General features: G+C 60.3%; 43 protein-coding genes and 1 pseudogene (2 of these 44 running past the window's edge). 25 read left to right on the top strand and 19 right to left on the bottom strand.

Features of this window, described 5'->3' with window-relative positions; genetic code table 11:
* On the top strand, positions 1-651 hold the 3' portion of the coding sequence (locus tag HJB83_RS01815; protein WP_221131224.1) for a class I SAM-dependent methyltransferase. The gene continues 162 nt to the left of window position 1, outside the view; 651 of the gene's 813 nt are visible here — the last part of the coding sequence; its start codon lies beyond the left edge, outside the window; the stop codon is at positions 649-651.
* A complete protein-coding gene (locus HJB83_RS01810) occupies positions 648-1,619 on the top strand; it encodes a hypothetical protein (RefSeq protein ID WP_207583036.1) in 972 nt (323 codons plus the stop codon). Before HJB83_RS01815 ends, HJB83_RS01810 begins: the two co-directional genes overlap by 4 nt.
* 43 nt (positions 1,620-1,662) lie before the next feature.
* Here the strand turns inward: HJB83_RS01810 and rfbB are convergent, their stop codons facing one another.
* A complete protein-coding gene (rfbB, locus tag HJB83_RS01805) occupies positions 1,663-2,718 on the bottom strand; it encodes a dTDP-glucose 4,6-dehydratase (RefSeq protein WP_221131223.1) in 1,056 nt (351 codons plus the stop codon).
* Positions 2,719-2,900: 182 nt separating this feature from the next.
* Between rfbB and gmd the strand changes: the two genes are divergently transcribed.
* From gmd to HJB83_RS01780, 5 genes are all read left to right on the top strand, one after another.
* Positions 2,901-3,962: a GDP-mannose 4,6-dehydratase gene (gmd, locus tag HJB83_RS01800; protein WP_207583038.1), complete on the top strand. Its 1,062-nt coding sequence runs from the start codon at positions 2,901-2,903 to the stop codon at positions 3,960-3,962.
* The gene (locus HJB83_RS01795) at positions 3,963-4,913 is read left to right on the top strand and encodes a GDP-L-fucose synthase (protein ID WP_281438252.1); all 951 of its coding nucleotides are present in this window, start codon (positions 3,963-3,965) and stop codon (positions 4,911-4,913) included. It abuts the gene before it with no gap.
* Between the two features lie 726 nt (positions 4,914-5,639).
* Complete coding sequence (locus tag HJB83_RS01790) at positions 5,640-6,311, top strand: DUF938 domain-containing protein (RefSeq protein ID WP_221131222.1); 672 nt, start codon at positions 5,640-5,642, stop codon at positions 6,309-6,311.
* A gap of 209 nt (positions 6,312-6,520) precedes the next feature.
* On the top strand, positions 6,521-7,630 hold the full coding sequence (locus HJB83_RS01785) for a sulfite oxidase (RefSeq protein ID WP_259671081.1): 1,110 nt from the start codon (positions 6,521-6,523) through the stop codon (positions 7,628-7,630).
* Positions 7,631-7,772: 142 nt separating this feature from the next.
* Positions 7,773-8,360: a tyrosine-type recombinase/integrase gene (locus tag HJB83_RS01780; protein ID WP_221116036.1), complete on the top strand. Its 588-nt coding sequence runs from the start codon at positions 7,773-7,775 to the stop codon at positions 8,358-8,360.
* A gap of 232 nt (positions 8,361-8,592) precedes the next feature.
* On the opposite strand, the gene HJB83_RS01775 is transcribed toward HJB83_RS01780, so the two are convergent.
* Both HJB83_RS01775 and HJB83_RS01770 read right to left on the bottom strand, forming a co-directional pair.
* Positions 8,593-9,102, bottom strand: a complete 510-nt coding sequence (locus HJB83_RS01775) for an AAA family ATPase (RefSeq protein WP_221116035.1) — start codon at positions 9,100-9,102, stop codon at positions 8,593-8,595.
* Between the two features lie 157 nt (positions 9,103-9,259).
* Complete coding sequence (locus HJB83_RS01770) at positions 9,260-10,120, bottom strand: AraC family transcriptional regulator ligand-binding domain-containing protein (protein ID WP_311044266.1); 861 nt, start codon at positions 10,118-10,120, stop codon at positions 9,260-9,262.
* A 565-nt stretch (positions 10,121-10,685) separates the two neighbouring features.
* On the opposite strand from HJB83_RS01770, the gene HJB83_RS01765 reads away from it, so the two are divergent.
* Positions 10,686-11,378, top strand: a complete 693-nt coding sequence (locus HJB83_RS01765) for a glutathione S-transferase family protein (RefSeq protein ID WP_221116034.1) — start codon at positions 10,686-10,688, stop codon at positions 11,376-11,378.
* Between the two features lie 408 nt (positions 11,379-11,786).
* Here the strand turns inward: HJB83_RS01765 and HJB83_RS01760 are convergent, their stop codons facing one another.
* The 8 genes from HJB83_RS01760 to HJB83_RS01725 form a co-directional block, all read right to left on the bottom strand.
* Positions 11,787-12,704, bottom strand: coding sequence for an NADP-dependent oxidoreductase (locus HJB83_RS01760; RefSeq protein WP_221131221.1), 918 nt, complete (start codon positions 12,702-12,704; stop codon positions 11,787-11,789).
* A 146-nt stretch (positions 12,705-12,850) separates the two neighbouring features.
* Positions 12,851-13,318 (bottom strand): DUF3788 domain-containing protein, encoded by a 468-nt coding sequence (locus tag HJB83_RS01755; RefSeq protein WP_207583045.1) that lies wholly within the window; start codon positions 13,316-13,318, stop codon positions 12,851-12,853.
* A gap of 84 nt (positions 13,319-13,402) precedes the next feature.
* A complete protein-coding gene (locus tag HJB83_RS01750; protein WP_221131220.1) occupies positions 13,403-14,065 on the bottom strand; it encodes an FMN-dependent NADH-azoreductase in 663 nt (220 codons plus the stop codon).
* A gap of 44 nt (positions 14,066-14,109) precedes the next feature.
* On the bottom strand, positions 14,110-14,655 hold the full coding sequence (locus tag HJB83_RS01745; protein ID WP_207583047.1) for a carboxymuconolactone decarboxylase family protein: 546 nt from the start codon (positions 14,653-14,655) through the stop codon (positions 14,110-14,112).
* 36 nt (positions 14,656-14,691) lie between these two features.
* Positions 14,692-15,345 (bottom strand): nitroreductase family protein, encoded by a 654-nt coding sequence (locus HJB83_RS01740; protein ID WP_207583048.1) that lies wholly within the window; start codon positions 15,343-15,345, stop codon positions 14,692-14,694.
* A gap of 115 nt (positions 15,346-15,460) precedes the next feature.
* On the bottom strand, positions 15,461-16,429 hold the full coding sequence (locus HJB83_RS01735; RefSeq protein ID WP_221116029.1) for an AraC family transcriptional regulator: 969 nt from the start codon (positions 16,427-16,429) through the stop codon (positions 15,461-15,463).
* A gap of 551 nt (positions 16,430-16,980) precedes the next feature.
* Positions 16,981-18,186, bottom strand: coding sequence for an MFS transporter (locus HJB83_RS01730; protein ID WP_221131283.1), 1,206 nt, complete (start codon positions 18,184-18,186; stop codon positions 16,981-16,983).
* 399 nt (positions 18,187-18,585) lie between these two features.
* Complete coding sequence (locus HJB83_RS01725) at positions 18,586-19,770, bottom strand: MFS transporter (protein ID WP_221131219.1); 1,185 nt, start codon at positions 19,768-19,770, stop codon at positions 18,586-18,588.
* 1,004 nt (positions 19,771-20,774) lie between these two features.
* Here HJB83_RS01725 and HJB83_RS01720 point away from each other — a divergent pair.
* The 4 genes from HJB83_RS01720 (at position 20,775) to HJB83_RS01705 (ending at position 22,939) form a co-directional block, all read left to right on the top strand.
* A complete protein-coding gene (locus HJB83_RS01720) occupies positions 20,775-21,011 on the top strand; it encodes a nitroreductase family protein (protein ID WP_246762908.1) in 237 nt (78 codons plus the stop codon).
* A gap of 78 nt (positions 21,012-21,089) precedes the next feature.
* Positions 21,090-22,076: a quinone oxidoreductase gene (locus HJB83_RS01715; protein ID WP_207585760.1), complete on the top strand. Its 987-nt coding sequence runs from the start codon at positions 21,090-21,092 to the stop codon at positions 22,074-22,076.
* A gap of 180 nt (positions 22,077-22,256) precedes the next feature.
* The gene (locus HJB83_RS01710; RefSeq protein WP_207585759.1) at positions 22,257-22,511 is read left to right on the top strand and encodes a FitA-like ribbon-helix-helix domain-containing protein; all 255 of its coding nucleotides are present in this window, start codon (positions 22,257-22,259) and stop codon (positions 22,509-22,511) included.
* Positions 22,508-22,939 carry a type II toxin-antitoxin system VapC family toxin gene (locus tag HJB83_RS01705; RefSeq protein ID WP_207585758.1) on the top strand — a complete coding sequence of 144 codons (432 nt, stop codon included), beginning with the start codon at positions 22,508-22,510 and terminating at the stop codon, positions 22,937-22,939. Before HJB83_RS01710 ends, HJB83_RS01705 begins: the two co-directional genes overlap by 4 nt.
* A gap of 129 nt (positions 22,940-23,068) precedes the next feature.
* On the opposite strand, the gene HJB83_RS01700 is transcribed toward HJB83_RS01705, so the two are convergent.
* On the bottom strand, positions 23,069-23,935 hold the full coding sequence (locus tag HJB83_RS01700; protein WP_221159352.1) for a helix-turn-helix domain-containing protein: 867 nt from the start codon (positions 23,933-23,935) through the stop codon (positions 23,069-23,071).
* 102 nt (positions 23,936-24,037) lie between these two features.
* Here HJB83_RS01700 and HJB83_RS01695 point away from each other — a divergent pair, with 102 nt between their 5' ends.
* The 11 genes from HJB83_RS01695 (at position 24,038) to rsgA (ending at position 35,724) form a co-directional block, all read left to right on the top strand.
* Positions 24,038-25,354, top strand: coding sequence for an alpha-glucosidase/alpha-galactosidase (locus HJB83_RS01695; protein WP_221131218.1), 1,317 nt, complete (start codon positions 24,038-24,040; stop codon positions 25,352-25,354).
* Positions 25,355-25,513: 159 nt separating this feature from the next.
* Positions 25,514-26,308 (top strand): DeoR/GlpR family DNA-binding transcription regulator, encoded by a 795-nt coding sequence (locus HJB83_RS01690; RefSeq protein WP_221131217.1) that lies wholly within the window; start codon positions 25,514-25,516, stop codon positions 26,306-26,308.
* A complete protein-coding gene (locus HJB83_RS01685) occupies positions 26,305-27,264 on the top strand; it encodes an N-acetylglucosamine kinase (protein ID WP_207585754.1) in 960 nt (319 codons plus the stop codon). Before HJB83_RS01690 ends, HJB83_RS01685 begins: the two co-directional genes overlap by 4 nt.
* Before the next feature lie 32 nt (positions 27,265-27,296).
* Positions 27,297-28,553 (top strand): sugar ABC transporter substrate-binding protein, encoded by a 1,257-nt coding sequence (locus HJB83_RS01680; protein ID WP_207585753.1) that lies wholly within the window; start codon positions 27,297-27,299, stop codon positions 28,551-28,553.
* Complete coding sequence (locus HJB83_RS01675) at positions 28,550-29,467, top strand: carbohydrate ABC transporter permease (RefSeq protein WP_207585752.1); 918 nt, start codon at positions 28,550-28,552, stop codon at positions 29,465-29,467. Before HJB83_RS01680 ends, HJB83_RS01675 begins: the two co-directional genes overlap by 4 nt.
* A 23-nt stretch (positions 29,468-29,490) precedes the next feature.
* A complete protein-coding gene (locus HJB83_RS01670; RefSeq protein ID WP_207585930.1) occupies positions 29,491-30,324 on the top strand; it encodes a carbohydrate ABC transporter permease in 834 nt (277 codons plus the stop codon).
* Between the two features lie 11 nt (positions 30,325-30,335).
* Complete coding sequence (locus tag HJB83_RS01665) at positions 30,336-31,289, top strand: SIS domain-containing protein (RefSeq protein WP_221131216.1); 954 nt, start codon at positions 30,336-30,338, stop codon at positions 31,287-31,289.
* A complete protein-coding gene (locus HJB83_RS01660) occupies positions 31,286-32,584 on the top strand; it encodes a D-tagatose-bisphosphate aldolase, class II, non-catalytic subunit (RefSeq protein ID WP_221131215.1) in 1,299 nt (432 codons plus the stop codon). Before HJB83_RS01665 ends, HJB83_RS01660 begins: the two co-directional genes overlap by 4 nt.
* A 124-nt stretch (positions 32,585-32,708) precedes the next feature.
* The gene (locus HJB83_RS01655) at positions 32,709-33,779 is read left to right on the top strand and encodes an ABC transporter ATP-binding protein (RefSeq protein ID WP_207585749.1); all 1,071 of its coding nucleotides are present in this window, start codon (positions 32,709-32,711) and stop codon (positions 33,777-33,779) included.
* Positions 33,780-34,121: 342 nt separating this feature from the next.
* Positions 34,122-34,388, top strand: coding sequence for a DUF2277 domain-containing protein (locus HJB83_RS01650; RefSeq protein WP_221117933.1), 267 nt, complete (start codon positions 34,122-34,124; stop codon positions 34,386-34,388).
* Between the two features lie 313 nt (positions 34,389-34,701).
* The gene (gene rsgA / locus HJB83_RS01645; protein ID WP_207585747.1) at positions 34,702-35,724 is read left to right on the top strand and encodes a ribosome small subunit-dependent GTPase A; all 1,023 of its coding nucleotides are present in this window, start codon (positions 34,702-34,704) and stop codon (positions 35,722-35,724) included.
* A gap of 148 nt (positions 35,725-35,872) precedes the next feature.
* Here rsgA and HJB83_RS01640 read toward each other — a convergent pair whose 3' ends face one another.
* The gene (locus HJB83_RS01640) at positions 35,873-36,178 is read right to left on the bottom strand and encodes a hypothetical protein (protein WP_207585746.1); all 306 of its coding nucleotides are present in this window, start codon (positions 36,176-36,178) and stop codon (positions 35,873-35,875) included.
* A gap of 124 nt (positions 36,179-36,302) precedes the next feature.
* Here HJB83_RS01640 and HJB83_RS01635 point away from each other — a divergent pair.
* Together HJB83_RS01635 and HJB83_RS01630 are read left to right on the top strand one after the other, a co-directional pair.
* Positions 36,303-36,513, top strand: a pseudogene (locus HJB83_RS01635) (transposase); the annotation flags it as partial.
* A 556-nt stretch (positions 36,514-37,069) separates the two neighbouring features.
* The gene (locus HJB83_RS01630) at positions 37,070-37,306 is read left to right on the top strand and encodes a BrnA antitoxin family protein (RefSeq protein WP_207585745.1); all 237 of its coding nucleotides are present in this window, start codon (positions 37,070-37,072) and stop codon (positions 37,304-37,306) included.
* Positions 37,307-37,396: 90 nt separating this feature from the next.
* Here the strand turns inward: HJB83_RS01630 and HJB83_RS01625 are convergent, their stop codons facing one another.
* From HJB83_RS01625 to HJB83_RS01600, 6 genes are all read right to left on the bottom strand, one after another.
* Positions 37,397-39,685, bottom strand: a complete 2,289-nt coding sequence (locus tag HJB83_RS01625) for a transglycosylase domain-containing protein (RefSeq protein ID WP_259671244.1) — start codon at positions 39,683-39,685, stop codon at positions 37,397-37,399.
* A gap of 49 nt (positions 39,686-39,734) precedes the next feature.
* A complete protein-coding gene (locus HJB83_RS01620; protein ID WP_221131214.1) occupies positions 39,735-45,698 on the bottom strand; it encodes an MG2 domain-containing protein in 5,964 nt (1,987 codons plus the stop codon).
* Positions 45,699-45,703: 5 nt separating this feature from the next.
* Positions 45,704-51,346: a lysozyme inhibitor LprI family protein gene (locus HJB83_RS01615; protein WP_221131213.1), complete on the bottom strand. Its 5,643-nt coding sequence runs from the start codon at positions 51,344-51,346 to the stop codon at positions 45,704-45,706.
* Positions 51,347-51,507: 161 nt separating this feature from the next.
* Positions 51,508-54,981, bottom strand: coding sequence for an AAA family ATPase (locus HJB83_RS01610; protein WP_221131212.1), 3,474 nt, complete (start codon positions 54,979-54,981; stop codon positions 51,508-51,510).
* Positions 54,981-56,249, bottom strand: a complete 1,269-nt coding sequence (locus HJB83_RS01605) for a DNA repair exonuclease (protein WP_207585741.1) — start codon at positions 56,247-56,249, stop codon at positions 54,981-54,983. The genes HJB83_RS01610 and HJB83_RS01605 overlap by 1 nt, the downstream gene beginning before the upstream one ends.
* 198 nt (positions 56,250-56,447) lie before the next feature.
* Positions 56,448-57,671, bottom strand: the 3' portion of a protein-coding gene (locus HJB83_RS01600) for an SPFH domain-containing protein (protein WP_207585740.1). The gene runs 819 nt beyond the window's last position; 1,224 of the gene's 2,043 nt are visible here — the last part of the coding sequence; the start codon falls outside the window, past its right edge; its stop codon occupies positions 56,448-56,450.

Genomic DNA, 57,671 nt, shown 5'->3' with positions numbered 1-57,671 from the left:
AAAGCGAGTGATCTGCCTGCACGCCAAAGAGAGCTCGTCGAGCGCCAGTTGAAGGAATATCGCGGCGGCGCTTCCATTGATGTATTCGATGTTTTTGCCGCTGCGCTGCGTAGGATCGACAATCTCCCGGCTGCCGGTTCATTGCTCGAAATCGGTTGTTCCAGCGGATATTACTCCGAGGTTTTGGAAGTGAATGGCTTGCCGTTGCGGTATAGCGGCTGCGATTATTCCGATGCATTCATCGATATGGCGCGCAGAATCTATCCAGCACTGTCATTCGATGTGGAGGATGCAACGCGGCTCAGCTATCAGAATGATGCGTTTGATGTCGTGGTTTCGGGATGCTGCCTCCTGCATATTCCCGATTATAAAGCGGCGATTGCCGAGAGCGCCCGCGTCGCCAAAGAATACGTCATTTTTCACCGCACTCCGGTCGTCTATGGACAGCCGACCAAGTATTTCCGTAAGCAGGCCTATGGCGTCGAGACCATAGAGATCCATTTTTCCGAGCCGGATCTCTTGGACAGTTTTCGGGTTCATGGCCTGGAAGTGCAGTCAACCTTTACGCTGAACGAGAGCGCGGATCCGCGCGACTACAGCACGGGCAATGCAAACCGCACCTATTTGTGCAGGAAACAATCCCAGCTATGACGAATTATTTCTGTACTCTTTTCGACAGCGGCTATCTCATCAAGGGGATGGCGATGATGGAGAGCCTCGTCCAGTGGTGCCCAGACGCACATGTTTTTGTGCTCTGCATGGATCAGAAGGCGCAGGAGATACTGATCGCCTCCAACAGATCCTACATCACCTGTATCCCACTCGCCGATCTGGAGACGCCGGAGCTCCTGGAGGCTAAGAAATCACGCGGCGTCGCTGAATATTGCTGGACCCTGTCTCCGTGCCTGCCGACCTTCGTGCTGGATCATTATCCAGAGATTAATTTCATCACCTATCTCGACTCCGACCTACTGTTCTATTCGCCGATCCGTCCAATCCTGGAGGAAATCGGCGACAGTTCGATCGCAATCATCGAGCATCGTTTTGCTCCCCGGCTCCAGGACAGGGAAGTGAACGGCCGTTTTTGTGTGGAATGGGTGAGCTTCCGGCGCGACGAAGAGGGGATGCGTTGCCTTGCTCGTTGGCGCGAGCAGTGCATTGAGTGGTGCTACTATCGCCTCGAAGACGGCAAAATGGGCGACCAGAAATATCTGGATGAGTGGCCTATCCTGTATCCGAAGTGCCACATTATCGCGCATCCAGGAGCGGGAATTGCGCCTTGGAACTATGAGAAGCTGCATTTCGCCGAGCAGACTTTAGGCGGGGTGTTGGTCGAAGGCATGCCGTTGATCTTCTATCATTTTCATCAGTTTCAGTTGCTGGCAGGTGGTGGTTTCGACAGGCTCTCTTCATTCTACACTTCGGTCTGCAGGGAGCCCGAAGCTGTCTATGCAGCCTATGAGGCGGCGCTCATGCGGACGCTTTCGGAAATAAGAACGATCTCTCCGGGCTTCTCTGGCGGGCTTCGCGAGGCCGCGGCTGTCGCGAGGCGTAGATGGGCGCAGCGCTACATTCCGTTCGCAGTCAAGCGCGCCCTGCATCGTCTCCTGCGCTATTGAGACAGCGCAGCTTGAGGGACGAAGATCAAGGGCGTCGGTTGGCTTACTGATACTGGCGGTCGATCCATTGGCGGTAGCTGCCGCTTGTGACGTTCTCCACCCATACTTCGTTGGCAACATACCATTCAACAGTCTTGCGAATACCTGTTTCGAACGTCTCGCTCGGATGCCAGTTCAGTTCCCGCTCGATTTTGGCCGCATCGATGGCGTAACGGCGATCATGGCCGGGGCGGTCACGCACGAAAACGATCTGTGATTTATAGCTTGCCCGGTCGCGTAGCGGCCTCAGCTCGTCGAGGATCTCGCAGAGCGTATGGACCACCGACAGGTTGGTCAGCTCGTTTCTGCCGCCGACGTTATAGGTCTCCCCGACCTTTCCACTCTCCAGAACGCGTCGAATCGCGCTGCAATGGTCCTTGACGAACAGCCAGTCGCGAACTTGCATTCCGTCTCCGTAGATCGGAATCTGTTTACCTGCGAGCGCATTATGAATGACCAGGGGAATAAGCTTCTCCGGAAAATGATAGGGACCGTAGTTGTTCGAACAATTCGTCGTCAGAACCGGTAAGCCGTAGGTGTGATGATAGGCGCGAACCAGATGATCACTGGCCGCCTTGCTCGCGGAATAAGGGCTGTTTGGTTCGTATTTGCGGTTTTCGCTGAAGGCGGCTTCCACCGGTGCAAGCGAACCGAAGACCTCGTCCGTCGATACATGAAGAAAACGGAAGCTCTCTCGGAAGGCTTCATCCTGCAAGGCTAGAAATCCGCGGATGGCCTCCAACAGGCGAAATGTGCCGACGATATTCGTCTGGATAAATTCTTCAGGCCCATGGATCGATCGATCGACATGACTTTCGGCCGCGAAATTCAGGATTGCGCGGGGACGATGGGAACGGAGCACTTCTTCAACCAAGTCGTAGTCCGCTATGCTCCCCTTGACAAAGAGATGGCGCGGGTCGTTCCAGATGGAGGTAAGATTTCCGAGATTGCCGGCATAGGTGAGCGCATCGAGGTTAATGACTGGTTCATCGTGAAACGCAAGCCAATCAAGCACGAAATTCGCACCGATGAAGCCGGCTCCTCCCGTCACCAGGATCATATCTACCCCCTTGGACATCTGCTAAATGGAAATCTCTAGTCTCATTGTGCCAGTCCCACGTCAACCGAAGAGATCGACGATGGGCATTTCGTGGGGCCTGGCCGCGGTCACATGGGGGTTGCGCTAGTTCAGCCGTTTCCATAAACACGTCCCGAAGATTGTATCGAAAGACGATGTGAAAAATGACAAAAACCGCGCTGATTACTGGGGTGACTGGTCAGGATGGTGCCTATTTGGCCGAATTGCTTCTGAGCAAAGGCTATACGGTGCATGGTATCAAGCGCCGGTCATCGTCTTTTAATACTGGCCGCATCGAGCATATCTACCAGGATCCGCACGAGGAACATCCACGCTTTATCCTCCACTATGGCGATATGATTGACTCGACCAACCTGCTGCGGATCGTGCAGCAGACGCAGCCCGACGAAATCTACAATCTTGCCGCACAAAGCCACGTGGGTGTCAGCTTCGAAACGCCGGAATACACCGCGGATGCCGATGGTATCGGGACGTTGAGACTGCTCGAGGCGATCCGTATTCTGGGGCTCGAGGGAAAGACCCGGTTCTACCAGGCATCGACATCGGAACTCTACGGTCTTGTGCAGGAAGTGCCTCAGAACGAGAAGACGCCGTTTTACCCGCGTTCTCCCTATGCCGCAGCCAAGCTCTACGCCTACTGGATCGTCGTGAATTATCGCGAGGCCTATGGCATGCACGCATCCAACGGCATTCTTTTCAATCACGAAAGCCCGCTTCGCGGCGAGACCTTCGTCACACGCAAGATCACGATGGCGGTGGCTGCCATCCATCTGGGTCAGCAGGATAAGCTTTTCCTCGGCAACCTTGACGCCAAGCGCGACTGGGGCCATGCCCGTGAATATGTCGAGGGCATGTGGCGCATGCTGCAGCAGGACAAGCCGGATGACTACGTCTTGGCGACCGGCGAGACGACGAGTGTCCGCCAGTTTGTCGAGTGGGCCTTTGCCGACGTCGGCATTGCTTTGGAATGGAAGGGCTCCGGCGTAGACGAAAAGGGTTATGACGCCGCGTCCGGCGCGTGCCTCGTGGAAGTCGATCCTCGGTATTTCCGCCCGACGGAAGTCGACCTTCTGCTGGGTGATCCGACCAAGGCCCGTCAGAAGCTGGGCTGGCAGCACAAGACTCCTGTTCGCGAACTCGCCGCGGAAATGGTGCGCGAGGATGTCAAGCACGGGAAGGCTCTGAGCAGCCGGAAAGAGATCTGAGTGTACGACTTGTCCGACAAGAAGATCTGGGTTGCCGGTCATCGCGGTATGGTCGGCAGTGCGCTTGTGCGCAGGCTTCAATCCGAAGATTGCAACGTCATCACGGCTACGCGCCGTGAGGTCGATTTGACGCGGCAGGACGAGGTCAAGAAATTTGTTGAAGCAAACCGACCAGACGCGATCATTCTCGCCGCTGCCAAGGTTGGCGGTATCCTTGCCAATGACAGCTATCCCGCTGACTTTATTTATGACAATCTGATTATGGAAGCGAATATCTTCGAAGCTGCCCATCGGGGCGAAGTGGACCGGCTGCTCTTCCTCGGTTCAAGCTGCATTTATCCCAAGCTCGCTCCACAGCCGATTCCCGAAGAGGCTCTGTTGACCGGTGCGTTGGAGCCAACCAACGAATGGTACGCGATCGCCAAGATCGCCGGCATCAAGCTTGCGGAAGCCTATCGTAAGCAATACGGCCGCGACTATATCTCGGCCATGCCGACTAATTTATACGGCCCGGGCGATAATTTCGACCTGAATTCCAGCCATGTGCTGCCGGCACTCATCCGCAAGGCGCACGCTGCGAAACTTCGCAAAGACCCGCATATGGTGGTCTGGGGAACGGGCACCCCGCGCCGCGAGTTTCTGCACGTCGACGACTGCGCCGACGCGCTGGTATTTCTTCTGAAAACATATTCGGGCTCGCAACACGTCAATGTCGGCTCGGGCACAGATCTCGAAATTATCGAGTTGACGCGGTTGGTCTGCCGCGTTGTCGGTTACGAGGGAGAGATTATTCATGATCTTTCCAAGCCCGATGGCACGCCGCGAAAGTTGATGAGCAATCAGAAGCTGCAGGACATGGGCTGGAAGCCGCGCATTTCGCTTGAGGACGGCATCCGGGCCACTTACGCTTGGTTTCTGGAGTTCGAAAATAGATCGGATCCGGCGGCCTGATATCGGCGAGGGCCAACATTTCTTCCCGCGTCGACAGTCGCGAAGGTGTAGCCGGACCGGCACCTGAGCAAATGCCAGCTTTGGAGAAGATTCGCTATACCGTCGGCGGATTCTATCAGCCGGTTGCCCATGGCGCGCTTTTCAATTCCCAGAGCCGCCCGAACATGGCAATCCACCCGGAAAATCTTCGCCGCCTGGATTCTCGCATGATTTCAATGACTTAGTGAAATCGCCTTTGAATTCATAATATTTTCCCGTCGCGAGCGACCGTGGATGCCACCTTTGTGCCCTGGCTTTGGGCATCACTCAACAGGACTGGTGAGCGGCAATTATTTCCGCTGTCTGACTTCGAGTTAGCCGTCCAGCGGCCAAAACGCGCCCTGATACTTCGCGCCCTTCTGTCGGTCATAAAGGACGTCGTCGCGCTTGCCTGAAGCGGGCGTCGTCTGGGCACGGCCTCGTCCACAACGCGCCATAAAGCGGACGTCGCTGCGCAGGCGTCAGACGACCGACAAGGGGCCGAAAGCCGTCGGTCGGCTTCCGGGCTCCGATTTTCGAAAGCAGACCTTGAGCCTGGCGGTCGCGTGATGACGCGAGGGGGACGTTCGGTCGCCCTCGGCCGAACGCACGCGCCGACGACCCCCTTCATAAGTCCGAAATCTTGGTTTCAGTCCCATCATTTCAGCTATAAGGTGGGAGACATCGCCCAAAGGGGATTCAAGGCCAATGCCCCCAGAGAAGAAGGACCGTTCGCCTGTTGCGCTGGAACAGCGTGACATAAGCGCCGACCAGCGCATGTTCTCACCTTCCGTTGCGCGAAATTCGGCGCCGATCCTCGGGCTCCTAAAACGTGTCCTTCCAACACGTGGCGCCGTGCTCGAGATTGGATGCGGGACCGGCGAGCACGCCGTGTGTTTTGCGGGAGCAATGCCCAACCTCACCTGGCAGCCGAGCGATCCGGATGCCGACGCCCGCACCAGCACGTCTAGCTGGATCAAATTCGCAGGGCTGAAGAATGTGCTGGCACCGCGGGATATTGATGTGTGCTCAGGACAATGGGGCGTCGAACAAACGGGGCATTTTGACGCCATCGTGTCGATCAATATGATCCATATCGCGCCATGGGGGGCAAGCTTAGGATTGTTCGCAGGAGCTGGCCGTTTGCTTCACGCTGGTGGGCTTCTTCTTCTCTACGGCCCATTCATGCGCGACGGGGCACACAACTCCCCCTCGAACGCTGCTTTCGACGCGGCTCTAAAGGAGCGCAACCCATCCTGGGGTGTGCGTGATATCGCTGATCTTGAACAAGTGGGTGAGGCCGCTGGACTTAATCTCCGCGAGACGATCGAGATGCCTACCAACAATATGTTGCTGGTCTTCTCCAGCGGTAGTGCCTGAACGACAAGCGGGTGCGAAAGAGACGTGGGCCTATAGAAACATTCGGGCCCTTTGCTGCCGTTCGAGGTCGATCCGAGGAACGTGCGGTATGTGCTAGAATGCGGCCGAAGGCGGAACGCGACAGACGCACTGCGAGGGGCGGTGTGATCGAACCGGAATTCGCGCGACCGAGTGCCAACGTTGTGCTCTTGGAAGGGGAGACGAGGACTATGCCGACACCAGAGCAACCCAGTCTAATAGTTCGACAGAAATCCCCACAGAACATCGAGTTTCCGTTTGCGTCACTCTCCGATTGGCTGATCCCAACCGAGCTGTTCTTCGTGCGAAACCATTTCCCGTCGCCGGATCTGGATGCGCGAGACTGGAGATTGCGGGTTGGCGGGGCGGTGGAGCGGCCGATCGAACTTGACCTCGACAGCATCAAGGCGATGCGGAGCACGACTTTCACTGCCGTCGTAGAGTGCGCAGGGAACGGGCGCGTCTACTATGTGCCGCCGAAGGACGGGTTGCAGTGGCAGAACGGAGCCGTCGGCAATGCCGCGTGGACAGGTGTTTTTCTGCGCGACATTTTAGAAATGGCGGGCGTTAAGCGAACCGCACGTGAGGTTCTGCTCGTAGGCGCAGACAGCGGCGTCGTCGACACGAACAGGAAAACGGCTTCTCCCGGCCCCATCGCTTTTGCGCGCAGTTTACCGCTTGAGAAGGCCATCGCTCACAGCACGATCCTTGCCTATTCGATGAACGAGGAGCCGTTGACGCGCGATCACGGCTACCCGCTACGCGCGGTCGTGGGTGGCTGGTTCGGCATGGCTTGGGTCAAGTGGATCACGCATATCACGGTTGTGGAGCAACCGTTCCTTGGCTACTGGCAGGCGCGCGACTATTTCCGTTGGGAGCGCAGCCTCGGGGAACCCAGGCTGGTCCCCCTCGCGAAGATGGAGGTCAAAGCGCAAATCGCGCGTCCCGTGCAGGGGGCGCGTCTCATCGCCGGCCAACCGTACCGGATTTTCGGAGCCGCCTGGAGCGGAGAGGCTGTTATCCGGCAGGTGCAGGTCTGCACCGGAGATGGCAGGGGCTGGCGCGAGGGAAGGCTCCTCGAAACAGAACGTCCCTTTGCATGGCGCTTGTGGGAGTACATGTGGACCCCTGAAGAAGTGGGGCGATATAAACTGCGATGTCGCGCGATCGATGGGGCGGGGTGCGTGCAGCCCGACCTCCAGCGTTCCGACTGCGAGAGCTACGCGGCCAATTGGATCGTTCCGGTGGAGGTTACGGTCGTTCCCGAGCCACAGACGTACGAGGAGGAATTCGTGATCTAATCACCCGCATGGGGCAGAATGGCGGCTTGGCGCAACTGCGACCCGCGTTGTCACTGCGTCACGTCCGTTTTGCAGCAACGGCGGCCGGTGGCTCGATGACCACTATGCGGGCGCAAAGCTGACGCCGCATACTCAAGCTGCTATGCCCCTTTGGACCAACTGTGGGGCCTCGGTCCTGAACCCCTCCAGCCAGATTTGGGCGATCCGCTTCTTCCTTGATAGGGAGGGACGCATGAGAGATCGTGCGTTGTTTGATCTCGCAATCGACAGCAAGCTGCGTGGTTGCGATCTCGTGAAAATGAAAGTCGGGAGTCTCGTGACAGGAACGGAAATTCGAACTCGAGCCCTGGTCGTCCAGCAAAAGTCCGGCCGTCCGGTTCAGTTCGAAATCACGGCGGAGGTGAGGGCAAGTTTGCTTGCATGGCTTGAACGGCGAGGTGGAACAGTTGACGATTACGCCTTTCCCAGTCGAGTCGACCACACCGATCATCTGAGTACTCGTCAGTATGCCCAATTGGTCGATGAATGGTTGACCGCAATTGGTCTACGACGCGAAGACTACGGCACGCACTCGCTTCGGCGCACGAAGGCCGCAATGATCTACAAGGCGACAGGCAATCTTCGCTCGATCCAAATCCTGTTGGGGCACACCAAGATCGAAAATACGGTCAAGTACCTTGGCGTGGACATTGAGGATACACTGGAACTAGCTGAGCACACTGAAATCTGAGCGCGTGCGGCCCCGCGCGCAGTGGGGCTGCACGTGTCAACGAAACTTTCTCAATTCCAAAGATCGCGATCGAGCGGCTATGCGCCCTCAAGACGGCCGTTAGGATGCCCGGTTTGTCATTCTTAAAGCTGCCGGCTATGAAACCGACAACGCCGCCAGTGAGCCGTACGGCAGCTAACGTCTTTCTCGCAATAATCAGTTGCTTCCCTCCCGATCACAAGCCTGCCGGGCTTCAGGTGAGTTTAGCGAGGATATCGTCGACGACACTTGGGACGGTATTCGCCGTGTCGATATTTATGCCGGCAAGAAGATACTCCCGGGTACGATGGTAGCGAAGTACCAGGGCCCGCTCGGCCGGCTCGAAGCCCGGCTCATTCGGCCGCCCATCTAGTCGTCGGTTCAACGTCTCAACGTCGATGTCGAGCACGAAAACCTTATCGAACAGGTCCAGGAATTTGTGGAAATTGCGCGAACCGCCACAAAAGAACGTGGCAGGATGGGTGGTGTCGGCAGCAATAGCTCGGACCTTGTCGACAGGCCAGATCCAGTGCGCATATCCCCAAGCGATGCGGTCTGCGCCTTCGGGTGGTCCTGCGAGCGCCTGGCCTGTCTCGGGGTCGCCGACATAGGCCAAAACGCGGTCACCATGGACGACATGGTAGCCCCGCCGCTCCAGTTCGGCAGCGACAGACGTCTTTCCAGTGCCCGAGCCGCCTTCGATTAGATAGTTCTTGATGCCCATGGGCCCTTTTTATCACGGCCGTCAATCCGGTGAGAAGACACTCTACCTGGGTGTGCTCAGCCAACGAGCTCACCTGATCAAGGTTAGCATTCGGTACATTTCGATTAAGGGTGAATGTCTGGCGGGAACACCCTCAACCCGGCCGTTGATCTCCGCTTCACCGCCGCCTAAGGGCAGTCATTGCCGACACAGACTTGATCCGACGCCAGTGGCCGGGCGTCATGTTTTCCCACTCGCGGAAAGCTCGATAGAACGAGTTGGCGTCCTGGTATCCCAGCAGGTAGGCTACCTCTTCCACGTCAATCGTGAGATCGGAGAGAAGCTGGCGGCCGAGTTCCTGTCTGGCTTCGGTCAGGAGAGCACGGAAAGTCTGGCCTTCCGCCGCAATCCGCCGCTGCAAGGTGCGTTCGCTCAGGCCCAGATCGCGCGCCACGGCAGCGAGATCATGGCGACCACTGGCCATTGTGCGCTTCAAGGTGCCCTTTACCTGCTCACCGATCGTGGCCTGCACCTCGATCTCGCGCACGGCCTCTGCCAGCGCGGGGGTGAGCATCTGGATCAGTTCGGGGTTGTGTCCGGGGAATGGCAGGTCGAGGTCCGGTGCATTCAGCACCATGCGATCACGCTCTGCCCCGAAATGGATCGGGCAATCGAAGAAAATTGCGTGCCTGTCCGTTCCCGGATTTGGTCGCCGCAGCTCCAGCGAGATTGGCCGCAGGTGACGGCCAGTACCGCGTCGCCCGAGTTCCAGCAAAAGGGCAAAGCTTGCGTCCACCGACAGGGGAGGCTCAGGTTCGGTGACGGTAGGCCACTCGATGGTCACCGACACCTTGCCGTCGCGCTCTTCGCAACAAAGACGGTCAGGGCTGCAAAGACGATTGAAGCGGTCCAGCCGCGCCATACCGTCTCGAAAGTCGGCAGCGTAGGACGCCACCAGAATTGCGAGCTTGTGATTGGCGGTGCTGGTCTCGCACACCATCCTTATGCTGAAGGCGGGGTCACCGGACAGCGCCTCTATGGCGTTCCAGATGGCGAAAAGTTGTGTGGTGCTGATGACGCGGAATTGTCGAGATGCAGCGTCGCAGGAAGCCTGGCCTGTCGCAGCACCGCCGAAGGCCGCAGTCCCAGTTGTTCAAGTGACTGCCAGAATGGCCTCGGCAATTTGCATCGGTCGGAAAGGACTTTGGCCATAGTTATCTATTTACTCCATTTGGAGATTGCAGGCGGTCGAAATAGCCCGCAGACGCGTTTTGTTTTGCAGAAGGCGAGTGTGCCATCACCTAGACCGCACATCGGCAGTCACGCTTTCGATTAATATTTTCGGTCTGGCGCGCGGAGTTCAGGTGAAGGCGGCGGGTAACGTACGACCTGGCCTATACCGTAGTATTTTTGGCGCGTTGTGCAAGTCTTGTGGCGTAGCTTGCTAATGCGTGCGCGGTGTCCTGTTCTTATCTTCTCCTCCGATGGCGCTGGCGCTGAGCCTCAGATCCGGCGGCAACCATCTCTGGAGCCGACAGTCCCACAACATCCCCTGCAGGACGAACGGATCCAGATAACAACAACCATCAATCAGGAGATCGAGCATGGCGCTCACATTCTACACCAACCCGAACTCACGCGGGCGCATCGTGCGCTGGATCCTGGAGGAGGTAGGCCAACCCTACGACACGGTGGTCCTCGACTACGAAAAGACCAGCGCAATTGACGAATGGGGCGGCGCGGCGCTCGAACGGCCAGCATCGAGCAATCCCAGCGAGGAACTGGTTCGCTTCTTCACCGCGATCAATCCCATGGGCAAGGTGCCGGCGCTTGTGCATAATGGCCGCGCCGTGACAGAGAGCGGCGCAATCATTACGTACCTCGCCGAGACGTTCCCCGAGGCCGGGCTTTCGCCTACCGCAAACGAGCGTGCCGAATATTATCGCTGGATGTTCTTCGCCGCGGGGCCTGTGGAACAGGCCGTCACGAACCACAGGGCTGGATTTGTGCCCGCTCCCGAGCAGGAGTTCTTCTTCGGCTATGGCAGCTACACGCGCACTTTGGACCAGTTGGAAAAAGCGGTGCAGGCGCATCCCTTCATCGCGGGCGATCGGTTCACGGCTGCGGACATCTATATCGGCTCGCATATCGGCTGGGGTCTTGGCCTTCAGACACTGCCCCCGCGCAAGGCGTTTCTGGACTATATCGGCAAACTGTTAGAGCGGGATGCCTTCAAGCGGGGCGTGGCCAAGGACGAAGAATTGATAGTGCAAGCCGCAGCAGCCCGTGCCGCATAGGCACTTGCCTTCATGGCCGGGTTCGGAGAATACAGTCTCGCGCAAAGCTGCGCCCGGTGGGCGGGCTAAACCCCTCCGGCAAACCGTACTGCAGGTATGACGCTGCCCAATGGCCGGTTTACTCCGGCCGTTACCACGCGCAGGTTTGAAGCTGGTCACGCGAGCGGCGACCCGGAGCGGAGGATACCGTCAGCCTTTCCCATGTGAATGTCCGCTTTCCCACAAGTTTACCTGACTGCGGAATCTCAACTTCCGGCCCAAATCAGCCACCGCAAGCAGGCCAACCATTTGGCCTGCCGAGCAATTCAGTTTCAGAGAGAATTCGGAATAACTGGGTCGTCGATTCCAATCCCTTCAAGAGCAGCAGGAGCTTTCAATGTTATTGATCGCCCCTCCTGCTACGCCCCATCAAGTCAGAATGCGAACGACCGTTTTTCCCGCGCGCCGCTCGGTAGCGTTGAACGTGGTGACAGCGTCGGCGAGAGTTGTGACCTTGCCGATATTTGTCCGCAGTCTTCCGTCGCGGACCCGCTGAACGATCTCGGATAGTTGGTCGCGATCGGCCTCGACTACGAAGTCGACCGTCAAGCCGTGGGAAGGCCGGACTTCCGTCGGCCCGACAGCCGTCACAAGCGTTCCGCCTGCCCGGATGAGCGCCGCTGACTGCTTCTGGATGTCGCCGCCGATGACGTCGAAGACCAAATCGACGCCACCGATGTCTTCCAGCGTGTCGTTGGCAAGATCAAGGAATTCATTTGCGCCATAGTCGAGAACCTTCTGCCGGTCGGCTGTGCGCCCGGTACCGATGACATAGGCACCGGCTTCCCTTGCAAGCTGTGTTACGATCGAACCGACCGCGCCGGCCGCACCGTGCGCCAGCACAGTTTGCCCCGCCTGAAGCCGACCATGCTGGAACAGACCCTGCCATGCCGTCAGCCCGGAGATTGGCAGACTTGCACCGACAGTGAAATCGACATCGCCTGGCAGCGGCGCCAGATTGCGAGCCTCCAGGGCGACATACTCGGTGAGCGTGCCATCGCGATACCAGTCCGCCAGGCCGAACACCCGCTGGCCGACTGAAAGCCCCGTGGTGCCGTAACCCAACGCCGTGACCACGCCAGCCAACTCGTGGCCGAGGATTGATGGCGTCCGATTATGTGAGGTACGATCGGTCCAAGTGGAAGGCCATTCGAGTTCGGTATTGACGAACCCCGCTGCATGAACCTTGACGACGACGTCGTTGATGGCGGCCTTCGGCTCGGCTCGATCCACCAGTTTCATTCCGGCGAGACCTGCCTCCGGGTCTGTTACTACAATCGCTTTCATTGGAGTTGTTTCCTCTAATCTCTGTTGGTTGTGACGGTAAATTAGATGCCTACGAGCTCATCTCGAGCTATCACGCCAAGCAGTTTCGGCTCGTCGGCAGCGTTGATGGATTCGATGTCGACGCGCGAAGCCGGGATGTTTTGCCATCACTTGCCCGATGGCGGAGGACGCTTCATCGCCAAGAGGTCTTTTACATCTTGCAGATCGCTTGCCTTTAAAATCGGAAGCGTCAGCCATTTCCCGTCGATATAGGTTTTGGCTTCATCGTAGAGCTTGACTAGCTGCGGACGCCAGGCATAACGCCGTTCCTCGAACTTCTCCCGTTCCACCCGGCCCATCACCACGACGGCCGAAAGCCGCTTGAACTCCGGGACCAAGGTGGTGAACGCCTTGGTTTTCTTATAGCGCAGGGACCAACCTCGGTTCTTGCCGCCGTAAAGCCATTCCGGTGCGAAAACGCCCGGGTAAAATTCATCGATCCAGGTCCGCAGCTCGGACCAATAGGCAAACCCCTCAGGTCCGATCCATTCGCGGAGGGCGGTATCATCCGGTGGCGCTGCCCTTTCGGTGATCCTATCACCGATTTGCGGCAGGGTATTTGCTGTTTGAGTCATCTGAAGGCCTCCTATTGTTTGCGGCGGGGCGGAAAGGGTTGAGGTGTCGGGGCTGCTTGGGTGCCAGCCCAAAACGACATTTGGCTATCGTCCGCTGACATCCGCCAGCACCATGGGGACGCCATGAATGTCTCTAAGTCCCGGTACGACCGTCAGGTCGAGGGCGGCGAGGATCTTCTGCCTCGCCCCGGGTGCGTCGTCCCAGTCGAGGAACGCTGTGCCTTGCAGAGGAAAAAATTGATGCGTTTTCAGGCCGATCGAACTCAGTGACAGCGACAGATAGGGTGTGAGAAAATCAGGTTGGTTCGCTCTCTCTCCGGTGAAAAAGCCGCCCGAAGCGACGCCGATAAAAACCGGACGGTCTCGAAGCATTCCCATCTTTCCGGCGGGCGTCGATTTCATCGTGCGACCGACGCGCAGAATCTGGTCAATCCAGGCCTTGAGAACCGAGGGGACCGTCAAGTTGTGCATCGGCGTTCCGATAACGATTATGTCCGCTGCTTCGACCTCCCCGATGAGGATTTCGGAAAGGTCAAGAGAGCCCGACGGCGGCGCGGCCGAGGTCGCCGGCGACGCCAACGCAGCGGCGTATAGCGGCGCGGTCTGGGGCAAGGGGTCTGCCCCAATGTCGCGCCGTGTGATGCTCGCGGCGGACACGACCTCAAGAAGCTTTTCGACGATCGCCGCCGAAAGCGCGCGACTATGCGATTCCAGACGCGGGCTGGTATCAATATGGAGAATGTTCATTTGGTCGATCCCAACAGCTTCAAAAGGTTGCGAATGAGAAAGGATCAGATCGATCCCGCTGGGGGAACGGCGGGGAAGTCCTTCTCGGGATCGAACACGTTGTTTAAGAAGTTCGTCAGTGAATACATGGCCACCAGTGCGACGATTTCGATGATGTTTGCATCGGTGTAGCCGACATCGCGGACCGTCTTCAGATCGGCGTCGCTGACCTGCCCGCGGGTCTCGCTCACCTTGCGCGCAAACTGGACCGCCGCATCCCGCTTCGGATCGTTGGCATGTCCCTTGCGGGCGAGGATGATGTCATCGGCCGGCAGCTTGGCCATATGTTCGGCGGTAAAGCTGTGAACCGTCAGGCAATAGTTGCACCCGTTCACCTCGGAGACTGCGAGACCGATGCTGTCGCGTGTCCTCACATCGAGCGTCTTGCTCAGAGATCCGAGCAGAGCGGCCCAGGCGTTGAACGCGATCGGACTCTGCGCGAAGGCCGCCATCATGTTGGGGGTGAACCCGATGTTCTTCGTGAACGCATCGAGGGTCTGCTTGGATTCTGCGGGCACATGCTCCGGCGTCAGAACGGTGGTTCTGGTCATGGTAGGTTTCCTTAAGCTTGCTGGTTGAAATGAGGGTTATGCAAAGTCCAGGACGTCAGCCACGGGCATGCGCGGCTTCTGCGGCCAGTTACCGGCGCGCAACGGCCCAACGGTGAGGAGCATCACCGGGATTTCGTCTTCGGCGAGACCGAACTCGCTATGCACGGCCTCTGCGTCGAAGCCGATCATCGGCGTCGAACCCAAGCCAAGCGAGCGGGCGGCATAGATAATCGCCGAGGTGCCGAAGGTTGCCGAGCGTACCGCTTCGTCGCGCTGCCGCTGCGGTTGGTCGTCATAAAGACCGCGCGCCGGGATTTCCCATTCCGGCACCAGACGCGCCGGCATGATGCCGGCTTCGACCACCGGCGCCAGGCGCTCGGGGACAGTGCTGGCATCGGCCAGTTGGCCGATGATGATAAAGGTCACTGCGGCATCGGTGATCGCCGGCTGGTTCCAAGCGATCGGGCGCAGTTGGGCTTTGGCCCTGGGCGTACGAACGGCGATAAACCGCCAGTTCTGCAGATGGAAGGATGTCGGCGCGGACGTGCCGATCCGCACCAGATCGCGGATCTGATCGTCGCTCAGTGACGCGGTGGCGTCGTAATATTTGGCGGCACTGCGGCTCAGGATGGTTTCGATGACGGCGTTGGTCGGCGCCGTTTGGATGGCTGCGTTGCTGATATCGTTCATTGGGGGGTTCCCTCATCAAGTGATTACGGAAACCAATTTACGGGCATCAGTGATAATATCGAGACTGGATTGCCTCAATTTAATGCTCAAAAGGATCAGTTAGAAAGCGCCGGTCCTAGTTCGCGCGCATCTCCCCGGTTTGCGCCAGCCGGCGCCATTCCCCCGGCGTCATCCCCATTCTCTCGGCAAACACGCGGCGGAACGCCGAAACGGATTGATAACCAACCGTTTCGGCGACGGCCTCGGTGCTGATCGACGGTTTTTTCAATTCGTTCGCCGCCAGGCTCATGCGCAGGTCGGTCAACAGATCGAGGGCGGAGCAGCCCAGCCTGTCCTGGAAGTGCCGCATGAAGGTGGCGCGCGACATGCCGCACAGGTCCGCCAGATCGGGCAGTTTCCAGGGATTGGCCGGATCGGCGAGCATGGCAGTGATTGCCGGCGCCAGTCTTGGGTGGCCGGCGAGAGCCAGCAGGCCTTCGGGGGCCTTTTCGGATTCGCTTGCCGCCCTCAGCACCAGCGTGAAAAGGGCCGAAGACAGCGCGTTGAGAACGGCGCGCCCGCCCGCCCGGTCGCCGGCGGCCTCCATGCGCATCAATGCCACCAGGCCGGCTAGTTGATCGGTCGCGGGGCTGACTACGTTCTCTGCGGGGCGGTCGATTGCCCGCGCCACCAGATTTGTCGGCAGGTAGTTGCGGATCAGCCGATCATGGGGCGGCGCTATGAAAAACCGGCCGCATAAAAGATCGAGCTGCTCGTCCGGGCTATCGTTCTCGCTCAGCATCCATCCGGCCGCCCCACGGCTTTGCCGGGTCAGGACGGGTGTTTGACCGCTGCCATCATGTAGCACATGGGGCGCGCCGTGAGGCAGCAACACGATATCTCCGGCCGCCAGTTCTCTCGTCGTTTTCGTCTCTAGGTGCTCGAAGATGGCTCGGCCCTTGACGATGACGTGGTAAGGGATTTCGTTCGCCGCTGCCCGCGGCCAGGCAACTCGCCATGGTGCGCCATAGGAACAGCGGACCTCGAGCTGGCCCGTCACGGTGACGATTTGCAGGAGATGGCTCAGCCAGTCGACTTCGGACATAGAATCTCAGTGAGTTAAGACGCCCTGGCATCTTAAGCCACTCTACCCCAGTTGTATGTACTCTATGGCCTGTCGGTGAAAAGGGTAATCGAGGCATTGTCGACAAGCCTATGGGCAATACATCCGTCAGCTGGGGTCTTGCTGGACTGTTGGAAATGCGGCAAGCGTGTGATCCGCTGGGCTTTAAGGTCAGTGTTTGCACGCAAATGGACCGGCCGCCGGTTCATATCCCTTCAAGGCGTGCATTGCGATTGTCCACTGGAAGACGTCGGTGACAACTCGTGCCGAAAGAGTTGCCGACAGTTAGTACGCATTGGTTCCAGACTATCTACCCGATCGCGCCGGTCTTGAGTTCGTCTGGCCGCGTGACTACTCGGCGAACCGATTTCATCGTGGACTTTTGCCGCTAAGGTTAGATCCCCTGCCGACATCCTCCGCCCGGGCTCCAGTCGTCCAGTTCGCAAATCAGGATTAAGGTTGGCACGGTCGCATCGCCCGCCCGCAGCCTTGAACCTCCGGCCCATCAACCGTTCGTTTCGCTCGGCTAGACGCTACACGGCCTGCACATTCTGGTCCTTCGGCAGCGAGATCGTCATCGCCGCGGCGGCGGCGGCCGTAACTGCAACGGCGAGATAGATGCCGCTGAAACTCTCCGTCGATGTCTTGATCACGCCGCCAAAGAAGTTCCCTGTAGTGCCGCCGATGCCTTGGAACACGGTGCAGATGCCTAAGACAGTCACCGCGACGCGGGGCGTGGCGCGATGTGAGACATAGGCCGGCAGCAGGCCATAGATCGGATAAAAGCCCAGCGAAAAGAAGATGCCTGACAGGATCGAGAGTTCCATCGAGGGATCGAGGACCACGAGGGCGCCGGCGGCAAGGAAGCTTGAGTAACAGGTAAGCATGGCATAGCGCGATCCGAGACGCGACGATATTGTGCCAATGGCGAAGCCTGCGCTGATCCCCACCGCCCCGATCGTTGCCCAGAGCCATGAGGCAAAGCCGACGGAATAGCCGAGTTCCTCGCGCAGGAACGGCGAGAGATAGGTGAGATAGGGATATGGCATCAGGCCGTTGATGAAGCCGAGCGCGAAGATCAGCGTCACCCATGGCATGATGGAGCGCAGGCTTGCTGAACCGCCGGCAGTTGGCGCGAGCGTTTCGTCACTTGTCCCGCTGTCGAAGAGGCCGGCCCGCCCGAAGAGAATGTGGGTGACAACGGCCAGTGCGATCGTGGCCGCGCCTGTGAGGGACCAGACCATCTGCCAGTGACCGCTTCCGGCGTATGCCGCCACGAGTGCGCTGTTGATGAGGACGCCAAAGGCCGGGGCGCTGGAGATCAGGCTCATGGCAAAGCCGCGCTGTTCTGCTCTTACCACCCGCGAGGCGAGATTAATCATCGGCACGAAAGTCGATGCGCCCGTCGCGCCGGCGACCATCAGCAGGCCGGCAACCACGTAGAGATTGTCGATAATGGGGATGCCCGACAGGCAGAGCCCGCAGAGCGACACGGACGCCACCACCGTCCGTGCGGCACCGATGCGATGGACGAGCCAGGTACCGAGCACGGCGAATGCCACCGTGGAAAACTGGACTAGGCCGGTGACCGTGCCGACGAACGCATAGTCGAAGGCAAGATCTTTCCGCATGTCTGGGATGATCTGAGGAAAAAGGCTGAGGCCGAAGCCGTAACACGTGCCGACGCAGGCGATCATGACGGCCACGAGAACATTACCTGGGATACGCACGCTAGTCATCATGATCGGCCTCTGTTGGCAACCGTGTTCGCGCTCCCGCTCGACGCGATGATCATCTAGCATGGGCAGCCGGCGGACTGTCGGATCTGCGACGCCGGCTGCCAATATTGCCGCGCTTCGGGTGCCTCGGCATCGAGCGCGCCAATAGTCTTGCGCGGACCTTGGCGTCGTCGTACCCCAACCATCAAAGCACCGGCACTCCTGTTCAAGACCCTCACTCGCGGCGCATTGCCGAGTGCTCCTTTAGCTTTGGACCCAGCGAAGTGAAACGCTCTCTTAAAATTCATGACGGACATCAAACGTATACACGTTAAGGGAGCACCGAGCACGCCGCCACGGCGTGCTCGCCTATGCTTTTCGCTGAACCAATCGAGCCGCCGAAACAGCCAGCTCGATCGATCACCCTTTGACGCTCCGGACGCTCGCAACGCTGCCGTCGCAGGCCGCCCGGCGCTTGGCAAGCACCTTGACCGAAAAGAGCGCATAGATGATCAACGGAAGGCAGACGAGATAGGATGTCCTGATGCCCGCATGTTCGGCAATGAAACCGAGCAGCGGCGGCGCCAGGAAGAAGACGACGAAGGTCATCTGGCCAAGGGCGGCGACGTTGAGATACGCCGCGCGATCTGTGCGCTGGGCCGCCGCCGAGACGGCGAGAGGATAGACCGCGCTGCAGCCAGCGCCCATCAAGGCAAAGCCCGCCAGCGCCACATAGGCATGCGGAGCGCCCCAGACGGCACAAATGCCGATCGCCGAAAGAACAAGCAGCATCGTGGCGACGGCCCGCGCGCCAAACCGATCGACCAGTGGATCGACGAAAAGGCGCGCCAGCGCCATGCAAAAGGTAAAGAGCGTCAATCCCAGTCCGCCAACGAAGGGCTCGACCGAAAACACGTCGCTCATATAGATCGCCGACCAGTCGATCCCGGCACCTTCGACGAGAAAGGCCGCGATGCCGATCACGCAGAGCGGCATGAGGCCCCAGGTGGGAAGCGCCACCAGCGGCGCCTTGCCTTCATTCAACGGGGTCCGCGGCGGCGCATTGCGCATGCCGGAAATCGCCCAGACGCCGAGGACAAGCACCGCGGCAAAGGTCACGGCGAGATGGAGTTGCATCGAAATACCGGCTTGGCGGACGACTGAGGAGACAAGCGCCGTGACGAAGAAGCCGAGGCTCCAGAAACCATGCGCCCTGTTCATCACGCCGCGTCCTAGCTGTGCTTCGATGCGATCAATCTCGACATTGAGATTGATCTCTAGCGCCCCGGCGAGCATCCCCTCGACGAAAAGCACACAGAACACCACCGGCGCCGCACCGATCCACGGCACCAGCGATAGCAACGCAGACGTGCCGAGAACAGTAATGAATGCCGTTGTCCGCGCGCCGAGCCGGGCGATCACCGGCGAAGACAAAGTCAACGAAATCAAGGCGCCGATCGCAGCCCCTATCAACGTCAACCCAAGCTCCGACTTGTCGACGCCAAGCGCAACCTGCAAATCCGGCATCCTCGACAGCAGCGCCCCCAGCGACACGGCGAAGAGAAAGAAGCAGACATAGATCCGCTGCTGCGGCGCGATTTTCATGATGCAACTCCGGGAATTGACGCTCGAAGCCGAACGCGCGCTTTTGGATTTGTGATGTCTAACTCACACGGCCGGAGATCAAAACTTTTTTCTGAGGAGATGCGACGGAGCAGGCGAACTTAGGGACCGGCGATTTGCCTGGGTGTTTAGTCCCGGCAGCGCGACGGTTTCGGTGGGAGCCCCGCAAGCCAATATAAGTTTGCACCTCGTTACCGTGAAACCTGCGCTTGAATTCAGCTTGGCCCTGAACGTTGAAAATCCGGCGGTTAACGAGCAGTGACAGGAATACGCGCTGATAGAGGTAGCACAAAGGTGCTCTCGGGAAATTGGCTTTTTTCGACGTTGGCCAGCGGCGACAAGCCGAGAGTCATGATCTCGGCTCCTTCTTGTCTAAAACGATCTGCGGCATATTTCGTGAGCCCGATCGGCATAGGCCGTTGTGCCCGGGATTTTTCGCTTGAGGGGGCGAGGAATGTCATCCCGGAGCTTGCTGCGTTCCTAATGCCGCACGCTATTGCAGCTGCGAAGCTGGAAAATTAGAGGGCTGTCGGTAGCCGGTCAACTCGCCGCCCAGTTGTCTTTGTCCCGAATTCAGACGGTCTGAACTCCGGATCCCGACAAAACCGGGATAAAAGCAAACGCCCCTGACATCACGCGTGGTCATTTCATCCCCTTGCGCGATAGGCCACTGTTCGAGCGCGAACCTCATCCACTGCGCATTTTGACGTCAGGCGAGGCGCGCGGCTGATTGCAGTAACGCCGGCATAAAGTGCGCACCAGCAGGCCTGTAGGCCCGGGCAACTGTTGTCTCCGCCCAACGGCATCCTGAAAACAGCGGATCGGCTGTTCAACTCCCCACATCCTCGACGTCGGTAGGACGTTCTCTCATCCTTGGTGTGATTTCGGCCACCAAATGGAGTGTGCGGACTAACACCGAGCAGAATTGGCCGGCTCATCTCGAATTGATATCTTTGTGATTGTCTGAGCAAGGATCATGGACGCGTATGAGGCGGTCACGACCCCGACAGGCGCGCAGGTTCACCGACCGCGAGATCCCGAAGGAAGTGCTGGAGCGCGTGCTGTCCGTCGCGAGCTGGGCGCCGTCTGGATCGAATATACAGCCGTGTAACACCTCCATGGTGAGTGGTGCGACGCTTGCCGAGCAAGTAGCGCGCCGGAAAACCGTGGCCGCCGGCGACCCTGGACGAACAAGAAAGCAACAGGACTATCAAACGGGCTGAAACGTTCAATATGTCGAACGCCAGTCTTTGTGACCGTCACGCAAAACAGTGCCGCTATTTCGCTGAAAGGAAATCATAATGTCGCTCAAAGCACGAGCAGCACGCATTCATCAGTACGGTCCGCCTGAGGTCCTGGAGTTCGAAGACATCCTAGTCCCAGATCCTGGTGACGCAGAGGTCCGTGTCCGCAGCACAGTCATTGGCCTCAATTTTGTGGATGTCTATTTCAGACGCGGCACGATGGAGGTTCCGTCATTTCCCGCAATTATCGGCAACGAGGCAGCGGGTGTCGTCGAGGCCGTCGGAAGAAACGTTGCCTCGGTGAAAGTCGGCGACCGCGTCGTCTTCGGTCACAGCACAGGCGCTTACGCCAGCGCGGGCCTCCATCCCGCCGACCGGTTGGTGATTATACCGGACGGTGTCACCGACGAGCAGGCCGCGGGCAGTTTTTTGAAGGGTTTGACGGCGAGATATCTGGTCAAGGACGTTGTACCTTTGAAGCCCGGCGACACGATCCTCTATCACGCCGCCGCGGGTGGCGTGGGCCAGATCTTCGTGCAGTGGGCTAAGTCACTCGGGTATCGTGTCATTGGAACAGTATCCAGCCAAAGCAAGGCAGACGTTGCACGCCGGGCGGGATGTGACCACGTCATCAATTACAGCACGGAAGATTTCGTGGCGCGCACCTTCGAACTGACTGATGGAGTTGGCGTAGACGCGGTGTTTGATTCCGTCGGAGAAGACACCTTCCGTGGTTCGCTTGCCGTACTCAAAGTTCGTGGCACCTTGGTCCAGTTCGGTAAGGTATCCGGCGAAATTACTCCTCTTGATCCCTATGAACTTGGCCCGCGAGGGCTGCATCTGACATGGCCAATGCTGCAGCATTACGTTTCAACGCCTGCCCAGACCGCTGAGGCCGCCGCCGATCTGTTTGCGGCAATCAAATCGGGTGTCCTGAGGGTCGACCCTACCCGCATCTATTCATTCGACGACCTCGTCGAGGCTCATCGGGATCTTGAAGGTCGATTGACAACGGGTTCAGCGGTCCTTCGCGTGACGCAGTAGCGAAAAGAACGGAAGCCGCGCGGCGGTCGTACTTGTCCAGGGCGGGTGTCTTTCATCAATTCAGGTCTCGCTTGATCTGATAACACTGAAGTTATTTCGATGCTTCTGAATCCACTTGAAAAGAGAAATCATCCGGCATAATTTGATATCAACGAAATCATGTTTGGTTGGATGATATCAATGCCAGCGGTCACCATTCGCAATCTCTCGGATGAGACACATCGCGCCCTGCGGGTGCGAGCAGCTCATCATGGCAGAAGCACCGAGGCTGAAATCCGTGACATCCTCGAGGCTGCCGTTCGTCCATCTGAGCGCGTGAAACTCGGCTCTTTACTTGCGGCGATAGGTCGGGATGCCGAGCTTTCCGACGATGATGTTGGAGCCCTGCAGCAGGGTCGCGATAAGGCACCTGCGGAGCCGATGACGTTCGAATGATATTGCTGGACACCAACGTCATATCAGAGCCGTGGAGATCGGTTCCCGACGTGGCAGTGATCGCTTGGTTGGACGCACAAGCAATCGAGACACTGTTCCTTTCTACCATAACAATTGCCGAACTTCGTTTTGGGATTGCTTCCATGCCCCCAGGCAAACGGCAGGCTATCCTTCACGATCGCCTGGAGCGCGAAGTGCTTCTGCATTTTGTCGAGCGCATTCTACCCTTCGGCGTCACCACCTCGCAGTTTTATTCAGACCTCATGGCGCGTGCTCGGCTGTCCGGGAAAGCGATCGGCAAAGCTGATGGATATATTGCGGCCACGGCAGCGGCGCACGGTCTCGCGGTCGCGACGCGCGACACGAGCCCTTTCGAGGCCGCCGGGCTGAAGGTGATCAATCCTTGGTCTTCACCAAAATCATCTTGAACGTCGAGCTTCGTATCGTTCAAGACCCCAGCATTTTTATCCGCATCCGGGCCTCAGCTGGGCGCCTTGGGAACACATCGTAATTTCAGAGGTGCACTTCTTGCGGAAGACGTTGCGCTTCCGACAAATTCAGCCTGCCAAAGGGTTCATCCCGCTCACCGATTCGCGGAAATGACGCGGAGTGGTCCCCGTTCGCCCCTTGAATATCTCGTAGAAGCGACTACTGGAGCCAAAGCCGCAGTCAAAGCCGATCTGCAGGATGGGAGCGTCGGTGTCGGTCAGAAGCTGCATCGCCCGCGCCATCCGATATCGGATCAAATACTCGTTGACCGATATTCCCAACACCTTGCGGAAAGCACTGTTGGCCGTGCTCGGGTGGATATTTGCGCGCTTCGCGAGCTCGGGGATGCTGATCGGGTTTGCATAGTGCATATTGATCAGGTCGATGAGCCCCTCGACGTATCCCACCGCGTGGCCGGCCATAGGCGCCGGAAACAATTGGGTCGGCACGGTCTCGATTTTAGCATTGTCCAGGATCAGGCGTCTTATGCGCAGGCGCACCTCATCCACGATCAATTTGCGCCTTGCCTTACTCCCTGACTGCCATTCCCTTTCCCAGCGTGCAAACATCGAAACATCCGGGTTTTCCTGAGGTCCCTGCGTCAGGAAGCGGCCCTGCATGATCAATTGCCTGGCCCCTCTGTCTACCGGCAGGGCAAGGAAATCGACGAGGGGAAGATAAGCGCACGCCAAAGGCGCGTTTTCGGTAACGGCGATCGTCTGGTGCGGGATCGCCGCCCAGAACAGAACCAGCCGCCCGGCCTCTACCTGTTCCTGTCTGCCGTTGAACAGGTAGGTCATCTGGCCTTCCATCAACAGGTTCAACTCGACGTGGTCGTGCCAGTGCGGCGCTGCCATCGCATCGGCCATGTGACGCTCGATCAGGAATGCATCTCTAGATGCAATCCATTCGGCGCGATCGTGATTCCGTTTCATTTTCTGGCTTCGACTCGAATCCCGGAATTATTAGTCGGATAGCAGGAGGAAATTCTGATTCAGAAGGAGCACTAAGCAATCATAACCGATAGGGAGATTGCAATGCCGAAGATTTGCCTGGTGGGCGCCGGTAGCACCGTATTTGCGCAGAACATTCTGGGAGATGTCTTGTCCTCGCAAACGCAGGGGGCTTACGTCATCAGCCTGTTCGATATCGACCCGGAGCGGCTAAAGACATCCGAAATCGTTGCTCGCCGGATTTGCGAGGCACTGGGGCGTTCAAGCGTCAAGATTGAAGCCACTTTGGACCGGCGCGACGCTCTTCGCGGGTCGGACTTCGTCATCCTCATGATGCAGGTCGGCGGTTATAAGCCGGCGACGGTGACGGACTTTGACGTTCCGAAGAAATACGGCTTGCGTCAAACGATTGCCGACACTCTCGGCATCGGCGGCATTTTCCGCGGCTTGCGCACGATCCCGGTATTGGAAGCGATCTGCCGGGATATGCAAGATGTGTGCCCGCAAGCGCTGCTGATGCAATACGTCAACCCGATGGCCATCAATTGCTGGGCGATCAAGGAACTGGCGCCGGAAATCCGCACGGTCGGCCTGTGTCACAGCGTTCAACACACTGCCGCCCATCTTGCAAAATGCCTGGACGAAGACGTTGCCGACGTCAATTACGTGTCCGCCGGTATCAATCACGTCGCCTTCTTCCTGAAATACGAGAAAGTTCATCGCGACGGCCGCCGGGAAGACCTTTATCCGCGATTGAAAGCGCTGGCGGTCGAGGGTCGTGTTCCGGTCGATGACCGCGTACGCTTCGACGTGCTCCAGCGCCTTGGCCACTTCGTCACCGAGTCCAGCGAGCATTTCTCCGAATATACCTCCTGGTACATCAAGGAGGGTCGAAACGACCTGATCGACCGGCTCAACATCCCGTTGGACGAATACCTCCGCCGCTGCGATGTGCAGATAGGCGAATGGCGTGCCCTGCGGCAGGAGCTGGAAGGCGAGAGACCGATCGAGGTTTGTCGCAGCAACGAATATGCTGCCGGCATCATCCATGCTGCGGTAACCGGCACCCCGGCCTTGATCTACGGCAATGTTGCAAACAATGGCCTGATCGAGAACCTGCCTGCGGACTGCATCGTGGAAGTGCCCTGCCACGTCGACAGAAACGGCGTCCAACCGGTTCGCATTGGACGGATTCCGTCCCAGCTGGCGGCTGTCATGAATCTGAGTATTTCCGTGCAGCGGTTGACCGTTGAGGCTGCCCTCACAAAGAGCCGCGAGCGCATTTATCAGGCCGCTCTGCTGGATCCTCATACCTCCGCAGAACTCTCGCCCGACCAAATCTGGAGCATGGTCGACGATCTTATCGACGCTCACGGCGATCTCCTGCCTCAGTATCAGTGACATCAGCAACATCGCCGTTCCCTAAAACGCGCCGCGGCATCCGCGGCGCGTTTCTTGGTCAGTGAGGAAAAAAATCAAAAAACACCAATATTATGATTGACTATGATCTATTTGAGTGGAAATGTGATCGATATGGCGAACATTTGGAGGAGCTTTTCGGTGAATCAGGCAGGCGGAGTGAAGGTCGATCGTCTGGATGCCATCCGCAGCCACCTCTACGCGAACGGCTTTTCCACGATCCAGGCGCTTGCCGACGCGATCGGGGCGTCGCTCGCCACCGTACGCAGAGACCTTCAGATTCTTGAGCAGGAGGGGGCGATTGATCGTGTGCATGGCGGAGCCCGCATTGCGGATGGGTCGTCGGTCGAGGTCGCGTTTCAGGAGCGCGAAAAGCGCCATTTATCGGCCAAGCGTGCCGTTGCCACTGCTGCCTATGAATTGCTGCATCCGCGCACGGCAATCTTCCTCGATGCCGGCACCACCGTCCTGCAGCTCGCCCGCCTCATCAGGATCAACCCGATTCCGCTCAGGATATTCACGAACGGCCTGACGGTGGCGCAGGAATTCCTGAACATTCCAAACCTCGAAGTGGTGCTTCTCGGCGGCCAGCTGCGCAGCGAAAACGCATCATTGGTCGGGCCACAGGCGGAGGCGATGATCGAGACGATCTGGTTCGACCAGCTCTTTCTTGGCGCAAGCGCCATCAGTCCCGACGGCGCCATCTATAGCGTCGATAGCGCGGAAGCCAGCCTCAATCGACGTATGCTGGCTCGATCGGCAAATCGCTTCGTCCTGGCCGACTCATCGAAATTCGGAATGATGGCGACCTACAAGGTGGCGCCGCTCAACACTGCAAAGGTTATCACCGATTCCGCACTCCCGCGCCATTGGCGCGAGGAACTGGCTAATTTCGGCGTCGACGCGACGATCGCAGAGCTGGGGGCCAAGGAATGAGCGACGAGCTGATCCTCGGTATTGACGGGGGCGGAAGCAAGGTTTTCGTCGCCCTCGCAGATCGGAGTGGTCGAATCCTGCGCAGCGCCCGCGGCCGCGGCGTCAATCCGATGGACAATCCGAACTGGCTGGAAGAGCTGGAGCAGCATCTGCTGCCTTTCCACAATGAGCCAAAATTGATGGCGGTCGCCGCGGGGCTTCCCGCCTATGGCGAGGTCGCACGCCTGTCGGCCTTGCAACGCGATGCGATCCAGCGGGGCTTCCCGAATGCTCTCCGCCAAGTTCTCAATGACGTCGATGCGGCACATCTTGGCGCCTTTGGCGGCAAGCCCGGCATTCTCATTCTCTCCGGTACGGGTTCGATGGCCTGGGCGCGCAACGCGGCGGGAAGTTCGGCACGCATCGGCGGCTGGGGCGATCTGATCGGCGACGAAGGAAGCAGTCACTGGATCGGGCAGAGGGCGCTCAACCTCATCAGCCAAGGCCTGGACGGTCGCGCTGCCGCGACCGCTCTGGCGACGGCCCTGTTCGACCACCTCGGCATCAATCCTCTCGATCCCATGAACGGGCTCGGCGACTGGGCAAGCGCGCTTTTAAACCCAAGGGCGGAGATCGCAGCGATTTCAGCTCTCGTGGATCGGGTCGGGTGCGATGGCGACGCGGGAGCCATAGGATTGCTGGAGCAGGCAGCCGATGAACTCTCAAAGCATCACCGTGCGATTTCCGGGCATTGCGATGCCAATGCCGATTGGACTTATGCTGGCGGCACCTTCTCCAGCCGGCTCCTTTTGGGAGCACTCGAGCGGAGGATTGGAAAGCCTCCGGCGCCGCCGAAACTTCCCCCCATTGGTGGCGCCCTTCTGGCTGCTGCCCAACTTCTCGACTGGCCCTTGGACGAGAGCTGGTTCGGGCAAATCGCGGCCACTGCTCAGAGCCTTGGCGCGCACGCGACTTAAACCGAGCATCAAGAACAATGAAGGATGGGAACATGCACAAATTTGTCTTGCGACTACTTGGTTCAGCGGCCTTGGTCTTTGCCGTGCCCGCTTTGGCGGACGACGCAAAACCGCTCGCCGGCCAGTCGATCACGGTGTTGATGCCGTCACCCCAGGGTCCGACCATTGCGGCGGACTTCGAAGCAGAGACTGGCATCCATGTCGACCTACAGACGCTCTCCTGGGACGATATCCGGCCCAAGCTGGTGACGGCTCTGGTCGCGGGCACCGCGCCGGCCGACGTTACCGAATTCGACTGGTCATGGACAGGGCAGTTCAGTGCGGCGGGCTGGTTCCTGCCGCTGGATGATGTGATCGATGCCGATACTCTCAAGGATATCGGTGTGGCGAAGATCTTCACCGTCGATGGGAAGCTTCTCGGCATTCCCTATACGAACGACTTCCGAGTCATGTTGGTAAACAAGAAGCATTTTGCCGATGCTGGTGTGTCGGAAATGCCCAAGACACTGGACGACCTCGTCGCCGCCGCCAAGAAAATTAAGGAAAAGGGCATCGCCCAGTATCCGATCGGCCTGCCGCTTTCGGCAACGGAGGGTGCTTCGACGAGCTGGTATCTATTGACGAAGGCCTTCGGCGGTGAGCTTTTCGACAAGGATTTCAACCCGCTCTTCACGTCTCCGGACTCGGCTGGTTATAAGGCGCTCGCTTTCGAACTCATGCTTCTCAAGGAGGGGCTTGTCGACCCGGCATCCACCGGCCTCAAGGACAGCCAGATCAACGAAAGCATGTTCGGGCAGGGCATCACCAGTATCATGATCTCTGGCGAGCCCGGACGTCTCGGCCAGATGAACGATCCCAAGCAGTCGAAGGTCGCCGGTCAGGTAGAAGCCATTCTGGTGCCGACTGCGAGCGGCGAAACGCGCAGCTTCGGTCTTCCCGAGGCCCTTGCCATACCGAACGTCTCTCCGAACAAAGAGGCGGCGATCGCCTTCGTGAAGTGGTTTACGAGCAGGGATTTCCAAAAGAAGAATGCCGCAAACGGCTTCCTGCCAACCCGGACTTCCGCACTCTCCGAACTGAACGACGCCGGCAAGCTGAATAGCGGCGATGTTCTGGTGGCGCAGTCCAAGACCGTCGAGCCTCTTTTCCCGCAAGGCACCCCGCCTTGGTATCCCCAGTTCTCGAGTGGTGTGAATACGGCGATCAACAGTGCGGCTAAAAGCCAGATGAGCGTCGATCAAGCGGTGGAGGCGATGGCTGCGGCTGCCAAGCAGGCGATGGCGCAATGACTGCCTTCGCGTCCGAGGGTCTGCCGAGCAAGCGTGGTGTCGGCTTCAATGCCGACACCACGCTTGGGCTTCTGCTGGTCTCGCCGATCGTCATCACGATGGCGGCGTTGGTCTTCTACCCGATGGGGCGAACGGTCTGGGACAGTCTGCACAGGGTCAATCCCATGCAGGCTGGCACCCCCTTCGTCGGTCTCGAAAATTACAGCCGGATGCTCTCCGATGGCCAGCTCGCGACGACCTGGACCAACACGCTCATGTACGTCGTTCTGGCGGTCACTGCAGAAACCGTGTTCGGCGTTCTTGCGGCCGCGCTCATCAATCAGATCAAGGTCGGGCGTCAGTGGCTTCTGGCTGCGGTGATCCTGCCCTGGGCGCTGCCCGGCGTCGTGAACTCGGTCATCTGGCTTTGGATTTACCAACCTGGCGCGGGCCTGTTGAACGGCATTCTCTCCGCGCTCGGGCTCGCATTTGAAAATCATGTCTGGTTCAACGATCGCACCAGCGCAATTGTCGCCGTGACGATCGTACACGTCTGGCGAATGATGCCGCTCACGATCGTGATTGTTCTCGCCGCAATGCAGAGCATACCGACGCATCTCTACGAGGCCGCGCGGATCGATGGCGCCACCCGCGTCCAGATGTTTGGATGGGTAACCCTTCCCCTCGTTCGCAGCGCGATCGCGGTCGCGATGACGAACGCAACGGTAAACGCCTTCAACCTCTTCGATGAAGCTTGGGTCCTGGCAGGTGCCAGCCTCGAGACCAGGCCGGTGCTGGTCCAGATCTACCTGGAAACGTTCCAGAACCTCCGCTTTTCCTACGGAATGGCGCTGTCGGTGGTGATCACGCTCGTCTCTCTGCTGATCTCGCTCGTCTACGTCCTTCGCGTTTACCGCAACACACGGTTCGACTGATGAAAGCCACTCTTGCCTATCGAATGATGATCTGGGTCGGTGTCCTCGTGCTGTTGATCTGGTCTTTGGGGCCGATCTACTGGACCATTGCGAGTTCGGTCACGCCAAGCGAAGACTTCTCGGTCCGCCCTATCAACTTTTTTCCGCAGCACTTTACGCTGGATCACTATTCGCGGTTGTTCGGCATCAACATTGCGCGGATCGGAGGGGTGGAGGTCTTCAAGCAGTTTCGGGCCGCTTTGCTGAACAGCATCGTGACCTCCGTCGCAGCGACGCTGTTCTGCGTCGCAATATCCGCGCTCGGAGCTTACGCCTTCACGCGGCTTCAGTTCCCCGGCAGGAAAACACTCTTCGTTGCCGTCGTTGCGACGCTCGCCATTCCCGCATACGCGGTCCTGATCCCGCTCTACCAGATCATGATCAAGCTGCATCTCGTCGACACCTATGTCGGCGTCGCGCTGATTTATGTATCGGCATTCCTACCGCTTTCGCTCTGGCTGCTTAGAAGCGTCTTCGAAGCTCTTCCGATCGCGTTGGAGGAAGCAGCCCAGCTCGATGGCGCAGGCAGGCTTTACATCTTCTTCAACATCGTCTTGCCGCTCGCCGGACCCGGGCTGACGGCAGCGGCGATCCTGACCTTCCTGGGGGCCTGGGGACAATACCTTGTCCCGCTCATCTTCTCGCCGCAGGCGACCAAGCCCTTGACAGTGCTCATCCCGGAATTCGTGACGAAGAACTTTATCGATTACGGCCTGATCACGGCCAGCGGCTCGATCGCGATCGTCATCCCCGCCCTCGTCGTCATTTTTCTCAACCGTTACCTCGTCAGCGGCCTGCTGGCGGGTTCGGTCAAATAATCGGAGACTTCATGAATACGACCGAAAAGGTTATTTTCGAGCAATTTCCCTATTGGGAAAAAGCCATTGGCACTAACCCCGCCGATGACAGTTCCAAGCTGCTCGTCTTCGTCGGCTGCGGCACTTCCTTCAATCTCGCACTCTCGCTTGCGGCCTATTCCAATATGGCCGGGCGAAAGGCGATTGCAGTCCCTGGCGCCGAATGGCAAAATCGGCCCTCGGCATTCTGGTCCGAGCGGCGCGACACGCACGTGGTGGCGCTTTCGCGTAGCGGTGAGACGACGGAGACAGTCGCTGCCGCGAAAGCAAGCCGCGCCGCTGGCGCATTCGTCACTGCTCTAACCGTCGAACCAGAAAGCTCTCTTGCCAAAAACTGCGATCGGCTGGTTTCTGCCGAAACCCATCCCGACGAAGGCATCGTCATGACGGTTTCGGCAAGCCTGATGGTCCTTCTTGGACTGCAGATGATCGGGCGGCATGTGCCGGGCTCCGTTGTCGGTTCCGCCCGCAAGCTCGCCGGCGCTCTCGATCATGCGCTTCCCGGCATCATCGCAGACAGAACCCACTTCGTGTTTCTTGGCGGAGGTCCGCTGTTCGGCATCGCCCTGGAAGGCGCCCTGAAGCTCATGGAAATGAGCCAGATCATGACGCAAGCCTTCCACCCCCTGGAGTACCGTCACGGGCCGATCAGCCTCGTCGACCGAAAAACGGCGGTGGTGATGCTCTACAGCTCCGACCAGAGAGAGGCGGAAATAAAGCTGGTTGGCGAATTGAAAGAGAAGGGCGCCGTCGTCATTGGCCTCGGCGGCCCCGGCGATGTGGAGCTCGCGGTGGATGTCGATCTTTCGCTCGCGGGTCTGGTCGTCCTTCCCGCGCTGCAGGTCCTCGGCGAGCGCGCCGCTCAGGCTCGGCAGATCGATACGGTATCTCCCCGCCACCTGACCAAGGTCGTGAAGCTGGCATGACGCAGATCGAAGAGAACCGGCAGACCGCGCTTCGAAAGCTTTTCGGCGCGAGAAATCTCGCCTGTCCACGCGGGATCACCTCGGTCTGCTCAGCGCATCCTCTGGTAATCGAGGCCACGCTCCGCCGCGCCGCCGCGGAGGATCGGCCAGTCCTCATCGAAGCCACCTGCAATCAGGTCAATCAGGAAGGCGGCTATACCGGGATGACGCCACCGGACTTTCGCCGCTTCATCGAAAACGTCGCCACGGCCGTTGGTTTTCCAGCCGAACGCGTCATCCTGGGCGGCGATCATCTTGGTCCGAACCCATGGAGGAAGCTGTCGGCGCAGGAAGCAATGGCGCGCGCCTCGGCCATGGTCACAGCCTATGTGGAAGCCGGGTTTGAGAAGCTGCATCTCGACACTTCCATGGGCTGCGCCGGCGAACCGGCTGCACTTGACGACGAGATCATCGCCGTCCGCGCCGCGCAACTGGCAAAAGCTGCCGAAGAGGCCGCTCATCGCTGCGGCCGGCGCCCGCCGGTGTATATCATCGGGACCGAGGTGCCGCCTCCCGGCGGTGCAACTCACGCACTCGAAGAAATCGACATCACCCGTGCCGATGCGGCAGTGAGGACACTGGCGGTCCATCAGACATCATTTTCCCAAGCTGGTTTGGCTTCGGCAATGGATCGGGTGATCGGTATCGTGGTTCAGCCGGGCGTCGAATTCGGCAACACGAACGTGGTCCTTTACAAGCCCGAACGAGCGACCAGTCTTATTCAGTCGCTGGACGAAATGCCGGGGCTGGTTTTCGAAGCGCATTCCACGGACTACCAGCCGACCAGCGCTTTGTCCGCTCTGGTCGACGGCGGCTTTGCCATTCTCAAGGTAGGACCCGGGCTGACGTTCGCGCTTCGCGAGGCCCTCTACGGTCTCGATGCGATTGCCGGCATCCTCGCCGGAACGACACCGGGAACCGGACTGGCCGCGACCATGGAAACAATGATGGTGGAGCAACCGGCGCACTGGGCAGGGCACTATAGCGGCAGCCCCGATGAAGAGCGCCTGCAGCGGCATTTCAGCTATAGCGATCGTATCCGCTACTACTGGCCTGATCCAAGGGCAGCCGCGGCAGTCGACGCATTGTTCAACCGGCTCCCGGACGCCATTCCCGAGACATTGATCAGCCAGTATCTCGGGCGGTTATATCCGGACGTGGTGTCAAAGCGGGTCGATCCCAATGCCCGAAAACTCTGTCTTTCAGCCATCGACGCGGCCTTGGCTCCCTATTCTGCCGCGACCGCAATGCAATGAGCAGTTTGCAGCCGCTTAAAGCATGTCGCCCGGAAGTGTGCAGCGGTTCCGGGATAACGACATGCATAAAAACAAAGGACTAAAGGCTGCTCGTCGAACTACGAACATCCAGCCGGAGAAAATCATGGCGTCAGTAAGTGTGGCGAATGCCCGTAAGAGCTACGGTCACTTCGAAGTCCTGCATGGGGTGAATATTCATATCGACGACGGGGAATTCGTGATCCTCGTCGGCCCTTCCGGCTGCGGAAAGTCGACATTGTTGCGAATGATCGCCGGCCTCGAAGAGATTTCCGACGGCAGAATTTCGATCGGCAGCAAGGTCGTGAACAACGTCGCACCGAAAGAGCGCGACATTGCCATGGTCTTCCAGTCCTACGCGCTTTACCCGCATCTGACGGTCGAGGCGAATATGGGATTTTCGCTGAAGCTGGCGAGAGCCCCCAAAGAGCAGACGAAGCAGCGTGTTCGGGAGGCTGCCCAAATCCTTGGGCTCGAGCATCTGCTCGGCAGATATCCGAGAAATCTATCGGGCGGCCAGCGCCAGCGTGTGGCGATGGGCCGTGCGATCGTGCGTAATCCGCAGGTCTTTCTATTCGACGAGCCATTATCCAATCTGGACGCGAAGCTGCGCGTTCAGATGCGCTCCGAAATCAAGCAACTGCACCAGCGACTGAAGACAACAACAATTTACGTCACTCACGACCAAATCGAGGCAATGACGATGGCCGATCGCATCGTCGTGATGCGGGACGGCTTCGTAGAGCAGATAGGCTCCCCTCTCGATCTCTACGACCAGCCGGCGAACCTGTTCGTAGCAGGGTTCATCGGGTCTCCGGGGATGAACCTCATTCACGGGCAGGTCAGCAGGTCGGGACCGGTTGAATTCGTCGCGGATGGCGGTGGAAGGCTGCCATTGCCCGAAGGGACAACATTGGCGCGCGGCGCCGCAATCACCTATGGCATCCGGCCTGAGCACCTGACGATCGGACAAGGTCCCGTGACGGCTGAAGTCGCCCTTGTCGAGCCGACCGGAGCCGAGATCCAGGTCACCGCCAAGCTCGGTGCCGATAACCTCGTTGTGACGGTGAGGGAGCGCCTTGAACTCCGTGCGGGTGATAAGCTCGGCCTTGCCCCCGACCTCAGCAAGCTGCATCTGTTCGACGCTAAGACTGAAAAGCGATTGATGCCCGCCTGATTGATTGGGAGCACTGGTTCAATATCAACGTCTTTTCGGCACTTTCGACTGGCAATGCGAGGCCGCCATAGGATGATTTTAGACCGGGTCGGCCTAAAATCTGAATCCTGTTCTACATTAAAGAGTTAGAGCATGATGTTATGAGAAAACCGCTCACACTTTTCGGCATCATGCTCTGACAACGCCAAAGTCACGGGGACAACCCCGAAGCGGGGACGCTGCTTCCGCGGTGCGTGGACCCGACCGCGGCGAAGCGGTCCGTTTGTAAATCACGCTCACGCGACTACTTTATATGAAGCAATCCTCTTCTCGGTGGAAGAGAGAGGCGATCGGGAGAAAGCCATGTGCCGAAATATCAAACCCCTATTCAATTTCGATCCGCCAGCTACGGACGAGGAGGTCCATGACGCCGCGCTTCAGTTCGTGCGCAAGTTGAGCGGAACCACCAAGCCGTCGAAACGCAATGAGGCGGCGTTCGAGCAGGCGGTCATTGCGATCACGAAATGCGCCCACGAGCTGCTCAGTTCGCTTGAGACCTCCCAACCCCCTCGCGATCGAGAGGAAGTTGCTGCAAAGGCGCGCGCGAAAACAGCGATGCGCTTCGCGTAACAGAGCTCCAGCTTACCTCACCTCATAACCCGAGCAGATGCGTGCCGCTTGCGCTTCGACGTCCTTTGGATTCAAAATCGCGCCAGCTCAAGCTCGCTTGTCGCACCACAGCCTCCTCAATTGGGCAGCCTTATACCTCAGCGCGTTTCGCAAGTCCTGATAGGGGAGCGGACAAGCTGCCGCCCGCAGCGTTCATGCACGCATGATCAGCACAAAGCCGGAAAATGTGATACTTGCCCCCTAACTGAAACCGCCGATTTCTACAGGACGGAGTTAGCCCATCGAACGCGACACAGCACCCACTACCTGGTCTTTGAACCTTGAAAGCGAATCTGCATTCCTCAAATCGCAGGGATGGTCTGAATTCTTTTCGGATCAGCTGACATCAGCAGAGAGCGATCTCGTCCCACGGCGCATTGCCGAGGTTCACCGTAGTCGTCTGAGCATTGTCTCGCCAACGGGTCTAGCGAAGCTGAAGATATCGCATCAAATCAACACCGGCGAGTTCGCCGTGGGCGACTGGGTGCTGGTCGAGCCGCACGATCATGCGTTGGTTCGGCGTCTGGAGCGCAGAACGTTGCTGCAGCGCCGGACCGAAGGCCGAGCTACCTACCAGCTCGGTGCTTCCAATGTCGATACATTATTGATCGTCACGTCCTGCAATTTGGACTTCAACGTGGCCAGATTGGAACGCTACATCGCACTCGCCAATCAGGCAGGAACGGCGCCCGTAATCGTCCTCACAAAAGCGGATACCACCGACGACGTACCTATCTATCGGCGCGACGCAGCGGCGCTGCAACGCGATCTGCCCGTCGTGGTACTGGACGCGCGATCTATAGATGCCGCGGCCGCTCTCGCACCGTGGTGTCAGCCCGGGCAGACGATCGCGCTCGTCGGCTCCTCCGGGGTCGGTAAATCGACGTTAGTCAATGCTTTGGCAGGACTACGCGGTGACCAGTCTCAAAAGACTGGCGGCATTCGAGAGCATGATGCCAAGGGCAGCCATACGACAACAGCACGCTCAATCCACCCAATTGCAGGGGGTGGATGGGTCATCGATACGCCTGGAATGCGTACCCTCCAGGTGAGCGACGCTGCCGATGGTATCGACGCATTATATTCAGAAATAACCGAGCTGGCGCCAAATTGCCGGTTCCGGAACTGTAGCCACCAGCACGAACCTGGCTGCGCAGTGCTGTCGGCCGTGGATGCCGGAGCTTTGTCTCGTGATCGATTGTCCCGATGGCGGGCGCTATTCGACGAGAATGTGAAGAACTCGCCACAGGAAACTGGACCGCGCGGCAACAAGACAATCCGGAGGAAGAACCTGTAGGGGGTTACGCGCCGCAGCACATCAAGATTTTTTTAAACAGGCGAACTCCGGCTGCAGGTTGTCTCTCAACCGCCGAAGGGCCGCTGATATTGTTGCGACGGTCGACGCCGAACTATGGCCTTGTGAACAACGCTCTTGGCGCGAGTTCTTAAATTCCTGACCCGTCGAGCTGCTGAGCGTCCTCGCCTTCCCAGGGTGCGGGCATCGAGGTGCGATTGAGATTGGCAGAGGGCATCGGCATCCAGCACTTCAGTTCCGGCGCGGCATATTCGATGATGCGGCCAGGTGAGGAATCAGAGGCGCGCCAGCCTTCTGCACCGAAATGATCGCCATTCGACCAATATGCGAGGTCAACTTCTGCCGGCCCCTGTTCGGACTGACGGATCGTGACGAGAATCCGACTGCCGTCCTTCGGTGCGCTTGCCATGTCGCGCCAGCGCTCTGGCTCGTCCATTATTTTTCCTCCTGCCTTGCTGTCGATTGCAAGTGTCGCCTCGCCATCGAAAACGGTCAACTCAAACTTTGCCACAAGCCATCCTCTATCGATGACGATCCATCGCGATGGTTGATCCAGTAATATTAGTCAGGTTGTGGGATACATGAAGGGCAAGAGTGCCATCCACCTTGGGCGGGTCTACGGTGAGAGAAAGCGCGGCTTTACCGGGTAGCACTTTTGGGTGCGTGGGTATGTCGTGTCGACTGTCGGTCGTGATGAGGAGACAATCCGCGATTATCCGCAACCAAGAGAAGGACGACCACAGGCTTGAGCAATTGAACCTGTGGCGTTGAACGGCCACCTCCAGGTGACGCATTGAAACCGGGGCCGCGTCAGCGTCCGCATCCCGACGCTTTGAGCGGCTCACATATTAAAGCCCCCGGCTTTGCCGGGGGATACTTACGCTTCCACCTCGCCGTAGAGCTGGCCGCATATCGTCTCAGATCTCGGTCGCCAGCTCTTGCCGTCCATATCGTATTGCAGGGCAAAGCTGTAGAGCCGGCGGTCATCAACGTCCGTTGGTCACGAAACCAGCATCAGGACCATCACCAATGTTTTTTCTGCTGAAACTTAGAACATTCACAACAGGCTCCTCGGCTACACATGGTGCGGCTCCGGAAACCAGGCGCCGCTTTCCAAGGCCAAACCAAGTCGTCTGGATTTCGTTCCCTCTATTCGTTAAATGAGATTCGTGATCGGTACGACGCACTGCTGAAGGAGCGGCCGCTTTGCAAAATGGGTCTCGTTGGAATGACGGGAGCAGTTAACGACCCCAGAAGCGTCCTGGCGGACGATCAATCCCATGATAAGACCGTGACCGCAGAAATGAGCGAACCATTGGAGAGAACCGTGACCAAAACTCCACGCCGCCCCGTCAATGCGCTTGATGCCGCGGAAGCCTTGTTCAGGCCGGCCAAAAAGGTGGCCGCCGCACCGCCCGTCGAGCGGCCGGCGCTGCCGAACGTCAAGGAACAGGTCACTCTGAAACTCGACAGCGACGTGCTCGTTTATTTTCAGGAGGATGGCCCGGGCTGGCAGGACCGCATCAACGATGTGCTCCGCGCCGCGATGAGGAACGATGGCTAAGCGGTTATGCGGCCGCTGCTGACCCCCTTCGTTCAAAGGATTTCCAGTTCCATATGCCGACCGCGGTACAATTGCGGCACTGCGACGTCCTCATTGCACATACACCGGGACGACTGCGGAGGTTTCGTCGCGGTAGGGCAGGCGGATTTGGAAGCGGTGTTCTCCGCTCTGAATGGGCCAGAAGACAGGCTTGTCGGGGTCGGTGACGGCGAAGGGCTGGCCGTCGACATACCAGACGATCTGCGGCACATGCGGTTGGACATCGGCCTTCAGAGGCAGCCGGTCGAATGCCGCCGGCTGTTCCGGATTGCGCCAGATCTGACTGTTGCGAGCCGGTGTCGAGATGGCGAGACGGATCTGCGGGTTGGAGCCATCGGCGTTGGCGAGTGAATTCTTGCTCCTCTCGGCTGTTGCACTGATCGACACAGGTTTGAGGGTGGCGTCCGGACCAGGCGATCGTGCAGCCACCTTCGGTATCTCGTCGGGCTTTAACCATTCGACCAGCGTCTGGCTGCAGCTGTTGTCATTCGTCTGTCCATTGACGATGCAGACCTCCATCGGCTTGCGGTCCGGTGGCGTCGGGAAACGCGCGTCGGCGATGTCTCCCGGCTTATTGCCGTGCACCCTGTCGAGGATCGCGTGCACGAGGCGGGCGGCACTGCCGGCGCCGGTCATCCGGCTCATCGTGCCGTCATCGCCCCGTCCGATCCAAACGCCGACGATGACCTTCTCCGAATAGGCGATCGCCCAGGCGTCCCGATAGCCTTGGGAGGTGCCGGTCTTGATGGCGACGGGGAATGGATATTCCAGCGTGCCATAGCGATGGAAGCTCGGCAGCCGGGCCTGCGGATCGGAGAGGAAGGAGGTAATCAACCGGGCCGTATCGAGCGAAATGACCCTAACGGATTGCGGCTGTGGCTGCTCGCGCGCCCAGCGCAAATCCTGCATCTGGCCATCATTGGCGAGCGCCCCATAGGCCCGCATCAGCCTATCCAGGCGGGTCGGCAGCGAGCCGATTGCCATCGACAGGCCGAAATAATCGGCTGGGGTTTCCAGGTCGTGCAGACCGAGATCGCGCAAAAAGCGGAACGTCGTCTCGAGACCGATGCTGCGCAGTAGATTGGTGGCGGGAACATTGCGCGAATTGGCCAGTGCCTGGCGCGGCAGCATAGGGCCGAGGAATTCGCGATCCGCATCGCCGATGCCCGACGCGCCTTCCGGCAGATCGAGCAACATGTCGGTTGGCTTCAGTAAGCCGCGCTCGAAGGCCAGCGCATAGACGAAAGGTTTGAGGGTCGAGCCCGGCGAGCGCTGTGTCCGGGTGTAGTCGAATGCGCCGGCATGCCTGCCGTAATAGTTGGTCGAACCCACTTGGGCGAGGACTTCGCCTGTTTGGCGCGACACCACCATGGCGCCGACTTGCTGCGCGCCCGCAGAACGCCAGTGATCGAGATATTGTCGTGCGAGACCAGTAATGTCGGCCTGCAGGGTGAGGTCGATCGTCGTGTGGATCAGCGGCGTGCTGGCGGACGCAGGGGCTATCTGGCCGTTCTCGATGAGGTCATGATAGCGCAATATCAGGTGCAGGGCATCCGGGCGGCGGGGTATGTCGGGCATCCGCATCTCATCGAGCTGATGATGGGCGATCTCTGCCTCGTCAGCCCTGATGATTTTCTGTTTCGCCAGCGCGTCCAGCATTTGATGGCCGCGGTGAATGGCCCGGCGCAAGCCCTGCGGCCGCAGCGGGTTCATCCGGGTCGGCGACTGCGGGATCGCTGATAGCAGCGCGATTTCCGCCCAGGACAAGTCTGCGACCGGCTTGTCGAAATAGAGCCGCGCCGCATGGGCGATGCCGTGGCTGCCATTGCCGTAAGGCGCCAGCCGCAAATATTGCCCCAGCATCGCATCGCGGCCGTAACGCAGGGTCAGGAGGACGCCGGTGCCGGCCTCAAGCGCCTTGTGGATGAGCGTGCGCGATTCCGGCTGCTGCATCCGCGCCACTTGCATCGCAATGGTCGAGGCGCCCGAGCGGCGGCCGACGGCATCGAGATTTTGCCAGGCTGCGCGGCCGACAGCGTAGGGATCGATGCCGATATGGTCGTAGAACCGCCTGTCTTCGAGGGCAAGCGTTGCCTTGACGACGCGGTCGGGCAATTGCTCCAGCGGCCAATAGCCATAGTCGATACGCCCACTTGCGCCGTCGGCATGGCCGATCTGAGCGAGGAACGCGCCGCCGCGATCATAAAGTATCGAGGTCGGCGCAGGCGCGATCAACTGCGCGCGCTGATTGATGAGATAGCCATAGACCAGGACGCCGGCTGCGAGAACCAGCGAGGAGAAACGGACAAGCGTTGATCGGCGGCTTCTCAAGAGTGTCATTGCCCGGCTGGCTGGCTCCTCGTCTGATATCTGCCCCGATTGTGAAGGCTCACTTCGCCACCACGATTTGCATGGCAGCACTCATTCCCCGTAAGCCCTTTTGGTACATGGTTTCGGCAAGGGCCTGGGGCTGCGTGTAGGAACCGGGGATCAAGGCGCGCGTCCGGTAGGCAAAGGTGTAGTTGCCCTTCGGCAGCCTGTCGGAAGCACAAAATACCTGATCGTCGCCATAGGAGATCCAATCGGTCGGCAGGGTCGGCGCGACTGCCGGTGTCGCCTCAGCCGGCGCGGTGGCGATGTTGGGGTTGAGCGGATCAAGCCCGGCTGCAAGCGGCAGGGTAAGGGCGACATGGGTGCGATCTTCGGAGACGACCAGTTCGATCCTTTCCTCGAGCACATCGCCGACCTTGAGCTGGATCGCACCTTTAGCATCGGGAACCAGCTTCTCCAGCGGCGCGTTGCCCGCGGGGACACGGAAAAGCGTGCGGGTAAGGGCAAATCCCCGGCTTTCGGCCTGCGCGGTGTAGCCGGCTTCGGCAGATAGATAGGTGGTTTCCACCAGCGCCAGAGCGGTCGTCGTTCCGGTATTCTGGATGGTGACGGCGCCCGGATCCAGGCTGACTTGTCGCAGCACGGGAGCATTTGCGTCAAGCGTCAGGTTTTGAAACTTTCCGTTCTGCGCCAGCGTCAGCGGCAATGGCGTCGTCGGCCTTTGCCAGGCGGCGGCAAGCGCGCGGATCGCAGCCGAAGTGGCATTGGTCGAACCCCAGCCGTCGCCTCCGCCGAGTTGCAGCAAGGCATTTTTCAAAGCCGGATAGCGCGGATCCGTTTCCGAGGTCAAAGCCGCGGCGCGCACCATTTCGGCGAGACTGCGGGTTTCGGAAGGCAGGATGATCGGACTGCCCCCATCCTCGGCTTGGCCGTCATAAACCAGCTGGCCATTGCGGGAGAGGATGCGAACGCGCGACCACATCGTGTCGGCCAAACCGCCGACAAGGCGTGGGTCGGCATCGGGCGCACCCGCTGCCGCCGCGGTCATTCTGGCAACGCTGACATTCGGCATCAACGCGGCCGAGCGGGCAAGTTCGGCAGTATAGGCCGGGTCGAGCTTGCCGCCTTCGGCCAGAGCCGTCAGAGCCTCGACCCGCTCGCGAATCTCGTCGCCGCTGAGCAGATGCGGATAATCCGAGCGTAGCGACAGTTTCAGCACGCTCGCAAGGCGATCCGACAAAGCCTTGTCGGTGGGCACGCCCACCTTGTCGGCCGCAACCAGGAAAGAATAGGCCCAGGCCGTGAGCGAGACATTGCCCTTGCTGTGCGGCCAGAAGCCGACAAGGCCATCGGCGTCGACCGCCTGGCCGATTGCCAGCACGGTGTTGTGCACATCGCCATCGATGCGTTTGTCAAGGTTTGCTGCCGCCAGGATCGGGGCGAAACTTTTGAAGGCGATGCCGGAGGAGGCGAGCGATATGCGTTGTTCGGTGGAGCCATAGGGAGATTCCACCAAAGTGTTGAGGCCGGCAACCAGCTTCACCAGTGCCGGATCGGCGGTTAGCGTCATCGCACGCTGAAACGATCCGGGGCGCACGTCTTGCTGGGGTGCCGGCAATGTTTTCGAGCCGCCCGCCGGGATTTCGACGATTTCGTAGTGCTTGGTCGGGATACGGTCGGACTTCAAAGGCAGCGTGATTTCCACGGCGTCGCTGGCATGGTCGGCGACGCGCTCGACCCCGAAACGCAGCTGCACGTCCTCCTTGCCAGGCCTTGGCTCGGGCACCTCAGCGAGAACGCCGATGTGAGCGGGCTTGTTCTGCTCCCAGGCGAAGGAGAGGTCCTTGCTGCCCTCCAGCGTCAGTCCGTCGGAAGCAATGGAAGCAGCGCCGGCGCCGCCACCACCCTCGACGATGCGGGCAATGATGCCTGCCTCGAATTGGTCGCCATACCGCAGGAAGCGGGGCAGGGCGGGTTGGGCGACTATTTCCTGCCGGATCAGCATTTCGCCGGTGCCATAGCCGAAGCGGTCGGGACCGCTGACGGCCTTGGCGCGCAGCTTGAATACGGTCAGCGAGTCCGGCAGCTTCACCTTGATCTTGGCGATGCCATCCGGGCCGATCTTCACGTCGGGAAGATAGATCGGGACCGGCGTAAAATTCTTGCGAACGGAAATATTGTTGTCCGTGCCCCATTCCTCCCGCTCGTCACCGCCCGGCACCTCATCCAGCGGAATGACGCCGAAGGCCATGTTGCGGGTGTCGCGCAGTGCCATGGTGGATTGGCGCTTGACGATAAAATTCGGCAGCGGATCCAGCGGCTGTTCCGGTGCGAGCGACAGCACGGCCTGGTCGATCATCCAGAAAGTGGCATCGCCCGCGATCGGCTGACCGCTATCGTCGGCCAGATGCAGCGTGACCTCCACTTCGTCACTAGGGCGGGCCTTCTTCGGATAATCCAAGGTGAGATTTACGGTGTTCTTCACCGGCTTCACCGTCACCGCCTTCGTCGCGGCGATCGTTACAGGCTTGCCCTGGTCGAAGGGTGCGTTCGGCGAGGGGATGCTGGTCTCCAGCCGGCCGCGCAGGATGAGGAAGTGCACGGGAATTTGCGGTGTATATTCCTTGCGGACGGGCACGGCATAATGGCCGTATCCATCGGCGATATCGACCCAATCATAGCGGAATTTTCCCTCTGGCTCTTCGACGACGGCGAGCGCGCGGGCTGTCTGGAAGGGCGACTGGATCAGCAGGTTGGCGGTTTCGCCGGGAATGTAACTGTCCTTGTCCGTGGTCACGACCGCGGTGCGCGCGGGCGCCTGTGCCCAGGTAACCGGCGTGGTGCCGCCGACGAAGAAGTCGACGCTCACCTGCTGCTGGCGGCCGATCCGGTCGCTTGCCTCGAGTTGAATAACATAGACGCCTGCGTCCTTTGCCTCGAGCGCCAGGGTCTGGATATCCCGAGTGCTGGTAATCTTGCGCTCCAGCACGGTGTCGTCCATGACCTGCGTGACGTATTTTGCCGAACCCTGGCTGAAGTCGCTCGCCTGCAGGGTCGACGTCCAGTTGCGATGGATCAGGCGTGCCGTCATCTCCAGCCCGGCGACGGGTTCGCCATTGCCGTCGACCGCCAGGATCTCAGGCTCGATGGCGCCGGGATTTGGCACATAACGCGGCACCTTCAGGCCAAGCACGAAGGGCGGGACGGCAAAAACGTTAGTGATGCTGCGCACCTGCAGATCATCGTCGCCGGTAACGGTCGCCTCGATCATATAGCGGCGGGGTTGCGCCGTCGGCTCGATCGTCGTGTCGAAGCTGATGCGCGAGGCGCCGCCGGCGTCTGTGCTGCCGTCTCGTTCGAGCGCCGGCGAGGATTTGAATTCATCGCCGCCGGAGTAACGGGAATCCGTCGAAAAAAAGAAGCCCTCGTGGCCAGGTGGTGTCCAATTGTAGGGATACTGAACGGCTCGCCAGCGGATCGGCCGATCCGCCAGCAGTCCACCGGCGAAATAGCGGGCGATCAGATCGACGTTGAAGGAGGAATCGAGCGGTACGGTTTGCGGATTGTTGAGCACGACTTCGAAAGTCGGCAGGCGATAGGCCTCTTTCTTGAAGGAGATGCTGCCGCATTGGACCGTGTTGTCGGCCGGGCTCGCGGCGCTGCTGTCGCTATCGGCACTCTCAGCAGTATCGGCCTGGTTATCGTCTGCCTGCGCATCATCGGTCGCGTTATCACTCGCCTGGCCGTCGGCATTCCCGTCCTCACCGGATGTCTGCGCCGGTTGATCCTGGTCGGTAGCCCCCGCCGTGTCGCCCGGCTCGAAATGAACTTCGTAATCCCCGGTTGCCGGCGTCTCGGCGTCGAATTTGTGGTAAAAGCCGCCGAATGCGTCCAGCCGCACCGGTACGCGCCACTCCTGTTTGTCAGGGCCGGTAATCACGATCTGGCCGCCTTGCGTCGGCAGCGTCAAGTGGCCCCCGAGATAGCTGCGGACATAGCCCTTGATATGCACGGGCTCCTCCGGACGGTAGATCGGTCGCTCGGTGAAGACGTGGCAAAGGGTGCGGCTCTGCTCGGTGCGGCTGTCCGTCGGATTGGTCGTCCAATCCAGCCAGGCGGCCGACGGCTTGGTCCAGTTGTCCGCAGCATATTGGGCAGGCGCGTGATCGGGGTCGACGACCAGGGTATCCAGCCCCTTCGTCACGATGACGCGCCGGATCTTCGCGTCGGCGCGCTGCTGCAGCTCCCAGGAAAAGAAGCCCTGTGCATCTGTCGTCCCAGTCGCCAGCGTGACGAATTTGCCGTCGCGCAAACCATCGAGGCGGATTTGCGCCCCGCTGATCGGATTACCCTTGGCAAGCGAGGTGACGGCAAATCGCACCCGGTCCTGTTCCTCCACCGCGCTCAAGGTCAGGTCGGTGACCTGCACACGAAGCCAATGCCGGGTTTGATTGTCCACCGCACGCAGGCCGACGAGATAGGTGCCGGGCTGGTCAGGCCCAGCAATCCGGGCAAAAAAGGATTTCAGATCCAGGCCGAATTTGGTGTCGACGCCGCCCTTGTGAATCGGCAGGTCCACGAACTCGGATATCGCCGGCGAACCCAGGGCCTTGACGCGCGCCTGGATCGCATCGGCTGAAATCTCATCGCTGTCGGCCCATTTCTGCGGCTCCTTGCCGGGCAAGGGCGGTGCTTCGTCGTCGTCCGTATCGAGGCCGGATTGCGGGAAAGGCCAAAAATCGCGTGACAGCGGATCGATCGCATGGATGCGCACATCGGCCCTGTCGTAGCCGCGTCCGCGCAGCGGCACGAGTTGCGGGCCAAAGCGCTCGACCACGCCCTGCGACGCATCCCAGACGAGCGAGGACTGTTCCGGCGCGAAGGCGAATTTCTGGCCGAAGCCGGTCGCCAGCGGTCTGCCGCGGTCATCAGCCAAGGCGCCGGCGGTCACATCAAGCGTATAGACCTTGTCGGTGAGAAAGCGGCCATTGATATAAAGACGGCCGTCGCTGGCTTCCGCCGTCAGATCGTCGACCGGTGGAGAAATGCGCAAGGCGTCCCGGACCGAAAACTGTTTCCCGGCCAGCGGATTGCTCGAAAAGCGGAAGATCAGGCCACGACCCGATCGATCGGCCGGCGCTGCCTCGGCGTCGAGCGGGTTGCCGTCATCATCGACTGCGGCGCTGTCATCGCTGACAGTGGCATTGGATGTGCAGCGCATGATGTCATCGCTTGTGGCGGCGTCGAAGCCCCGTCCGCAATCCGAACTGATCATGGTGAAGGGCACGGCGGTGCGCACGCGCAACTCGAAGGTCTGATCGCTGAAGTCGGGCGTGTCGGCAAGCTTCAACCGCAGAAGGGCGACGCGGCCATCGGGCACGTTGGCATGCAGCTTCACCACATAGGATTGCTGGTCGCTGCGGCTGTTGCGTTCAAGCGGCTGGACATCGAAATCCTGCGCCCCCAGCATCAAACCGCCTTCGTCGCCAATGCCCGGCGCAGGACGCAGTTCGATCGACAGAAGTCGGCTCAGCGCCGCGACATCGACGGGTTCGGCAAAGGTCAATGTGATCTGGTCAAGCTCGCTGATGGGATCATCGGTTGCAGCCGGAGCCGTGGATACCGGTACTGGCAGCAGCGGTATCAGTTCCGTCTCGCCACCAGCGGCCTTGTCATGCGCCAGCATCGTTACCTTGAGGCGCGACAGCGGCTGCCACTTGTCGGCCGGCCGGAATTGCAGGGCGCGCGGGCCGAGCCACTGCCAGGCGCCGGCAGCCGCCGGTTCCATGGTCACAAAACGCTCGGGCGAGTCTTCCGGGCCGCCGGCTGCAGGGCCGGTATCCGTAGGGAAGAAGATCGTGACCGGATCATAGGCACGCAGGAACCTCTCCGGCACGATTTTAACGCCATCGGCGCGTTGCAGAACATCCAGCGTCGGCGAGGCACCTTGCTGCGCGTGACCGCTTGAAAGCAGCGTTGAAGAGGCAAGAGCGAGGGCAATGAGAAATACGATCTTTTTCATTGGTTTCACTTCGATCCCGTGGGCTTCAAACCGGCGCGCTGCAGATAATCACTGAGAATTTCAGGCGGCGGACCTGCGGGCGGTGGTGACAATCCAACTACCGATGGCCTGACAATGAGCGTCGGTGCGTCCGCCGGTGCGCGCGCTTCCAGGAGATAAGAGCCTGCGGCAAGCTGCTTCAGCTGATTGACGCCGTCGCCAAGCACTTGGCCTTTGGCATCCAGCAGCCGGCCGATGGCAAGGTCCGGATCGGAACGCAGGCCGACACCGATATTGCCGCTATTCCTAACCTCGAAGCCGAACAGGGCTGTCGCGCCCGGTGCGAGCACAACCGGGGCTCCGATGCCGTCACCTGCCGGAACGACCGGTGTTGCCGTCATATCCAGACTGCCCGATAAGGGTCCCTCATGCGTGGAATAGAGTGTCAGGACAGCCTCGCCCGCCGCAAGATAGCGATGGAATTCCGCTCCCGTTGGAAACAGCTGCAGGTCGCGGTGACCATCTTGCTCCAGGCCGACAATGACCGGGGCGTCGGTGCTGACGTCAAGCACCATCGGTTGGACCGGGTTAAGACGGAAGGCCATAGCCTCACCCTCAAGCGTCACGCTCTGCGGCAGGGTCATCGATTTTGGTTCGGGCTTCGGCCAGGGCGACTTGCCATCGCGTTCCAGCCACAGCGCTACGAGACCGGCACCATGATCGACGATCAGCTGGCCGGGTCCAGTCACGGAAATCCTGTCGCCACGCGAGACCCGACCGTCGGGGCCGATGAAGGTCGCCGCGCCGCCGGAGACGTTCAGGACATCTCCTTTCATGGCATCAACCGCGATTTCTTCCGATCCGACCGTGCCGAAGAACCGGCGCTTGATCTGATCACTGCTGAGCGTAACGGCTTGTCCCGGCGACAGGCTGACGCGCGCCGAGCCGGCATCACCCGTCAGGTTGACGAGCCAGATCTCTTCGGCCGACGTCGCGATGCTGCGCGACAGGGGAGCCGCGCCGGACCAGACGTTCAACAATTGCGAGGCTGAAGGAGTGGAGACGACGGCGATCCCCGGCGCCAGGTCGAGGGTGAGCCGTTTCACCCCTGGTGCCAGCTTCACCGGCCGCGCGCTGAAGGCTGGAATGGTCGCCGTCAAGGTGCCATTCAGCTGCACCGCCTCGAGTTCGGCTGCATCGATTGGCTTAAGCCGCATCTGCAGGCTGTCATCGCTTGCGGCGTTCCAGATATGCAGATCCTGATTATCGGAGAGGGCGACCGCACTGTTGAGGCTGATGCCCATGCCGCGTCCGGCCGTCAGGCCCGGCTGTCCAAAAGCCGAATCCGCGCGCCACATTCTTACTTTGCCCGGCAAAGGCGGTGCGGCTGGGATAATTGCCTGATCTCCTGGCGCAAGCGTCAGCGCGATTTCTGCTTTGGGCTGTGCTGGGTTTACCTGCGCATGGCTCGTAGTGCGGGAGACCAGCCATAAACGATCCGATTGCGGAGCAAAAAGTCCCGGCATGGCCGCCGTGAGCGGACGGTCCGCAGTTGCGCCGACAAGCAGATCCGCAGCAGCGCCGAGGTCGACGAGACCGGCCGACGGGGCATGTGCGAGAGCAACGTTCAGGGAGAGATCAAGGCCATCGATGGCCACGGGCTCCAAGGCAATGTCGCCGGGCTCGCGCATATCGCGGGTAATGCTGCGCGCGGCGATTTTGATCGGTGCTGTTCCACCATCAAGGGTCCAAACCGATGCGCGCCATTGGATATCTCCCTCAGACGCCGGCCAGGCGATCAGCGGCGTGCGGCCACGGGCAAAGGCTTGCGGCTTCCAACTGCCGTCGGCGTCTCGTTTTTCGACCGAGAGAACCAGGTCACTGGTGGACTGGGCTACGACCAGCGCAAGTTGATCCTTCGTGTTGGCCGGCAAGGGAAACGTAAAGACGGAGGCGCCGTTGACCTCGGTGGTGCCGCTCTCGGTGAGTGCTGGCTGCGGCTGCTCCTGCGGCAGGGCAAACTGAACCTCGAGATCCCCAACATCGGCCTGATCGTCGCCTGGCTCCTGCTCACCGTCCCCGGAGTCTGTGTCTTGATCGTCGGAACTATCACCCGATTGGCTGCTGGCCGTACCCGACGCTGCCGCCTGATCAAGGGCCAGCGTATAGGATCCAGCCGGCAGAAGGGTGGAGAGCGCGATGTTCCAATCATCGCTGCGCCCCGTCAGGCGTTCGACGACGGTGCCATGCTCGTCCTTCAGCACGCCTTTGATTTCGCTGCGGCCGAACGTGCCGAGGCTGACGACACGGTCCTTGTCGACATTGAAGGAAAGCTCGGCGGGAAGGTTGACGAAGCGTGCTTCGCCCGGCTGCAAATCCTGGGTGTTCAGGGTAATCTGATAATCCAGTCGGTCATCATGGGCGAGGCTCATGAGATCAATGCGATAATGCCCGGCCTTCAACGTGCCGGTGAATTGGGGAGCGGCGACAAATCGGGCGATCTGGTCCTTGTCGTCGCGAAACAGAGCGCCGATCATGCCTTCGGTCAGGTCGATGCTGACATCGGCATCGGCAAGGAGATCAAACGTCCAGCTATCGGCAACGCGTGCATCACTTTTGCTCTGAGGCTCGCGCCACTGAAATGCTTGGGCTTGATTGAAGGCCAGCGGGTGTGGTCCGTGGCCCTGCAACTGCGGTGGGTCGATGACCGGTCTTAGCCGTGCGACAAACCGCGTGTCGACGTCGCGCGGCAGGATTACCAGGCGATAGTGCCCCGGGGTGAAATCCTGACTGAGCGTGGAAAGCGGGCCTGGCGCGGTGAGCGGCCATCCCTCCGCATCCTCGAGACGCGCGGTAAGGTCTTCGCCAAGGGAATAGAGATCGAGCTGATACGTTCCTGCAGTTGCGATCTCGATCGGCACGATGGCGCCGCGTCCGCCTGAGAGGGCCCCTCGGCTGGTGCCATCGGCGACCAGGCTTGCCGCGGTCAACAGCGAGGCCGGCGTAACGGAAACGCCAAGATGGCCGGAGGAATTCTGGGCGGAGACGTCGATCTGATAGGTCCCCGCGCGCAGATAGGTTTGCAGCAGCGCATTGTGGCCACCGCCATTGTCCGAAGCTTCCCCCAGTCCCGGCAGGAATGATGTGCCAAGGCTCAGTGATGTCTGCAAACGCCCAAGGGTTTCGATGCGGTAAAGCCCGCCCTCGGCAACCTCGAGCCGGTAGGATTTCTGTGCGTTTTCGGCGAGATCGAGAAACTGGCTTCGGCCGGCAATCAACGGGGATGCGGGGGTCTGCGGTGCGATTTTCTGCGCCGCAGCAGCATCCGGCTGCCAGCTGACGACGATGGACCGGGCAGCGGCAGGGGCGGGGAAGCGCAGGGTCAACGTCCGGCCTTTTGCGTCGACGCGCTGGTTGCTGGTCGCAAAAGCGACGGATGTATTGTGCATGTCGACGGCGGCGATCGTTCCGCCGAGCGGCACGTGGATATCGATCTGCAGATCCGCTGCCGACGCCGGCCGCGACAGGGCGTTCGCATCGTCATTCGCGGCGCCTTTGGCCCGCGGCACGGGCGCCGGAATATTGGACATCGGCTGATCCGGCAAGGACTCCCGCAACGCCGAAGCATCGGTGGGCTGCCAAAGCGCCAGTGGTCGCCCCTGCAGATCGGCGGGCAGTGCCACCGCACGAGGTCCCGTCAGCAAACCGGGCGCGGCATTGGTGATGATCTGGTAGCGTGTGGCCTTTTCGGCTTCGCGGATGCCAAAGGAAATAGTGGTGCGTGCCGGAGCGGCGGGTTGGACCGGTGGGACGAGGCCCGGCGTGCCGAAGGAAAGGTCGAGGATGCCGACGGCATTGTTGTCAGGCAGCAGTCGCAGCAGATAATAGCCGGCGTCAAGATCGAAACGATCGGCATTGCGGCCATCGGCGCGCGGGGCATTGCCGACCAGAACCGGGCTGATGTCGGCATGCAGCGCAACGCCTGATGTGCGGATCGCGATCTGGCCTGCTTGCGTCATCTCGAACAGCAGCGATGTCGGCCCGCGCAAATTGAAGCGCCGCCGCCAAGCCTGGCCCGGGCCCAAATGAGGCAAGTCGGACGCGACGATGGTGGCTTTGCCACTGCTATCCTGGCGCACCAGCAAGGCCGTGGCCGGAATTTCATCGCCGCCTTCGCCGGCAACGTCGAGACTGATGAGATTGGGTACTGAGCCTTTAAATTGGGTCTCGGTGCTGAACCGAAGCCCCCGGAGCTGGAAATGCTGGCCTTCATAACCCGAGACTTCGACAATGCTCGGCTGGCTGTCTGACGAAAGCGAAAGCGTGGCTGTCGGTTCACGGCTAGCCTTGTCGATCGCGGCACTCTGAAAAGCTGTCGCCGTGCCGGAAATCCGACCGGCCCGGAGCACCGCCGGCGCCGATTGCGGCAGTTCCAGACGGAAAGTATCGAGATCTGCCGGCGCCTCAAAACGTATCGAGCCGAAAGGCCCGATGACATTTTCGGCAATCCCTCCGGCCAGCGAGATCTGCGTGCCGGCGCGAATGTGGAATGGCTCTGCGGCGTCCGAGTTGGTCCAGACAAGCTTCTGGCCGCCATAGGCCGTCACGAGGTAGCGGCCGGGCTCGACCGTTCCCGTCAGCGCGGCCCGGGTCATGGGGAGGCCCGGCTTCAGTTCGAAGATCGACATTTTCGGCGAGAGAGCGGCAATATCGCTGCCGTTTCGCCACAAGCGCAGATCCTGAAGCGAGCGTCCAACCGCCTCGATCTCGATGCGCCCGGAATCGGGAATGTCGATCCAATAGGATCGTTGTTGCAGATCGCTTAGATCGGCATGGATTGAAGTGGCGGAGGTCAAAGCGGCGTCGGGCTGTTCAAGCTCCTGATAGGCTTGTGCGGTAAGCTTGACGTCGCCGGCGGCTCCCTTGGCACCGAACACACGGATCTTGTAGGTGCCTTTGTCGAGCAGCGCATCGATCCAGCCGTCGCTGACGCCAGCTGCGCCCATGCGGTCCCCCGGGCCTGCGATCATATCGATGAGTTGCAGCGCCACACCCGAGGTGCTCTGCGTACGGATAGTGATATGGCCGGGCGTGTCGACGGTCAGCAAGGTGCTGCCATCTCGATCGGCAGGCAATTGATCGAACGCCAGATGCGGCTGCAACACAAGCCGGGGCAGGGCTTTTATAGGCGCGGGTTGAGAGGCTACGGCAGCCGACGGGGCTGATATGTCTTGTGCCGCCGCTGGCTGTGTCTCCGGCGCAGTTGATGGCGCAGGCTCGACGGCCTGGGCAGATTCAGGAGGCTTCTGGCTGGGAGAAGCGCTTGCTGCCGCAAGTGCCGCAAGACGCGCCTGGTAGCGTGTTGTCAGGCATGCCGACAGCCGGACCGGATCGGTGTCAACACAGGATTTATTGCGGTCAGCCAACCAGCGGCGCTGTTGCTGGCGTAGATCGTTCAGCTTTGCCGGGTCGCCGTTGAGATCGGTCAATGCCTGCCGATAGGAGGCCGCCAAGGCGGTGTCCTGAGCAATCAAGGCAGGGGAGGCACAAATCGCCTTTTCAATGGCGAACTGCGCCTTGCCGCAATCAAAGGATTGCGCGTGGGAGGCCGCTGAGAAAAGACAGCCACTGAGGGCAGCAAGCAAACGCAGGCGAGAGACGAAAGCCATGGATTACTCGTTTTTTTAAGTGGCCGGCACGCTAGTCAATATGAACTATCCTCGATCAAGACAAGAGTGCGGTTGCAGAAGCCGAGAACCGCAACGCGCTAAATGTTTGACGGCGGGACTGCGGAACCTTCCGGCTTCGTCGAAGGCAGTTCCTATGCCTGTTACGGTAGCTGGTGTATTGTCACATTCGAAACGACGTTCCGCGCGATCTCGCAGAGATGCCAGTGATGCGTGAGGTAGATGACCTGTCCGACCTTTGCCATTTCGCCGAGAAGGCGGAAGACTTCTTCGGATCGAGGATTGTCGAAGCTCTCCATAATGTCGTCGGCGACGAAGGGCACGGGCGGGCGAAGCGCTGCGAATTCCTCATAGCCTGCAAGCCGAAGCGCGAGATAGAGCTGGAACTGCGTGCCCGTCGACATCGCGTCCGCAAGCTTCGAGCCGGCATCGCGTGACACGCCGATCAGTATTTCCTTGTCGCGGTCAGGCTGGGTCGTCAGGCCGGAATAGTTGCCGCCGGTGATCAGGCGGAAGGCTTCCGATGCGCGTTTCATCATCGAGCTGCGATGTTTCTCGCGATAGATATGCAGCGCCTGCTCGGCCGCGAGCGCGCCGGCACGCAGCGTCAGATGCCGCACGGCCAGTTCCTCGATCTCAAGGAAGATGGTTCGCCGCTTGGCCTCGATCCGCGCCACCGCGTCGTCTCCGCCGACGGCCTCGAGCTTCTGCCGTGCCAGCGACATGTCGGAATAGAGAAGCTTCGCCCGCTCGGTGAGATCCTCGATCCGAGCGCCAAGCTCCATTGCATTGCGCTCGACGGCATCGGCGTCGATATCGGCAAGGCGCCGTTCGGCCTCGGCGAAACTCGCAGCCCGCAAGGCCTCGGTGATCTGGCCGCGCAAGGTGGCGGCCCGCTCCTCCAGCCGGTCCCGCTCTCGGGCCTGGTTCAAAAATGTTTCGACTGAAGCAAGCGAGTCCGCGCCGAAATAGCTGGTCAGTTCGTTCTTGCGGGCATTGTGAACGGCCAGTTCCTCCTCCAGCGCCCGTCGTTTCTCCCATTGTTGTTCGAGATCCGCCTGCCGGTCTGCCCGAAGCTGAGCCGCGCGCCGCGCTGCCTCATGACGTTCCACGAGCGTATTGGCGGAGGCGATCGTATCCGCCGCCGACTGGCTGAGGCCGCAGTCTGCGAGAAGACCGGCAATATCCGCGCGGAATTGCTCCTGGTCGCGCTCCATCGCGGCAACGCGGCTTGCGAGGTCATGCCGCTCCTTCAGGATGGCTGGCAGCGTGCCCAGCACGTCCAGTATGGCGCGGACGGCGGCCATAGAGCCGGCCTTGTCGGCAAACCAGGTTCGCGACAGCGCCTCCGCCCATTCCCGGTCCCAGGCCGCTATGGTGGCTTCCGCCTCCTGCTGGTCGCGCTCGCGTTCCCTGACATCGCGGCTGAGGTCACCGATTGCCTTCTCATGCGCCTGCCGCGCCGCCAGCTCGGCTTTGCCGGCAGCGAGCATTTCATTCGCAGCCTGCATCAGGTCGGCGACCGGCAGATGGTCGGCGTCACCACGACCGGCATCCGCAAGGCCGGCCGCAAGTGTCGCGGCATGCCTGTTCAGTTCGAGGCGAAGCGCGGCCAATGCGTCTTCGGCTCGCTGCAGATCGTCCCGGGCGGCCAGCGCCGCGGCCCGCTTGGTGCTCCATGCCTCGAGTGTTGCAATGCGCGCCGCAGCTTCGGCGTCATATTCGATCGCGCCGGGCAGCAGGCCACGGATGCGCTCGGCAAGCGCATCATGTTCGTCGCGCGCCTCGGCGAGCAGTTCCCTTTGCCGTTCGTTCGCTGCAGCCGTTGCCGCTTCCGTCTGGCGGAGTTGGCGAAGCTCGGCCAGTTCCTGCGCCCGCGACAGCCGGCCGGCGGACAACATGTCGTCCTGGCGCATCCGATCCTCGAATGTCCGGGCCGTGGCGGCATTCAGGCTGGCAAGATGCGCCTGCCAGGCGGCATCGCGTTCATCGCGTCGCCTCGTGGCCTCGCTATCGTCGATCGAACCGCCGGCGACGAAGGCCGCGATCCGGGCTTTGGTCAGCGCCTGTTCGGTGCCGAGATCGCGCAACCGGGCCTGGTGATCGGCGATCCGCTTGTCGATCGAGGTCGCCTGGCCACGCCAGGCCTCGATCTGGCGAGGCTCCGCCGCGGGCGTCCGTTGCAGCGCCGCGGCATCGCCGGTCCAGGGTGCGAGCTGTGCAAACTGGTTCTCCTGTATTCGCTTCACTTGGACAAGTGTACGTTCTTCCAAGGTGAGCCGCACTGCCAGATCAGACCCCGTGAGCCGGCTCAGGGCGGCCTCGATGCGGCCAAGACGCGCGGGATCTGGGACCGCAGCTGCATTTTTCCAGCCGCCTTCCTCGCCCAGCCTTTCGAGATTCTCGCGCGCTCGCACCCGTTCGCGACCCGCGGCAGCCAGTTTCGCCTCGACGCCGGAGCGTCGTTCGATGAGATCGCGGACGGTGCCGATCAGCGAGGCGGGCAGCAGCAGTGCTTCGGGCGTCGCATGGCCCGGCTGTTCGAGATCGGCCAGAAGCCGGACCAGCACACCGTCCTGTTCGGCCAGCGCCCGCCGGCGCTTCGGCAGGTCGCTGTCGGCCGCGAGATGGCGAATCCGCCCCTGGTCCAGCAGGTCCATATGCGCAGTTAGCGTCAGCGCCTTGTGATCGATGGCGATCGCCTCGATCTCGTCTGTAAGCTGGCGCAGCGTGCGGTCGGCGATTTCGACAAGCGCCTGCAGCCGCGTCTCATCGCGGGAAAGCTGCGGCAGGAGCGCGAACCATTCGGACGGCGGCCGCGGCAGATCGCCCATGTCGGCCGCATCTGTGTCCAGCCGCCGGAGCTCCAGCGCCGCGGGCAGGGCGCCGAGAAGGCGCGTCAGTTCCTGATGCCGGGCCTTGGCCTCGGCCAGTTCTCGCGTGGTCGCGATATAGGCGGCATCGGCCTGCTCATGGGTCGATTTCAGCGCCGAGTAGGCGGAGGCCAATGTGTCGATGGCATTGCGCTCGGCCTTCAACGCTTCGAGCGCGCGCTTGAGTTCGGCAAGCTTCGTGCTCGACGACCGCTTCCTATAGATCACATTGGCTTCGTCGGCGGCGGAAACCAGCGAACGGCTTAAGCCTGCGAGGCCGGAACTTGCCGAGAATAACAACTCGCCAAGCTCGCCCTTGCTCTGGATGATGGCGTTGCCGCCCTCTTTCAGCGACTGGTCGTCGAGTGAGAACATCGTGCGATAGGCCTCGCGGCCGATGCCGCCGAGTGCGCCGGCCAGGAGCGCCTCGTTCACAGCTTGCCCCCGATCGTCGACGAGGCTGCCGGTCCGGAGCTTGAGCCGCGCCAGCTCGTATTCCTCGCCATCGAATTCCAGTCGGGCGCCGACCTTCATCGTGTTGTATGGATGCAGGAAATTGTAGGTGCTGCGCTCACCTATGCCGAAGAGCAGATCGAGATAGGCGGCGAAGGTGGTCGACTTGCCCGCTTCGTTCAGGCCATAGACGATGTGCAAGTCGGGCGAACCCGGACGGACCGCGCCGAAATCGATCGAGTGGTCGGTGAACTTGCCATAGCGGGTGAGGTCCAGCCGTCGGAGGCGCATCAGCTTTCCGCCCGGTCCGCGGCCTTCATCCGGGCGGCAATGTCCTCGGCGCCGTCGGTGAGAAGGCTGTCGATGAAGCGTTCGAAGCCCGCCTCGTCAAGCCCGGCGAATGCTCGGCTCTCGGGCGGCAGGTCGGCGAGCAGGTCGCGAACCACCTCCCTGATATCGTCGCGAAACCCGCTGCGGGCGATGACCTCGTCCCGCATCAACGCACCGAGTTCGACGACGGGATCGGCGGCGGAAGCATCTGCGAGGGGCAAGGGTGCTTCGAAGGCGAGTTCCAGCTTCTCGATCCAGGTCCGGCCGATCCGGTCGCCGCGCTGCTCGGCTTCCGCTTGCATGAGGTCGATGTCACGCCGAAGCTGCCAGGCAAGCTGGGTGCGGCCGGAAAGCCTCAGGCGCGCGACGAGATGCGCCGAGGCCGTGCGGTCGCGCTGTGCTGTCAGTGCCGCTTCGATCGCCATAGCCGCATCACGCCAATCATCGACACCCGTCAGATCGACATCGACCCGCTCGAACTGCGCGACGCTGGTGAGCCGCTCCTCGACCGCCACGGTCCGGTCGTCCGCCACGGTCACCAGCGATACGGTCTTGACGCCCGACTCGTTGATGTCGCGGCCCTGCGGCATACCAGGCATGATGACCGTCGCCGTGCCGGGATGCTGGCTGCGCTGGTGAAGATGGCCGAGCGCCCAGTAGTCGAATCCCGAGGCGTGAAGGTCGAGCACGTTGCAGGGCGCATAGACGTCATGTCCGGCGGATCCGGCGAGACTCGTATGCATGATGCCGATATTGACCGCGCCCGTCACCGGCGGCTTGAACTTCGGCAGAAGCGAGTCTGGCGCTTGCGGCTTGGCGAAGCTCAGGCCGTGGATCGCGACCGACAGGTTACCCTTCGTGGCCTCCACGATCTCGGCGTGGCCGCCGAAGATCTTCAGCGTATCGGGCATCACCAGTTCCTTGGCGATCTTCGACATCGCATCGTGATTGCCGCGGATCTTGAAGACGTGAATCCCCGCTCGGTGCAACCGTTCCAGCTGGCTTGCCAGGAAGCGTGCCGTCTTCATCGACGTCTGATCGCCATCATAGAGATCGCCGGCGATGACGAGCGCATCGACCTGTTCCTCAAGGCACAGGTCGACGATCGCCACCAGCGCCTGCCGGCTGGCGTCGCTCACGAGATCGGCCAGTTCCGCATTGCGAAGAGCCAGGGAACGCAGGGGAGAGTCGAGATGGAGATCGGCAGTGTGGACGAAACGATAGGCCATGAATACAGAAATGGTGTTGCGATAGGACGGTGTAGCAGCTGCCGGCTGACAGATAAACGCGCGATTGTTGTCGCTTGGCAGTAAAAGGTGAGAATGTGCAGCGAGCGTCGATGGCCATGACGGCAGTGGTCTCGTCGCGATCGCAGCCTTTTGGTCGGGCGGCGGCAAAATGGGCCGGCATTGCCGGCCCATCCACAATCACTGCTGCTCGATCGGCGTCGGCACCGCAGCCGGTGAAGCCGGCCGTCCAAGCCGATCGGCGACCAGCATCGACAGCATCATTTCGACGAGACCATTGGTGGCGCCCTTTTCGCCGCCACCGCCGACCTGAATCTGCGGCACGAGCGGCAGCCTGCCGTTTTCGATTGCTTCGGCAAACCGCATGAGGACTTGCGAGTGGAGCTGATAGTCCGGTCCACCGAAGGCCGCGACCTTCTTCTCCGTCGCCTCGGCTTCCGCCAAGCCGATGGCGCGCACCTTTTGGGCATCGGCAAAACCGGTCGCCTTGATGCGTTCGGCATCGGCAAGCGCGATGGCCTTGATCCGGTCGGCTTCGCCGAGGCCGGCGAGGCGCACCTTCTCAGCTTCGGCCTTGGCTGTGACCTGAATGGTCTCTGCCTGCTGACGGGTGCGGGCGAGTTGCGCCTTGCCTTCGTTCTCGCTGATCTCGATGGTGAGTGCTGATGTCGTGATCTTGGCCTGCTGTTCGGCCAGCGCTTCCTTCTCGCGCAATGTGCGCTCCTGGACCGCCGCGGCTTCCTGCAACTTATAGGTCTCGACCTTTTCAACGGCGATCTGACGTTCGCGCAGCTGGATCAGGATCTGCTCGATGCTGTTCTGGCCATTGTTGGCCCGCGGCGTACCGATCAGCACTTCCTGCAGTTCGAGGCTGTAGGAGGTAAACTTCTCGCGCATTTCGTCGCCGGATTTGCGCTGGATTTCGCTGCGTTCCTGCAGCAGTTCGATCAATGTCTTGGTCTGGGCGATATTCTTGAAATAGGCCGAGACCATCGGATCGAGCGTCTGTTCGACCAGCCGTTTGATATCGCCGAAACGCTGCACGACGAGGGGCGCCTTCATATAATCGATATGCACGACGACCGAGAGCGGCAGCACGGGTTCGAACGCGTCCTTGGTGATCAGCGATACTTCGGAAAGATTCTCATCCAGCCTGTGCTCGCCGAACTGTTCCTTCGTCCACTTCAGCACGAAGTTGGTGGTTGGCACGATGATGATATTGCCGGCAAAGGTATTGAACGCATATTTGCCCGGCAGAAGCGGCGTCGACCAGACACCGCGTGCGCCTGTCTCGACCAATTCGCCATGACGATAGGATTGGCCGGAAATATCGGCGCTTCGCCGGCCGGTATAGGAGACGACGACACCCACCGTGCCAACGTCGATGATCGTCTTCTCCACAAG

It is taken from the genome of Rhizobium sp. NZLR11, assembly GCF_019685115.1.
In the GTDB taxonomy this organism is placed as follows: domain Bacteria; phylum Pseudomonadota; class Alphaproteobacteria; order Rhizobiales; family Rhizobiaceae; genus Rhizobium.
The sequence above is the reverse complement of the archived record's forward strand: the minus strand, read 5'-3'. Positions and strand labels throughout refer to the sequence as shown.

Bases quoted from the DNA above. Each gene is read 5' to 3' on its own strand.
- HJB83_RS01810 (WP_207583036.1), top strand. From the start codon at position 648: ATGACGAATTATTTCTGTACTCTTTTCGACAGCGGCTATCTCATCAAG.
- rfbB (WP_221131223.1), bottom strand. From the start codon at position 2,718: ATGATCCTGGTGACGGGAGGAGCCGGCTTCATCGGTGCGAATTTCGTG.
- gmd (WP_207583038.1), top strand. From the start codon at position 2,901: ATGACAAAAACCGCGCTGATTACTGGGGTGACTGGTCAGGATGGTGCC.
- HJB83_RS01790 (WP_221131222.1), top strand. From the start codon at position 5,640: ATGCCCCCAGAGAAGAAGGACCGTTCGCCTGTTGCGCTGGAACAGCGT.
- HJB83_RS01785 (WP_259671081.1), top strand. From the start codon at position 6,521: ATGCCGACACCAGAGCAACCCAGTCTAATAGTTCGACAGAAATCCCCA.
- HJB83_RS01780 (WP_221116036.1), top strand. From the start codon at position 7,773: ATGCCCCTTTGGACCAACTGTGGGGCCTCGGTCCTGAACCCCTCCAGC.
- HJB83_RS01775 (WP_221116035.1), bottom strand. From the start codon at position 9,102: ATGGGCATCAAGAACTATCTAATCGAAGGCGGCTCGGGCACTGGAAAG.
- HJB83_RS01765 (WP_221116034.1), top strand. From the start codon at position 10,686: ATGGCGCTCACATTCTACACCAACCCGAACTCACGCGGGCGCATCGTG.
- HJB83_RS01760 (WP_221131221.1), bottom strand. From the start codon at position 12,704: ATGAAAGCGATTGTAGTAACAGACCCGGAGGCAGGTCTCGCCGGAATG.
- HJB83_RS01755 (WP_207583045.1), bottom strand. From the start codon at position 13,318: ATGACTCAAACAGCAAATACCCTGCCGCAAATCGGTGATAGGATCACC.
- HJB83_RS01750 (WP_221131220.1), bottom strand. From the start codon at position 14,065: ATGAACATTCTCCATATTGATACCAGCCCGCGTCTGGAATCGCATAGT.
- HJB83_RS01745 (WP_207583047.1), bottom strand. From the start codon at position 14,655: ATGACCAGAACCACCGTTCTGACGCCGGAGCATGTGCCCGCAGAATCC.
- HJB83_RS01740 (WP_207583048.1), bottom strand. From the start codon at position 15,345: ATGAACGATATCAGCAACGCAGCCATCCAAACGGCGCCGACCAACGCC.
- HJB83_RS01735 (WP_221116029.1), bottom strand. From the start codon at position 16,429: ATGTCCGAAGTCGACTGGCTGAGCCATCTCCTGCAAATCGTCACCGTG.
- HJB83_RS01730 (WP_221131283.1), bottom strand. From the start codon at position 18,186: ATGACTAGCGTGCGTATCCCAGGTAATGTTCTCGTGGCCGTCATGATC.
- HJB83_RS01725 (WP_221131219.1), bottom strand. From the start codon at position 19,770: ATGAAAATCGCGCCGCAGCAGCGGATCTATGTCTGCTTCTTTCTCTTC.
- HJB83_RS01720 (WP_246762908.1), top strand. From the start codon at position 20,775: ATGAGGCGGTCACGACCCCGACAGGCGCGCAGGTTCACCGACCGCGAG.
- HJB83_RS01715 (WP_207585760.1), top strand. From the start codon at position 21,090: ATGTCGCTCAAAGCACGAGCAGCACGCATTCATCAGTACGGTCCGCCT.
- HJB83_RS01710 (WP_207585759.1), top strand. From the start codon at position 22,257: ATGCCAGCGGTCACCATTCGCAATCTCTCGGATGAGACACATCGCGCC.
- HJB83_RS01705 (WP_207585758.1), top strand. From the start codon at position 22,508: ATGATATTGCTGGACACCAACGTCATATCAGAGCCGTGGAGATCGGTT.
- HJB83_RS01700 (WP_221159352.1), bottom strand. From the start codon at position 23,935: ATGAAACGGAATCACGATCGCGCCGAATGGATTGCATCTAGAGATGCA.
- HJB83_RS01695 (WP_221131218.1), top strand. From the start codon at position 24,038: ATGCCGAAGATTTGCCTGGTGGGCGCCGGTAGCACCGTATTTGCGCAG.
- HJB83_RS01685 (WP_207585754.1), top strand. From the start codon at position 26,305: ATGAGCGACGAGCTGATCCTCGGTATTGACGGGGGCGGAAGCAAGGTT.
- HJB83_RS01680 (WP_207585753.1), top strand. From the start codon at position 27,297: ATGCACAAATTTGTCTTGCGACTACTTGGTTCAGCGGCCTTGGTCTTT.
- HJB83_RS01675 (WP_207585752.1), top strand. From the start codon at position 28,550: ATGACTGCCTTCGCGTCCGAGGGTCTGCCGAGCAAGCGTGGTGTCGGC.
- HJB83_RS01670 (WP_207585930.1), top strand. From the start codon at position 29,491: ATGATGATCTGGGTCGGTGTCCTCGTGCTGTTGATCTGGTCTTTGGGG.
- HJB83_RS01665 (WP_221131216.1), top strand. From the start codon at position 30,336: ATGAATACGACCGAAAAGGTTATTTTCGAGCAATTTCCCTATTGGGAA.
- HJB83_RS01660 (WP_221131215.1), top strand. From the start codon at position 31,286: ATGACGCAGATCGAAGAGAACCGGCAGACCGCGCTTCGAAAGCTTTTC.
- HJB83_RS01655 (WP_207585749.1), top strand. From the start codon at position 32,709: ATGGCGTCAGTAAGTGTGGCGAATGCCCGTAAGAGCTACGGTCACTTC.
- HJB83_RS01650 (WP_221117933.1), top strand. From the start codon at position 34,122: ATGTGCCGAAATATCAAACCCCTATTCAATTTCGATCCGCCAGCTACG.
- HJB83_RS01640 (WP_207585746.1), bottom strand. From the start codon at position 36,178: ATGGACGAGCCAGAGCGCTGGCGCGACATGGCAAGCGCACCGAAGGAC.
- HJB83_RS01625 (WP_259671244.1), bottom strand. From the start codon at position 39,685: ATGACACTCTTGAGAAGCCGCCGATCAACGCTTGTCCGTTTCTCCTCG.
- HJB83_RS01620 (WP_221131214.1), bottom strand. From the start codon at position 45,698: ATGAAAAAGATCGTATTTCTCATTGCCCTCGCTCTTGCCTCTTCAACG.
- HJB83_RS01615 (WP_221131213.1), bottom strand. From the start codon at position 51,346: ATGGCTTTCGTCTCTCGCCTGCGTTTGCTTGCTGCCCTCAGTGGCTGT.
- HJB83_RS01610 (WP_221131212.1), bottom strand. From the start codon at position 54,981: ATGCGCCTCCGACGGCTGGACCTCACCCGCTATGGCAAGTTCACCGAC.
- HJB83_RS01605 (WP_207585741.1), bottom strand. From the start codon at position 56,249: ATGGCCTATCGTTTCGTCCACACTGCCGATCTCCATCTCGACTCTCCC.